This window comes from Stenotrophomonas sp. STEN225, assembly GCF_056756445.1.
This window is the reverse complement of the sequence record NZ_JBRRBV010000009.1, coordinates 1-55,016: the sequence shown is the minus strand read 5'-3', so window position 1 is coordinate 55,016 and position 55,016 is coordinate 1. Positions and strand designations below refer to the sequence as shown.

Below are 55,016 nucleotides of genomic sequence, written 5' to 3'. Positions count from 1 at the left end.
GGGACCACATCGGCGTGGGCGAGCCCGATGCCCGCGGCGACCGCATCTTCAACGGTGCGCTGGACAATGCCAGTGGCACCGCTTCGCTGATCGAACTGGCCCGTGGCTTCGCCAAGGGCAAGCAGCCGCAGCGCTCGCTGCTGTTCCTGGCGGTCACCGCCGAAGAAAAGGGCCTGCTGGGTTCGGAGTACTACGCGACCCATCCGTTGTATCCGCTGGAGAAGACCGTGGCGGTGATCAACATGGATGGCATGGCGCCGTTCGGCCCCTCGCGCGACTTCGGCATCTACGGTGCCGCGCGCTTCGAGCTGCTGGACCAGCTGAAAGAGGTGGCCAAGGGCTGGGACATCCGCTATACGCCCGATCCGAAGCCGGAAGCGGGCCTGTTCTTCCGCTCTGACCATTTCCCGTTCGCCAAGCGCGGCGTGCCGGCGCTGTCCTGGTCGGCCGGACAGGACTGGGTGGACGGGGGCGTGGCTGCTGGCAGGAAGGCCTCGGAGGACTACACCGCCAAGCGCTACCACCAGCAGGGCGACGAGTGGCAGCCGGACTGGGTGTTCGCCGGCGCCGCCCGCGACCTGGAGGTGCTTTACACCCTGGGCAACCAGCTGGCGAACTCGCGCAGCTGGCCGAACTGGAGCAAGGACGAGTCGTTCCGCGCCGTGCGTGACGAAAGCGCGGGGCAGCGGAAGTAAGGGAAGGCGGGGCGCTGCCCCGCCCCCCCCGGTAGCGCCGGGCCACGCCCGGCGTTTCCGTGAGGGGTTCCATCGCGGCTTTCCCGCACTTCGTCGCAGGCCGCTTGTCTGCCCGGCAGGCCGCCCTATGCTCGGCTTACCCCTTTCACCAAGGCGCCGCCGTGTTCGCCAGCCTCACTCTCATTTTCCGTCATCTGTTGGCCTGGGCCGCGGCGCTGGTCGTGGCCGGCATGGTCTGGAGCGGTATCTTCAGCGGCATGAACGATGGCCCGGGCTGGATCTTCGGCCTGCTGGCGATGTTCCTGATGATTACCGCGCTGGGCAGTGCGATCAGCCATGTGCGCCGGGTCTGGCTGGTGGCCGGGCGCCTGGACGCGAGCACGCTGTCCGGGCGCCAGCGTCGGCAGGTGGAACTGCCGATGGATGCCGGCCAGGCCTTTGCCGTGGTCGAGGCGGCCGTGGCCGAGCTGCCCCGGGTGGAGGACGTGGAAAGCGCGGCCGGCAGCCTGCAGGTGCGCGCCTACGTGCGCCGCGTCGACCCCTGGAACGGCCGCCAGCCCTCGCGCTGGAACCTGCCCGCGCGGCTGGCGATCAAGCGCAACGGCGTGCTGGCCACGGTCACGCCCGGGCAGGGCACCAGTACCGTCACCCTGCTGTTCGAGCCCGATGCGGGCTGGTGGGCCGATCTGCTGGCGCTGGACGAAGGCAGCAACTACGAGAATGCCGAAGCGGTCACCCGTGCGATCAGCCGTCGGGTGGCCGACCAGCGCCGCACCGAGCAGGCCGCCGCGGAGCAGACCCAGGTGGAAAAGGAGCTGTCGGTGGCGCGCCTGAACCTGCTGCACGCGCAGGTCGAGCCGCACTTCCTGTACAACACGCTGGCCAATGCCCAGGTGCTGACCCGTACCGATCCGGCGCGGGCCGAGCAGATGCTGGGACACCTGATCCAATACCTGCGCAGTTCGTTGCCACAGGTGGACGAATCGATGTCGACCCTCGGCGTGGAGCTGGAGCGTACCCGCGCGTACCTGGAGATCCTGCGGATCCGCATGGGCGCAAGGCTCGCGGTGGAGGTGCAGGTGCCGCCGGAACTGCATGCGGTGAAGCTGCCGGCGATGGCGCTGCAGACGCTGGTCGAGAACGCGATCAAGCACGGCCTGGAGCCCAAGCCCGGAGGTGGAACGATCTGGATCCTGGCGCGCGGCTTCGACGACCACGTGACGGTGACCGTGGCCGATGATGGGCTCGGCTTCAGCCAAGGCACCACCAGTGGCACCGGCATCGGCCTGAAGAACCTGCGCGAGCGGCTGCGCCTGACCTGCGGCGAGCAGTCCGGCGTAGCGATCGTCGCCAATTTCCCCAGCGGCGTTGCTGCGACCATGACATTGCCGCCATCCAGCAAGGAGCGCAGCCATGCCGCTTGAAGCCCTGATTGCCGAGGACGAGGAACTGCTGCGGCAGTCGCTGGTGGACCAGCTGCGCCGGCTGTGGCCGGAGCTGAAGCTGGTGGCCGAGTGCGAAGACGGCGCCAGTGCACTGGAGCAGCTGGCCGAGAAGCAGCCGGACATCGCTTTCCTCGACATCCGCATGCCGGGCATCACCGGCATCGAGGTCGCGCGTGCACTGTCCGAGCTCAGCCCGCGCACGCAGGTGGTGTTCGTCACTGCCTACGACCAGTACGCCATCGATGCCTTCGAACAGGGTGCGATGGATTACCTGCTCAAGCCGGTCAGCGATGAGCGCCTGCTGGCCACGCGCGAGCGCATCCTCGCGCGGTTGCCCTCCACGCGCCACGATGATGCGGTGCTGGAACGCCTGCTCCAGCGTCTGGGACCGGGACAGAACGGTGACCGCCCGCCGCTGGCGTGGATCACCGCCAGCAATGGCCGCGAGACCCAGCTGATCATGCTGGAGGACGTGGTCTACTTCCGCGCGGACAACAAGTACACCACCGTGATCACCGCCGCCGGCGAGAGCCTGCTGCGCACCCCGCTGCGCGAACTGCTGGAAGTGCTCGATCCGCAGCACTTCCGCCAGATCCACCGCTCGACCATCGTCAACATGAAATCGGTCGCTGCGGTCAGCCGCGACGATACCGGGCGCGGTGTGCTGCGCCTGCGCCAGCGGCCGGAAACGCTGGTGGTCAGCCAGCCCTTCATGAGCCTGTTCCGCGGCATGTAGCCGCGACGTTGCATCTGCCCCGAGGAATGACCATGCCCCGTCTGCTGCTTGTGTGTGCTGTGCTGCTGGCACTGGCCGGCTGCGAAAAATCCAGTAATTCCTCGATTACCCGCGCGCGCGCCAACGGCGTGGACACGCTGTACAGCAAGGGCACCGTCGTCGATGGTCAGGCGCGGTTCCAATGCATCGCCAGCAGCAGTGGCAGGTGCCACTATCTCGTGCTGGATCCGGCCTGCAGCACCGAGGCCACCTGCGCCACGCCGCCCCTGCGGCGTTTTTCGGTGGCCGTAGGCCAAACCGAAACCATGCGAGGCCTGCCCGAGGGCTTCCACCAATGCGTCAGCCAGGACCCGATAGAACAATGCCACCGTGAGTGATCACGGTGGCATTGTGGACCCCCCCGTTTTCCGCAAGGGTCAGTAGGCAGGCTGCAGCGTCAGTTCGTGATGGTGTTCGGTTTCGCCTACATGGTTCAGCCGCCCGACCAGTTCGGAGTGCTGCTTCATCCGTCCGATCTCGGTCATGATGCGGATGTCCTCATGGCGCAGCTCGCGCCTGGCGGTGACCGCCTGCTTGTAGTCCAGCACTTCCGGGTAGTGCTCGGCCAGGTCCAGCGCCTCGGCCACATGCTCGACGCTGTCGGCCTTGGAACTGATGCGGGCCCGGCTGTTGAAGGCTTTCATCCAGCGCTCGAAGCCGGCCTGCTGGTCGAACATGTTGGCCATGAACCAGATCACGAACAGGATCGAGACCCATGAGCCGAACACGATCACCACGCGGGTGAAGGTGATATGGAAGTCGTCACGCCACAGGTAGTTGGCGATCAGGCCCAGAATCACCAGCGACGCCGCCTGCCAGCCGATGATGGAGGCGATCAGCCACTGGCACTTGGCCTGGGCCAGCACCGCCACTTCATCGCGGATCTGCTGCTCGCTGAGATTGCGCCAGTGCGCGACCTGTTTGTCGAACGGGCTGCTGTAGAGCTCGTTGTCGCGAAGCAGAATTCCCAAACCCTTGAACAAAGCAATCATGGCTGGCTCCTTGTGGAACGTGCGTCGATCAGCGTTGGACGGTGTGGCGGGTTCAGTTCTAGCACTTCCAGCGAGCGGTGCAATGGGCGGAACGCCAAGCGGCGTAAGGGTCTTGTCCGGCCGGGTGAAGTTTTGTGCGATGCAGCACAGTGCCCGCACCCTGCGACAGGATGTCGCAGGGTGAAACGTGCTGCGGGCGCACATGAAACCGGGGATGAGCAGGGATCCCGGCAATCGGCCTCGTCTTCGGCCTGAATCGGCACCGACCGCGCAGCCTGCCAGGCCCGGTGCGGATGAAAACGGGCGCCTCGCGGCGCCCGTTTCCCTCATCTCACCAGACTTTGACCCGCTTGTCGGGGGCCAGGTACAGCTTCTGGCCCTCCTTCACCTCGAACGCCGGGTACCAGGCGTCGATGTTGCGCACGGTGAGCGCGCGGAACTGGCCCGGCGCGTGCACGTCGGTCAGCAGCGAATTGCGCAGCGCCTGCTCGCGGCTCTTGCTGCGCCATGCCTGGGCGAAGCCGAGGAAGAAGCGCTGGTCCGGGGTGAAGCCTTCCAGGGTCTGGCCCGGCTTGCCCTGCAGCGACAGCTGGTAGGCGTCGTACGCCGTTCCCAGACCGGCGACGTCGGCGATGTTCTCGCCCAGCGTCAGCTTGCCGTTGACGTGCACGCCGGGGAACGGCTCGTAACTGCTGAACTGGGCCGCGAGCGCGTCGCCGGCGGCGTTGAACTGCTTCAGGTCCTCGGCGGTCCACCAGTTGTGCAGCTTGCCGGTCTCGTCGAACAGCGCGCCGGCATTGTCGAACCCGTGGCTGATCTCATGGCCGATCACCGCACCGATCGCACCGTAGTTCACCGCATCATCGGCGGCTCCATCGAAGAACGGCGGCTGCAGGATCGCGGCCGGGAACACCAGGCGGTTCTCCAGCGGCACGTTCATCGCGTTGATGGTCTGCGGCAGCATCGCCCACTCACCGTGGTCGACCGGCTTGCCCAGCTTGGCGATGTTGCGCTGGTACTCGAACAGCTCGGCGCGCTGTGCATTGCCCAGCGGGTCGTCGCGGCGGATTTCCAGACCGCTGTAATCGCGCCATTTTTCCGGATACCCCATGCCCACGGTCAGGCCGGCCACCTTTGCCTTGGCGCTGGCCTTGGTCTGCGGCGACATCCACGACAGCGCGTCGATGCGCCTGGCGAACGCGGCGATGATGTTCTTCGCCATTTCGTCCGCGCGCTCCTTGGTCCTGGCGTCGAAGTGCTTCTCGACATAGCGCTTGCCGATGGCCTCACCGACGGCGTGGTTGGCATCATCCACCGCGCGCTTCCAGCGATCGCTCTGCTGCGGCGTGCCGCTCAGCGCGGTGCCGTGGAAGGCGAAGCGGGCATCGGCGAACTTCTTCGGCAGGTACGCCGCGGCGCGATCCAGCGCATGGAAGGCCAGGTAATCCTTCCAGACCTCCAGCGGCTCGGTGGCCACCAGCCTGGACAGGCCGGCCACCGCCCTGGGCTGCCAGACGATGAAGTCCTGCTGCTTGCCCAGTGCCGCGGCATCGAGGAAGGCGGTCCAGTCCATGCCCGGGGCCTTGGCGTTGAAGTCAGCCTGGGTCCAGGGGTTGGCACCCTTGGTCACGTCGTTGGTTTCTTCCTGGGTGGCGTGCGCCTGCGCGATCTTCGTTTCCAGCGCAACGATGCGCTGCGCCTTGCCGGCCGGGTCGGCGCTGCCGGCCAGCTGCAGGAGCTGCGCGATATAGGCCTGGTACTGCTTGCGCAGTTCGGCCATGCGGCCGTCGCCCAGATAGAAGTCGCGGTCGGGCATGCCAAGTCCGCCCTGCACCAGATACGGCGCGGTGCGGTCCGGCTGCAGCAGATCGACCGAGACCCACAGGCCGAACAGGCGGTCGGTGTAGAAGTTGGTGGCATTGAGCAGGTCGACATCGGCGCGCATGTCGCCGCCCAGCGCGCGGGCCAGGCCGGCCTTGTCAGTGATCGCATCGATCGCCTTCAGCTGCGGCTGCACCGGCGCGATACCGCGCTGCTCGATGCCGGCCTCATCCATGAAGGCGGCGTAGTAATCGCCGATCAGCTTGTCCTCGCCGCTGGCCTGGGCATTGCCGGCAGCGCCTTCGAGGATGGCGCGGGTGTCGGCCTGGGTCTTCTCCGCGATGACGTTGAAGCTGCCGAAGCGCGAGCGGTCGGCGGGGATCTGGGTGTTCTTCACCCAGGTGCCATTGGCGAAGCCGAAGAAATCGTCGCCGGCGGCGATGCTGCGATCCATGCCGCTGGCATCGAAGCCGAAGCTGCCCAGCATCGGCTTGGCGGCTGCGGGGGCGGATGCGGCCGGCGCGGCGGTACTGGCCGCCGGATCGGCGGCGCGGTCGCAGGCGGCCAGGGACAGGCTGGCAGCAATGGCCAGTGCCAGGGTGGGACGGCGCAGCTTGGACATGGACTTCTCTTGCGGCGGGAAAACGCCAAGTCTAATCCGCTCCGATGCGATGGGTCGCACCGTTGTGGCGCAAGGCTGTGCACGATCTGGCTGAACGCGGTGCGGCGATCTTCACGCCGTCACCGCCGTGGTGCATGCTGCATGCCGGACCCCTGCGCGGACGCAGGGCGGTGATCCGGCGTGGCGGGCCCGGCGGTCAAGAATGGCAGTCGCCGGCCGCTGAGGTCGGGGATGTGGAGGAATCGTTCGCGCATGAAGCCAGCCGACTGGACAGGGAACACCCACCGATGCCCGCGCTGAAACGCGCGTTGGCCCGGCCACTGCGCGCCATCACCTGGGGCGGGGTGGTGCTGGGCGTGCTGCTGGTGGCCGGTCTGGCGATGATGCTGGTCAATGACCACCATCGGCGGTTGGAAGCGGCGCAGCGGCAGAGCCGGGCACTGGCGGTCGGCAGCGAGCGCCTGCTGGCATTGCAGCTGCGCAATCTGGAGCGGGCGATGGGCGGCATTTCCGCCGACGCCGCCGAGCTGTTCCGGAGCGTGCCGGCACAGGCACCGCGGCTGCTCGATGCGGCCGTGGCCGGCGTGCTGCAACGGCACGCCGAGCTGCACAGCATCGTGGTGCTAGACAGCTACGGACGTGCGCTGACCGCGGGCCAGGGCGACCTGCAGCTGCCCCTGTGGACCGATCCGCAACGGCGCGGCCCTGGCAGTGCGCTGTACATCGGGCCGCCGCAGCGGGGCAGCGACGATGGCTGGGTGGTGCCGCTGGCGCTGCCGCTGGACGACGACCGCTGGCTGCTGGCGCGCCTGCGCTGCGGCGAACTGCAGCGCATCATCGGCGGGCTGGACGTGGGCCCGAACGGCCTGGTGTCGATCAGTGATGCCGAAGGCTACATGTTGGCGCGCGTGCCCGATCCGCATGGCACGGTCGGACACCGCTACGAGCTGCCCGGGCGCGATCTGCTCGGCAGGCAGGCGGTGATCGAACTGGGGAACGTGCCCGGCGTGGTTGACGGCGTGCCGCGCATCACCACCATCAGTACGCTGGAACGCAACCCGCTGGCGGTGCAGGTCGGCCTGGCCGAAAAGGACGTGCTGGCGCCGTGGTGGCCCTACCTGCAGGCATCGGTGGCCATCGTGCTGGTCTATGTGGCCGTGCTGCTGGTGCTGTTGTTCGCCGTCCGGCGAACGATCCGCCGGCAGCAATCGATGGCCGAGGAACTGCAGGCCGGCAATGCGGAACTGCGGCTGGCCCACCAGGTCGGGCGGGTCTGCACCTGGTATGTCGATGAGGACGCTGCACTGCTGCGCTGGTCACCGCTGGCACGCGAGATCTTCGGCGTACAGACCGACGCGCTGCCGGTGGCCGATTTCTTTGCCCGGGTGCACCGCGATGATGCCGCACGGCTGCAGAAGGCGTTTGACCAGGCATTTGCCGGCAACGCGGTGATGGATGAGGTATTCCGCCTGGTGCTGCCGGGGGGGGCGGTGCGCTGGGTCGGCGCGCGGGGCCAGCGCGTGCCGGTGGCCGATCGCCAGCGGCGCATGATCGGCGCGCTCACCGATCTCAGCGAGCGGTATCAGGCCCGTGAACAGATGAACCAGGTCGAACGGCGCTTCCGCCTGCTGTTCGACCGCAATCCTGCGCCGTTCTGGGTGTTCGATCCGGACACGCTGCGCTTCATCGAGGTCAACGATGCGGCCGTGCGGCAGTACGGCTACAGCCGTGAGGAATTCCTCACCATGAGCATCCTCGACATCCGGCCGCGGGAAGGGTGGGACGAGGTCAAGGGAGCCATCGCGCGGGCGCGCGTGGGCGACCTTCCCGATGCTGCCGTGCGCCTGCACCGGCGCAAGGATGGCAGTGTGTTCGAAGTGCGCGCGCATTTGTCCCGGCTGGATTTCGATGGCCAGCCGGCCTGCCTGGTACTGGCCGAGGATGTCAGCGAGCGGATGGCCTATGAGCGCGACCTGGCTTACCAGGCGCGGCACAACCCGGCGACCGGGCTGCTCAACGTGCGCGCGCTGACCGAGCAGCTGGATGCCCAGGCGGAGGGCTATACCATCGCCTTCGTGCAGCTGCGTGGCCTGCAGCTGGTGGCCGACACGCTGGGCCGGGAGATCGGCGATGCGGTGCTGCAGTCGATGGCCTCGCGCCTGGCTGTGCTGGCGGCACGTTACGGCGCGCTGGCCTTCCAGCCGGCGGAAGATTTCGTGTTCGCCATCGGCGCCGCGCATGACACCCGGCGCGTACTCGACGATCTGCTGCAGATCGTGTCGGCACCGATGCGTGGCAAGGATTCGCTGCACCAGTTCGAGCCGCGCATCGGCGTGGCGGTGCACACGGCAGATGATGGCCACAGCGCCGAGCAGGTGATCGGCATGGCGGCACAGGCGGCGCACGCCGCGCGCGCCGAAGGGGATGTGGTGGCCTGGTTCGACGCTGCGGTGACCACGCGCCTGGCTGATCGCCTGCGCCTGGCCGGGCGCATCCATGCGGCGATCGACAGCGAATTCCAGCTGTACTTCCAGCCGATCCGGCACGCCAGCGACGGCAGTCCGGCGGCACTGGAGGCATTGCTGCGCTGGCCGCAGGCCGATGGCAGCTTCATTCCTCCCAACGAGTTCATCCAGCTGTGCGAGGACACCGGCCTGATCCTGGCCCTGGGGCGCTGGGTGATCCGTGCGGCGGCCCAGGCGCAGCGGCGCCTGGTGGAGGCGGGTTGGGGCGATCTGCCGATCGCGGTGAACGTGTCGGCCGTGCAGTTCTTCAACAGCGACCTGGTGGCCGAGTTCACCCGTGCCCAGCAGGACTTCGGCCTGGCCCGCGGCGCGCTGCATGTGGAGCTGACCGAGAGCAGCCTGATGCGCAAGCCGGCGCAGGCGATGCAGACCATGCAGCGCCTGCACGAGCAGGGCATCTGCGTTTCGCTGGATGATTTCGGTACCGGCTACTCCAGCATGTCCTACCTGCAGCACCTGCCGCTGGACATCCTCAAGATCGACCGCAGCTTCGTCGCCGACGTGGAGACCAATCCGCGCAACGCATCGATCTGCAGGGCGCTGCTGTCGCTGGGCCACAGCATGGGCCTGACCATCATTGCCGAAGGCGTGGAAACGCCGGGGCAGCTCGACTGGCTGGCCGCGCACGGCTGCGACCAGGTGCAGGGCTACCTGCTGGGACGTCCGGCCCCTCTGGAGCGGATCATCGGCATGCTGGACGAGGTCGCTGTCTAGCCCATGTTGCGGCTCGCCGGGCACGGCCTTGCGCCCGCGTGTCACGGGTGTTGTCCGGTGGTGCGGTCAGACCCCGGCCTCCACCAGGTAATCGATGAAGCTGCGTACCTTCGGCGCGAGGTGGCTGCGACTGGTGTAGACGGCGAAGATGCCGATCGGCGCCGCTTCCCAGTCCGGCAGGATGCGCACCAGGCGGCCGTCGGCCAGCGCCTCCTGGAGCAGGAAATCCGGTTGCAGGATCACGCCCATGCCAGCAATGGCCGCCTCGCGCAGCACGTCGCCGTTGTTGGCGCGCAGCACGCTGTTCACCGTGACCTGGACGTCGCCTCCGGGGCCGTGCAGTGGCCACTGGTCGCCGCCGGCCCAGTAGCTGTAGCCCAGGCATGCGTGATCCTGCAGTGCCTGCGGCGTGGCCGGCGTGCCGTGCGCAGCCAGGTAGGAGGGCGCCGCGCACAGACTGATCCGCGATTCGCCCAGGCGACGCGCGATCAACGTGGGCCCGGGCTCGCGGGTGATGCGGATGGCCACGTCGTAGCCTTCTTCGACCATGTCCACCAGGCGGTCGGACAGGGCCAGGTCCAGTTCCACCTGCGGGAACCGCTCGCGGAAGCCGGCCAGCAGCGGGCCGAGACGGGCGATGCCCCAGCTGACCGGCGCATTGATGCGCAGCAGGCCGGACGGTTCCAGTGCCTGTGCGCCGATGCTGGCCTCCAGTGCGTCGAACTCCGCCAGCAGGCGCACGCACTGCGCGTAGTAGGCGGCGCCGGCACTGGTCGGGCTGACCCGGCGGGTGGTGCGGTGGAGCAGCCGCGTCGACAGGCGCTTCTCCAGCGCCGCAACCTGCCGGGTGACGCCGGCGGTGGACATATCCAGTGCCTGGGCGGCCGCACTGAAGCCATTGCGCTCGACCACGGCCACGAACACACGCATGGCGTCCAGAGTGTCCATTGTTGCGCCTTATGAAATAAATACGGTCGAATCATCGTATTTATCGGCATCGGTCGGCGCAATAAGCTGTGCTTCTTCCCTTTCGAGGCCCCGCCATGACGACCTCTGCTGCTTCCGCTCCCCCACTGGCGCCCTATGGCGCGACGCTGCTACGCCTGGCCCTCGGCGTCCTGTTCCTGATCCATGGGCTGACCAAGCTGCTGGTGTTCACCCCGGCCGGCACCGCGGCGTTCTTCGAGTCGCTCGGTTTGCCGGGTGTGCTGGGTTACCTCACCCTCGCGGCAGAACTGGTGATTTCCGCAGCCCTGCTGCTCGGAATCTACGCGCGCTGGGTCGGGCTGGCCGGTGTGCCCCTGTTGCTGGGCACCATCGTCACCGTGCACGGCGCGAACGGCTTCGGCTTTGCCAATGCCGGCGGTGGCTGGGAGTACCCGGCCTTCTGGGCGCTGGCGCTGGTGGTGCTGTTCCTGGTCGGTGACGGCCGCTGGACCCTGCGTTCGCGTTGAGCGCTGGCTGATACTGCAAACGGAGAATTCCATGTCCCGCCTGCCTTCGCTGTACATCTCGCACGGTTCCCCGATGACTGCGCTGCAGCCGGGCGAGGTGGGCGTGCGCCTGGCCGAACTGGCCCGCGACCTGCCCACGCCGCGCGCCATCGTCATCGCCTCGGCCCACTGGCTGGGGCGGCAGCCGTTGGTCGGCGCCCACCCGCAACCGCCGACCGTCCATGACTTCGGCGGCTTCCCGCGCGCGCTGTTTGAACTGCAGTACCCGGCACCGGGCGATCCGGCGCTGGCCGAAGACGTAGCCGGGCGCATCGCCGCGGCAGGCCTGCCGGTGGCCATCGATACCCAGCGTGGTCTCGACCACGGCGCCTGGGTGCCGCTGCGCCTGCTGCGTCCGCAGGCCGACATTCCCGTGGTGCCGGTATCGATCCAGCCGTTGCTGGGGCCTGCGCACCAGTTTGCGCTGGGCCGCGCGCTGGCACCTCTGCGCGAACAGGGTGTGCTGCTGGTCGGCTCGGGCAGCATCACCCACAACCTGCACGACTGGGGCGACTACCAGGACGGCAAGGAAGCGCCCTATGTGCGGCCGTTCATCGAGTGGGTAGAGCAGCGGCTGGCGGCCGATGATCGCCCGGCGCTGTTGGACTACCGCCGGCAGGCACCGTTCGCCGAACGCGCCCATCCCACCGATGAACACCTGTTGCCGCTGTTCTTTGCGATGGGTGCGGCCGGTGAAGACCGCTTCGGCGCACGTCGCATCGATGCGGGCGTCGATGGCGGCTTCCTGGCGATGGACATCTACCGCTTCGACGGGGCATGAGCCTGTGCTGACGCAGCATCGCTGCGGTTGTCGCAGCCGCGGTCGCCTGTGGTAGTTTTTTCCGGGTTTCCGGCGCTGGCTTCATGCCCCCCGCGCGCCGCTTCCTGGAAGAAGCATGCATACCATTGAAGTCGTGCTGGCGATGCTGGTGGCGGTCGTCGCCAGCGGATACCTCGTCCGCGTCCTGCCGTTCTCACTACCGCTGCCACTGGTGCAGATCGGTCTGGGCGCGGTCATTGCCGGCGTGTTCAACCGCGGCCATGCGCTGGAGCCGGAAGTGTTCTTCCTGCTGTTCCTGCCGCCCCTGCTGTTCCTTGACGGCTGGCGCATCCCCAAGCAGGGCCTGTTCCGCGACAAGGGCGCGATTCTCGAGCTGGCGTTCGGCCTGGTGGTGTTCACCGTCATCGGCGCCGGCCTGCTGATCCACTGGATGATCCCGGTGATGCCGCTGGCGGTGTGCTTCGCGCTGGCGGCGATTGTTTCGCCGACCGATCCGGTGGCCGTTGGAGCGATCGCCTCCAAGGCTCCCATTCCCAAGCGGCTGATGCACATCCTCGAGGGCGAATCACTGCTCAACGACGCCTCCGGTCTGGTCTGCTTCCGCTTCGCGGTGGCGGCGGTGATGACCGGTACCTTCTCGCTGGCCACCGCTTCGCTGACCTTCCTGTGGGTGGCGGTGGCGGGCCTGGCGGTGGGCGTGGCGGTGACGCTGGGCGTGTCGACCTTCCAGCGTTGGTTGTGGCGCCGTTTCGGTGAAGAGCCGGGTGCGGCGATGCTGGTCAACCTGCTGATCCCGTTCGCGGCCTACCTGCTGGCCGAAGAGATCAATGCCTCGGGCATCCTCGCGGCGGTCGCGGCCGGCATCTCGATGAGCTACGTGGAAATGACCGGCCGTGTTTCCGGCAGCATGCGCGTGCAGCGCGCGGGCGTGTGGAACATGCTGCAGTTCAGCTTCAACGGCATCATGTTCGTGCTGCTGGGCGAGCAGTTGCCGGGCATCGTCGAGCGTGCAACCACCACGATGAACGAGACCGGTCACCAGAGCGCGTGGTGGCTGCTGGTGTACGTGCTGGTGATCAATGCCAGCCTGATCGCCCTGCGCCTGCTGTGGGTGTGGCTGTCACTGCGCTGGAACCTGCTGCGTGCGCGTCGGCGTGGCCTGGAGCGGGGCGAGGCGCCGAACTGGCGCATCGTGGTGGCCACCTCGGTGGCGGGCGTGCGCGGTGCGATCACCCTGGCCGGCGTGCTGACGCTGCCACTGTTCCTGCCCGATGGCAGCCCGTTCCCCGCACGCGACCTGGTGATCTTCCTGGCTGCAGCGGTGATCCTGTTCTCGCTGGTCGGCGCCAGCGTGGCGCTGCCGCAGCTGCTGAAGGGCCTGCAGTTGCCGGCCGACTCCGGTGAGCGCAAGGAAGAGGATCTGGCCCGCCGGTTGTCTTCGAAGGCGGCGCTGGCCGGGGTGGAGCGCAAGCGGCAGCAGCTGGTGCTGAACCAGAACACCGAGAACGTGCAGTTGTACAACGACGCGGCCTCGCGGGTCAGCCTGCTGTACCAGCGGCACCTGGATCGCGAGAACCCGGACGTGGATCCGGAGAAGGTGAAGCGGATGGAGGAGGGCTATCGCCAGTTGCGCAGCGCCGGCCTCACTGCCGAGCGCGAGGAACTGTTCCGCCTCACCCGGCGCGGAGTGATCTCCGACGAGATCTCGAGGCGCTTGATCCGCAACCTGGATCTGCTGGAGTCGCGCAAGCGCGAGTGACCGGCCCTGTGCATCGGGGTCGGATCCCTTTCCCGCGGAAAGGGATCTGACCCCGGGCTCCGTCAGGCCGGCTTCTGGTCGAGGAAGTAGGCCTCGACCTTGCCTTTGACCTTGATCGTCATCGGGTTGCCGCGACGGTCACGGGCCTTGCCGGCCTGCACGCGGATCCAGCCTTCGCTGACCGAGTATTCCTCGACGTTGTCGCGCTCGACGTCGTTGAAGCGCACGCCGACGCCGCGCTCCAGCGCCTGCGCATCATGGAAGGGGCTGGCCGGATTGATCGCCAGGTGGTCGGGAGGGGTATCGCTCATCGCATCATTCACAGTGACGGCCACCAAGGCCGGCTTCAGCGATACAGGATAAACCGTAGAATGCCGGCCTGCCCCGAGGAGTTCCCGCCATGCCCGACAACAGCGACTACTTCGACTTCGAGGAGGACGTCCATGATTTCGATGAGGATGGCTTCGAAGCGCGGGTCTGGAACCTGCTGGTACTGATCAACCCGGGCGACGATGAGCTGGCGCTGCAGCAGTTCAACCGCTGGCGCGAGCTGCTGGCCGAAGCCGGCGAACCGCTGGAGGCAGACGCCGATTGGCTGCCGCCACTGCTGTCCGCGATCGGTTGGCAATCCGGCTTCGAGGTGGAGCGGGATGACCTGGAAACGCTGATATCGGCGGTGAACGAGCTGTCCGCGCGCTTCAACCTGCAGCTTGACTGGGGCGGCGACCTGGACGATGAGGATTTCACCGAAGACCTGGATGGCGTGCAGCTGATGTCCACCGCCTTCGACCGCCTGCGCGAGCACAACTACACGCTGTGGAGCGTGGATGCCGGCAGCGCGGGTTTCACCGGCTGGATGGCACTGACCCGTGACGATGACGCCATGCTGGCGCTGTGCTCGCTGCTGAACGTGGAAATCCGCCTGGGCAGCGACCCGTTCTGAGCGTCATCCCGGTTCGCCGGGCCATGCCAGGTGGGGGGCACTGCGGCCTACGGCCGGTACTGCGCCCGCGCGTTGGCGATCACCGCTTTCACCTGTGCGCGGTCGGTGTGCCGTGAAATCGCCACGGCACCCAGTGCGATCGCCTGTGCGCGCAGCTCGGTGGTGACGTCGTAGTGCGCGCCGCTGGCCTTGTTCTGGAAGGCCCGGCGGGGGATGCCGAGCTGCGCCGCCATGGCGTGCAGCTCGGCCAGGGTGTCGGCCATCAGATGCGCCCAGCGCTGGTCGCGCCAGGCATGCACTGCGTCATCAACGTAGACCGTCACCGCCGCGGCCGGATCAGGCCTGCGGCTTGCCGTCGGCGTCGGCGGCCGGAGCAGCCTCGGCGTCAGCGGTACCTTCGGCAGCGCTGGCTTCTTCGGCCACATCGCCTTCAGCGGTCTCGCCCTCAGCTTCCACGCCTTCGAACTCGGCGACCAGCGCGTCCAGGTACTCGTCGGCGGTCTGGCCCGCTTCGGCGGCCAGGGTATCCAGCAGCTTCTGCAGCAGTTCGGAATACTCCAGGCTGACCTTGCGGCCTTCCTTCTCCTGCACGTTGGCCAGGTGCTTGAGCATGGCCAGCATCGGCACCGGGTTCTCGGCATTGCCCATGGTCTGACCGCCGATGGCCAGCAGCCACTCGCGACCCTGCAGGCCGATGGCGGCGACCACCTGGCCGTCCTCGCTGGTCAGCACGGCGTGGTTCTGCACCTGCTGCTGGGCGTTCAGACGGAGGAACGGGCGCTTGGCCTGCTGCTTCTTGCGCTGGTCGCGCTTGGCCTTGGAAGACTTGGACATCGGGGGTGTCACCTGAAAACGGAAAGACCCCCATTGTACCGGGTGCGCCGGGCCATGCCCCTGGTGGGTGCGGACCTTGGTCCGCATGCTTTCCCGGATGTGCGGACCAAGGTCCGCACCCACCGTCTACTTTGCCTCACCCTGCGCCGCCTGTACGTCCGCGTCGATGACCGGCGCCGACAGACCCACCTGTGGACCGGCGCCGGCCAGCGCGGCCTGCTCGGCGGCGCGGGTCATCACCACGATGCTGATGCGGCGGTTGATCGGGTTCTGCGGGTCGGCCCGGTCGAACAGCACCGAGGAGGACAGGCCGACCACGCGGGTGATCTTGCTGTCCTCCAGTCCGCCATCGATCAGGGCGCGGCGGGCCGCATTGGCGCGGTCGGCGCTCAGTTCCCAGTTGCCGTAGCCGCGGGCGGCGGTGTAGGCGGTGATGTCGGTGTGGCCGGTCAGGCTGATCCGGTTCGGCACGTGGTTCAGGTACTCGGCCAGCTCATGCAGGATCTGCTGCGTGTACGGCTTGAGCGTGGCACTGCCGAGGTCGAACATGGGCCGGTTGTGCTTGTCCACGATCTGGATGCGCAGGCCTTCCGGGGTCAGGTCCAGCAGCAGCTGGTCCTTGAACGGCTCCAGCGCCTGGCTGCGGCTGATCGCTTCCTGCAGTTCCTTCATCAGCTGTTCCAGCTGCTGCTTGTCGCGCTGCTGCTGGTCCACCGGGTGCGGCACGGCTTCCTGCTGGTTCTGGAAGGGATCGTTGCTGCTGCCACGCGAGATGTCGGTGGCGCCGCCGAGCTTGATCATCGACGTGCTGGCACCGCCCGGCCCGGCCATGCCAGGGGCCGGCGTGGCGCTCTGGCCACTGAGCGGGCTGGGGTTGCGGAAATATTCGGAAATGGCCGCACGATCGTTCTTGCTGGTGGTGGCCATCAGCCACAGCACCAGGAAGAAGGCCATCATCGCGGTCACGAAGTCGGCATAGGCCACCTTCCACGAGCCGCCATGGTGGGCGGCATGGCCGGCCTTCCTGACCTTGCGGACGATGACGGTGGGTTTGCTCTCGGCCATGGTTTACTTGACCGTCTTCAGGTGCTGCTCGAAATCGGAGAAGGCCGGGCGCACGTTCGACGGCAACGTCTTGCGGGCGAATTCCAGCGCGATCTTCGGGTTGTAACCGCGCAGGCAGGCCAGCAGTGCGGTCTTCACCGATTCGTAGATGCGGCTGTCCTGCTCGGCACGTGCTTCCATCGCCGCTGCCATCGGGCCGACGAACCCGTAACCCAGCAGGATGCCCAGGAAGGTGCCGACCAGCGCACCGGCGACATGGCCGCCGACCTCGACGATGTCGCCGCCGATCGAGCCCATGGTGATGACGATGCCCAGCACCGCCGCGACGATGCCGAAACCGGGCAATCCGTCGGCCACCTTGGTCAGCACCTGCGACGGGGCCATCGCTTCGGCGTGGTGCTTTTCCAGCTCCAGTTCGAGCAGCGGCTCCAGTTCATGCGGCTCGATGTTGCTGCCGATCATCAGGCGCAGGCAGTCGGTGATGAAATCGATCAGGTGATGGTCGGCCTGCACCTTCGGATAGTTGCCGAACACGGCGCTCTCGGCCGGGCGTTCGACGTGGTCCTCCAGCGCCATGAAGCCTTCCCGGCGCGCCTTGTTGAGCAGTTCGTAGAGCAGGCTGAGGACGTCGATGTAGTCCTGCTGCTTGTAGCGCGGGCCCTTGAACACGCCGACGATGGCCTGCAGCGTCTGCTTGACCGTCTTGGCCGGGGTGCCGACCAGGAACGCACCCAGCGCGGCACCGCCGATGATGACCAGTTCGTAGGGCTGCCAGAGAGCCCCCAGGCGGCCGTGGGCACCGAGGTAGCCCCCGATCACGCTGATGATGACGACCAGGAATCCAACGATGATGAGCATGGGGCAACGCAGGGAGGGGGGATATCTCCTTGTCGGCTCACCCTGCGGATTTCTGAAGAGGGAATTCTGTGAAACCGGTCGGCGGGGTTGTCTCAGCCCGCCACGCCGCTTTCCGCACCGCCACGCTGCAACGGGTTGGGCCAGGCCTCGCCGTTGCCGGCAAACGAAAGTGAGACGGAGTTCAGGCAGTGGCGCTCATGGGTGGGCGGCGGCCCGTCCGGGAACACGTGGCCGAGGTGGCTGCCACAGCGGGCGCAGGTGATCTCGGTGCGGATCATGCCGTGGCTGGTATCGCGGATCTCACGCACGTGTGCCGCGTCGTAGGGGGCGAAGAAGCTCGGCCAACCGGTGCCGGAATCGAACTTGGTGCTGGAGCGGAACAGGGGCAGCCCACACAGCCGGCAGCAGTAGACACCCTCACGCTTGTTGTCCAGGAACACGCCACAGAACGGTGCTTCGGTGCCGTGCTGCAGCAGCACGCGGCGTTCTTCGCTGCTGAGGCCGGCGACCAGGGTGTCGGTCTGGGAGGCGGCAGGGGGCGTCAGGTCGAAGGCACTCATGCTGGCTCTCCGTGGGGTCGATGGCCTGGGGATGCCTGCAGACGTGGGGGTGTGACCGCCGTCTTGCAAGTGTGAGCTGCGTTCATGGGCGGCACACGGGCGCGGGCGCATGGTGGGGAGGATTCCTGCTGGAGCGTGCCATGAAGACCCTTTCCGTCTGGGTGCTGTCGGCTCTGCTGCCCCTGTCGGCACAGGCCCAGGTGCCCACCACATCGCCGACCACCACCCGCAGCACCACCACCGTGGCGCCAGCGCCGGTGACGCCGCCCCCACAGCCGGCAAGACCGCAGCCGCAGGTCCTGCCGTCACCGCAGCCGACGCAGCCGATCAAGTCCACCGGCCCGGCGCAGGTAGTGCCGACGCCGGCGCCGAAGCTGCCGGACAAGGTCTATGACCGCAACGGGCGCATCGTTCCCGGCGTAAAGCCGGTCGGCCCGAACCGTGTGTTCGACTCCCGTACCGGCCGCTACTACGACAGTGTGCCGGCCGGCAGTGGCCAGCAGGTCAAGCCATAGGGCAGCCTGCCACCGCCCGCGGCGGGCGGTGACCGCGCCGGCTGAACGCCTGAAAACACACTGCTGCCGCTCACGGCTTTTTCGCCTGTGATTAACCGCCGCAGGACCATCGTGGCCCTGCGCCGGCATCCCGCCGTCGCATGTCCTTCGTCCTTTGGATCGCGATCATGAAGAACCCGCAGAACCGTCATCCCGGCAAGGAAGCGCAGAGCCATAAGCCGCAACAGCAGCAACAGCAGCAGATGGACCCGCAGCGGCCGCAGAAGGGCGGCAAACAGCAGGAGACAGGTCAGCAGCAGGGCTCGATGAAGCACCCGCAGCAGCGCTGACGCCCCCTGGAACAGGGCCGGAACCCGCAGCGCGGGCTCTGGCCCTTCATTCGGGAATCGGCAGGCTGAGCGTCTCCTTCACCTCTTCCATGACGATGTAGCTCTTCGATTCGCGCACGTGCGGCAGGGTCAGCAGGGTGCTGCCCAGCAGTTTGCGGTAGGAGGCCATCTCGCTGATCCGCGCCTTCAGCAGGTAGTCGAAGTCGCCCGACACCAGATGGCACTCGAGCACGTTGGGCAGCTTCAGCGCCGCACGCCGGAACTCCTCGAAGATGTCGCCGGACTTGTAGGCCAGGCTGATCTCCACGAACACCAGCAGGCTGGCTTTCAGCGCCGTGGGATCCAGGTGAGCGTGATAGCCGGTGATCACGCCCTCGCGCTCCAGCCGGCGCACGCGCTCGGTGCACGGGGTGGTCGACAGGCCCACGCGCTCGCCCAGTTCGGTAAAGGAAATGCGGCCTTCGGCCTGGAGGATGCGCAGGATCCTGCGGTCGATCTTGTCCAGTTCACGGGGGCGGGCGGCCATGGGCGTCAACCTGGGGAAGTGAATCACGGGGAAACATCTTGCCCGCAGCGTGAAAAACAGGCAAATCGCCTATGAATGGAAGAATATACTTCCCCGATTATGGCCCTGACGTGCTCAAACGCAGGGAATGATCGGGTTGGAGAATTTCCATGCGAGTCCTAGTTCTCGGCAGCGGCGTGATCGGCACCACCAGTGCCTGGTACCTGCGACAGGCCGGGTTTGATGTCACGGTCGTCGACCGCCAGCCCGGCCCCGCGCTGGAGACCAGTTTCGCCAATGCCGGCCAGCTGTCATTCGGCTACACCTCGCCCTGGGCCGCGCCCGGCGTGCCGAAGAAGGCGATCGGCTGGCTGTTCGAGAAGCATGCGCCGCTGGCGATCCGTCCCGGCATGGATCTGGCCCAGTACCGCTGGCTGTGGCAGATGCTGCGCAACTGCACCCACGAGCGCTATGCGATCAACAAGGCGCGCATGGTGCGCATGTCCGAGTACAGCCGCGATTGCCTGAACGAGCTGCGCGCGCAGATCGGCATCGAGTTCGAGGGGCGCGACCTGGGTACCACCCAGCTGTTCCGCACCCAGCAGCAGCTGGATGCCTCGGCACAGGACATCGAGATCCTGGCCCGCTATGACGTGCCGTACGAAGTGCTGGATCGCGCCGGCATCATCGCCGCGGAACCGGCGCTGGCGCACGTTGATGGCCTGGTCGGTGCGCTGCGCCTGCCGCGCGACCAGACCGGCGACTGCCAGCTGTTCACCCGCCGCCTGGCGCAGATGTGCACCGACGCCGGTGTCGAGTTCCGATTCGACCAGGACATCAGCGCCATCGAGTCGGATGGAGAGCGCATCACCGGCGTGCGCATCGCCGGCAAGCTGGAGACTGCCGACCGCTATGTGGTCGCGCTGGGCAGTTACTCGCCGGCGCTGGTCGCGCCGCTGGGCATGCGTCTGCCGGTGTACCCGTTGAAGGGGTATTCGTTGACCCTGCCGATCACCGATCCGGCCATGGCTCCGACCTCGACCATCCTCGATGAGAGCTACAAGGTTGCTGTAACCCGCTTCGACAACCGCATCCGTGTCGGTGGCATGGCCGAAGTGGCCGGTTTCGACCTGTCGCTGTCACCGCGTCGCCGCGAGACCCTGGAGCTGGTGGTTCGTGACCTTTACCCGAAGGGCGGGGACCTGTCGCGCGCGCAGTTCTGGACCGGCCTGCGCCCGGCCACGCCGGATGGCACGCCGGTGATCGGCGCCACGCCCTTCCGCAACCTGTATCTCAACACCGGTCACGGCACCCTGGGCTGGACCATGGCGTGTGGTTCAGGTCGCTACCTGGCCGACCTGATGAGTGCACGCCAGCCACAGATCAGCACTGAAGGCCTGGACATCTTCCGCTACGGCCAGTTCGGCCATGCCCCGCAACACGAGAGCCGCACATGCGTCCTGCCCGCGCGCTGATCGATCTGCACGCGCTGCGCAGCAACTACCGGCTCGCCCGCGAGCTGGGGGGCGGCAAGGCGCTGGCGATCATCAAGGCCGATGCCTATGGCCATGGCGCCGTGCGCTGCGCGCAGGCCCTGGAAGACGAGGCCGACGGCTTCGGGGTGGCGACCATCGAAGAAGCGCTGGAGCTGCGCAAGGCCGGTATCCGCGCGCCCATCCTGCTGTTGGAAGGCATTTTCGAAGCCAGCGAGATGGCGCTGGTGGCCGAGCATTCGCTGTGGTTCTCGGTCGGCTCGCCGTGGCAGCTGGAGGCGCTGGCTGCCTTCGACAGCCCGCATCCGTTGACGGTCTGGCTGAAGCTGGACAGCGGCATGCATCGCCTGGGCATGGACGTGGAGACCTTCCGCGCCGCACACGCGCGCCTGCAGGCGATGCCGCAGGTGGAGCGGATCGTGCTGATGACCCATCTGGCGCGTGCCGATGAACTGGACAGCGAACGTACCCACGAACAGGCCGCCACCTTCGCACGTGCAATCGAGGGCCTGCAGGGTGAGACCAGTGTGTGCAATTCGCCGGCCCTGCTGGGGTGGCCCGACGTGCGCAGCGACTGGGTGCGCCCGGGGCTCATGCTGTACGGCGCCAACCCGCTGCCGGACGACACGGATCTGACCGCGCGGCTGCGCCCGGTGATGACCATGCAGTCCAAGGTGATTGCCGAGCGCTGGATCGAAGCCGGTGAGCCGGTGGGATATGGCGCGCGCTTCGTGGCCAAGGCGCGTACACGCGTGGGCGTGGTGGCCCTGGGCTATGCCGACGGCTATCCCCAGTTCGCGCCGAACGGCACCCCGGTACTGATCGACGGCCAGCCTGGCGTGCTGATCGGCCGGGTTTCGATGGACATGCTGACGGTGGACCTGACCGCACATGCACAGGCCGGCGTTGGCAGTGTGGTGGAACTGTGGGGGCAGGCCCCGACGCTTTCGGAACTGGCGCCACGTTGCGGGGTGAGCGCCTACCAGCTGCCCTGCGCGGTCAAGCGGGTCGCCCGCGTCTACCGCGATTGATGCGCCGCCGGGCTTGGCCCGGCGCTACCGGATGTCCAAAGCGCCATGCCCGGCGGGTGTCGGAAATGCACAGGTAGCGCCGGGCAATGCCCGGCGGTTGTCGGAATGCAGAGGTAGCGCCGGGCCATGCCCGGCGGATGTCGGATGTGCAGCGGTAGCGCCGGGCCATGCCCGACGGGTGCCGGTCAACGCGCGGCGGTGGCCTGGGCGGTCAACTGCCGCTTCACCCAGTCATCGATCAGCCGCTTCTCGTAGCGCAGCGGATCGCTGTCGCTGCGCAGGCCGAGAGTGTGCAGGTAGCCGGTATCGGTCAGCTTGGCCTCGCCCTCGTCGACGATGCGGCCGCTGGCGTCCTTCAGCGTGTACTGCAGTGTGATGCGCGGCGGATAGATGTCGCGCATCACGCGGATGTCATTGGCGCGCGGGCCATGCCACGGCTCGTAGTCGCCGGCGCGCTTGATGTCGACCAGGGTGATGTCCAGCGTCTGCCCGGCCTGCAGCGGCTTGGCGGCGCTGGTCTGCAGGTAGCGCGCCAGCTGCTGCACCCAGTCGCCGCGTTCGGCCTCGAAGCGGTTGTGGCTCTGGCGGATCTCGGTGAATGTCGCCGGATCGTTCCACTGCACGTTGACCGGGCCGTCGGCCTGCAGCGTGCGCGGCGCATCCGGGCTGGTGACGGTGCGCGGCGCGGCGTTCGCAGCACCCGCGGCAAGGGCCGCGGCCAGCAGCAGGGTGGCGGACAGAGAGCGGTTCATGGCGGTCTCCTGCGTCCCCGGAATGGGGGCGGATGTTGATCTCGCATCGAGTGTGATCCTGCCGGCGGGGCCCAGCAATGGCCGAATGCGTCAACAGCGTCGGCGGTTGTCGCCAATTCATGGTCGTCAACCATGACTGACGGCGCTTGACGCTGTGAATACGTCCTTTGGAAGATGCTGTGCCTCCATCCGGTACGCCCCAGACGCCCTTGTCCACACTGCCGCCCCTCGCGGAGCGCCCGCCCTTGATGGTTCCGGCGCCCGAACCCGACCTGCATCGCGGTGTGCTTGAACGCATCAACGCCGGCTTTTGTGTGATCCAGGTCATGTTCGACGCCGATCGCGCAGTGGATTACCGCTTCCTTGAGGTGAATGACGCTTTCGAGCGCCACACCGGTCTCAAGGACGCCCGCGGCAAGTGCATGAGCGCGCTGGAACCGAACCACGAGAGCGACTGGTACCGCATCTACGGCGAGGTCGCGCGCAGCGGACGGCCGGCGCAGTTCGAAATGGAAGCCCGGGCGCTGGGGCGCTCGTTCGCGGTGGACGCGGTCCGCGTGGGCCGCCCCGGCGAGGACAAGGTCGGCATCCTGTTCTTCGACATCACCGCACGCAAGCAGATGGAGCTGGAGCTGGGCGAGAGCGAGGCCCGGTTCAGCGCGTTGGCCGATGGCCTGCCGATGCCGGTCTGGGTGCTGGATGAGCGCGGACATGCGCGCTTCGTCAACAGCGCCTTCAGCGAGTTCTTTGGTGGCGACGAGACGCGTGTGCCGGAGGATGTCTGGCGCGGCCTGGTGCATCCGGATGATGCGTCGGTGTTCGAGTACGAACTGCAGGAAGCGTTGAAGGCGCAACGTTCCATGCATGCCCTCGTCCGCGCACGGCGTGCGGACGGACAGTGGCGATGGCTGGAAATGAACGCGCGTCCGCGGTTCTCGCGGATGGGTCGATTCATCGGCCTGGCCGGCAGCAGCCCGGACGTGACCGAGCGCCGCGAGATCGAACTGGCCCGTGAAGAGCTGCTGCAGTCCGAGCGCGCCGCACGCAGTGCCGCCGAGAACATGGCGCGCCTGAAAGATGAATTCCTGGCGACCCTGTCGCACGAACTGCGCACGCCGCTGACCACCATCCTTGGCTGGAGCGAGCTGTTGCTGCAGCGTGTCGACAACACCAGCCCGCTGTACAAGGGGCTGGGCGTGATCGCCAACAGCGCCGGTGCACAGAAGCGGCTGATCTCGGACATGCTCGACCTCAGCAGCATGTTGCTGGGCAAGGTGCAGCTGGAAGTGGAGGTACTGGACCTGCGCGAACTGCTGGGCGAGGCGATCGGCGCGCAGGAGCTGGTGGCCGAGGGCAAGGCACTGGACGTGCAGTTGCGGCTGCCTGAGCAGCCCAGCCTGGTGCTCGGGGATGCGACGCGGTTGCAGCAGGTGTTCTGGAACCTGTTGTCGAACGCCATCAAGTTCACGCCGGCCGAGGGCCGCATCGAGATGCAGCTGCGGGCCGACGGCAAGCACTGGGAGATCACCGTGCGCGATACCGGTGATGGTATTGCTCCGGAGTTCCTCAATCATCTGTTCAGCCGCTTCCGGCAGGCCGACGGCACCACCACCCGCCGCCATGGTGGACTCGGCCTGGGCCTGGCGATCGTGCAGCAGCTGGTCGAGCTTCACGGCGGCACGGTCACTGCGGCCAGCGAAGGCCATGGCCACGGTGCCACGTTCACCGTACGCCTGCCGCAGCATCTGCCCGATGCCGAGCGGCGGCCGCTGCGCGAGGTGATCAGCGGGCCGATTCTGGAGCCGGTGGTCGTCGAGCCCTATCCGCTGCGGGGCATGCACGTACTGGCCGTGGAAGACCAGCCGGAAGTGCTGGAGTACCTGCGGCGCATGCTGGAAGAGCAGGGCGCGACGGTGTCAGCTGCCAGTTCGGCCGGCGAAGCGTTGGCGCTGCTGGCCGATGCCGGCCACCTGCAGTACCACGTGATGCTGACCGACATCGGCATGCCGGGTATGGATGGTTATGGGTTGGTGCGCACCCTGCGCGAAGACATGGGCGTGGATGCGGCGACCCTGCCGGCGGTGGCCGTGACCGCGCTGGCGCGTGCGGATGACCGTCGGCGCGCGCTGGCCTCGGGCTTCCAGGAGCATGTGGCCAAGCCGTACTCGGTGGCCCAGCTGGTGGCTGCGGTGCGCAAGGTGCAGGTGCCGCGCGCCGACAGCGCGCTGCACTGAGCATTCACGGTGGATCGGCGACCCTGCACGCAGGAGGTTCTCCGATGTCCCGTATTGCTCCACGCATCCATACCGACCCGTCCCAGATCGCGCGCCTGGAGGCCATGCTGTCGCAGCTCGACGGCGAAACGCAGGTCGAACTGACCCTGCTTGATGGCCGCCGCCTGCTGGGCACGGTCGCCGTGCGCCCAACGGTGCAGCAGTACCGCAACGACGCCGGCGATGAAGGCAGCAACGGCCAGCTGCGCCTGGACGACTACGACACGCCGGTGCAGCAGCATCACGTCTGGCTCGACGAGATCGCCAGCATCCGCCAGCTGCCACCCAGAACGACGTGATCCGGCAGGGGGCCGGGCTCACGCCCGGCTGCGGTCCGCACGCCCGGGCCTGGGCTCGGGCGCGACAGGCACGTCAGTGCTCGAACACCGTCGGCGTTGCCTCGAACCGCCGGGCATAGGCGCGCTCCTCCGCCACCCGCGCCACCTCGTCGTCGGCCAGGTCCGGTGCGCCGTATACCGCGTATGCCACGCTGCCATCGGCGCCGTGGCCGACCTGGTGCAGCCGGTAGCGTGAATGTCCACCGCCGGTGTCCTCGGGGTAGTGCACGGGAGGATGGCTGCCTTCCAGGTCCATTTCGCTGTTGTCGACCACGCCACCGACGAACAAGGCACGCATGCGGATTCTCCTGCTGGAAGTCTCGGGGGACCTCTACCCTGAAGGGTCCGATGTTGCTGGGGCATCAATGCCCCGTTGAAGTTTCGCAAAGTGGCCTGCCGGGCCGGACCGCGCGAGCCGGTACAATGGACGGCCCTCACGCTTCAAGTAACCGCGCCGATGGCCGCCAGCGACGACGCCCCCCTGCAGACCCTGTTCCTGCCGTTCTCCCAGGGCGCGCTGCGCTGGCCGGACGGGCCGGTTGCGTTCCTGCGTGCCCGCGACGGCTGGCCACTGCGTGAGCAGGCCGGCGGGCGTGAGGTGCACTGCGAGCAGAGTTTTGCGCCGTTCGCGCAGCCCCTGCAGCAGGCCGCCGGCTGGACCGTCAGCGGCCAGCTTGACGATGTCGCGGGCCGGGGCCGCTACCCGCTGGTGCTGGTGCTGCCGCCGCGCCAGCGCGAGGAGGCCCGCGCGCTGTTCGCCCGTGCCCTGGCATTGGCCGCAGAAGGGGGCCGCATCGTCGCCTGCCAGTCCAACAACGAGGGCGCGCGCTCCGGCGAAGGTGACCTCAAGCAGCTGGCCGGCCTCGGCGGCAGCCTGACCAAGAACCATTGCCGGGTGTACTGGACCGCGCCACTGCAGGGCCAGCACGATGCTGACCTGGCCAAGCGCTGGAGCGCGCTGGATGCGGTGCGGCCGATCGTGGGTGGCCGCTTCCTCAGCCGCCCGGGCGTGTTCGCCTGGGACCGCATCGACCCGGCTTCGGCGCTGCTGGCCGAGCACCTGCCGGCCGATCTGGCCGGACGCGCGGCCGACCTCGGGGCCGGCTACGGCTACCTGTCGCGAGAGCTGCTGGAGCGTTGCCCGAAGATCACCGCGCTGGATCTGTACGAAGCCGAGCAGCGGGCCCTGGCACTGGCCGAGCTGAATCTTGCACCACCGCCGCGCCCGCTGCCGCTGCGCTTCCTGTGGCGGGACGTCACCGCTGGCATCGAGCCGGGGTACGACGTCATCATCAGCAATCCGCCGTTCCATACCCCGTCGCGCGCGGACCGGCCGGATATCGGCCAGCGCTTCATCGCCGTGGCGGCGCAGGCGCTGCGCCCGGGTGGTCGCCTGTATGTGGTGGCCAACCGCCACCTGCCGTACGAACACACGCTCAACGACAGCTTCGGCGCGGTGCGCGTGGTCGCCGAGCGTGACGGGTTCAAGCTGGTCGAAGCGGTAAAGGGGAAGGGCCGATGAAGCTGGTCAAGCACATCGCCAACCTGGGCTATGGCAGCCGCAAGCAGGTGCAGTGGATGTTCCGCGAAGGCCGTATCACCGACGCCGACGGCGAGGTGCTGTATGCCGACGACCAGGTGCCGCACGAGGCCGTGCGGGTCGACGGCGAGCCGCTGGATCCGCCGCCGGGGTTGTCGATCGCGCTGCACAAGCCGGCCGGCTACACCTGCTCGACCAAGGACATCGGCCGCCTGATCTACGATCTGCTGCCGCCGCGCTTCCGCGACCGCGACCCGGTGCTGTCCACGGTCGGCCGGCTGGACCGCGACACCAGCGGCCTGCTGCTGCTGACCGACGATGGCGGCCTGCTGCACCGGATCATCTCGCCGAAGTCGAAACTGCCCAAGGTCTACGAGGTGGAGCTGGCCCAAGACCTGCGCGGCGACGAAGTGGCTCTGTTCGCCAGCGGCACGCTGATGCTGGAGTCGGAGAAGACCGCCCTGCTGCCGGCTGAACTGGAGGTGCGGGGTCCACGCAAGGCGCGCCTGGTACTGCATGAAGGCCGCTACCATCAGGTGCGCCGCATGTTCGCCGCTACCGGCAACCATGTGCAGGCACTGCACCGCAGCCGCGTCGGTGGCCTGGACCTGGAGGGGCTGGCCGAGGGGCAATGGCGGCTGCTGACCTCCACCGACCTGGATACGCTGTTCGCTCCATGACTGTCATCGCTGCGCTGCCGTTTCTTCCCGACGCCGTCATCTTCGACATGGACGGCCTGATGATCGACAGCGAGCGGGTGTCCATCGCCTGCTGGAGTGAGGCTGCCGAAGCGTTCGGCCTGCCGCTGGATGCATCCTTCTTCGTGCGCATGGTCGGCCTTGGCGATCGCGACAGCCAATCGCTGCTGCGCCAGCAGGGCGTGGAGGACAGTGTGATCGAGGCGATGGCGCTGCGCTGCCATGATCTGTATGAGCAACGCACGCAGACCGGCCTGCCTCTGCGGCCGGGCATCCTGGAGCTGCTGGAACTGCTGAAGGCGCATGCGATTCCGCGTGCGGTGGCGACCACCACGCGTCAGCCGCGGGCCAACCGCAAGCTGGGCGCTGCCGGCCTGCTGCCGTACTTCGATGCAGTGATCACCAGTGGCGACGTGGCGCGGCCGAAGCCGGCGCCGGACATCTACCTGCTGGCCGCACAGCGGCTGGGGCAGGCGCCGGAGCGCTGCCTGGCGCTGGAGGACTCACCTGCGGGGACCCGTGCGGCGTTGGCCGCAGGCATGACCGTGATCCAGGTGCCGGACCTGGTGCATCCCGATGAGGAACTGCGCGCGCTCGGTCATCGCATCGTCGGCTCGCTGCGCGACGCGCACGCCCTGCTGCTGCCGCTGCTGCCGCGCCCGGCGTAGGCGCTACCAGAGGCGGTGCTGCCGACTACGCGGTAGCGCCGGGCCATGCCCGGCGACCGTGCAGGCCAATGGCGGGCGATCAGACCCGGCCGAACACCAGGGCCGCATTGGTGCCGCCGAAGCCGAAACTGTTGGACATCACCGTGTCCAGCACCTGTGCGCGGCTTTCGCGCAGGATCGGGAAGCCTTCCACCGCCGGGTCCAGCTCGCTGATGTTGGCCGAGCCGGCAACAAAGCCATCGCGCATCATCAGCAGGCAGTAGATGGCTTCGTGCACGCTGGCCGCGCCCAGCGAATGGCCGGACAGCGCCTTGGTCGAGGACAGCGGCGGCACGGCCTCGCCGAACACCTCGCGGATCGCGTTGAGTTCGGTGACATCGCCCAGCGGGGTCGAGGTACCGTGCGTGTTGAGGTAGTCCAGCGGGCGGTCCACGTTCTGCAGTGCCATCTTCATGCAGCGCACCGCGCCCTCGCCGGACGGTGCCACCATGTCCGCACCATCGGATGTCACGCCATAACCGATCAGCTCGGCATAAATGCGTGCGCCGCGCGCAACCGCATGATCGTAGTCTTCCAGCACCAGCATGCCGCCACCACCGGCGATGACGAAGCCGTCGCGGTCCTTGTCGTAGGGGCGCGACGCGCTGGCCGGGGTGTCGTTGAAACTGGTCGACAGCGCGCCCATCGCATCGAACATCACGCTCATCGACCAGTGCAGGTCTTCACCACCGCCGGCGAACATGATGTCCTGCGCGCCGTGCCGGATCATGTCCGCGGCGGCGCCGATGCAGTGCGCCGACGTCGCGCAGGCCGCCGACAGCGAGTAGCTCACGCCCTTGATCTGGAACGCGGTGGCCAGGCACGCCGACACGGTGGAGCACATCGTGCGCGGCACCATGTACGGGCCGACCTTGCGCACGCCACGTGCACGCAGCAGATCGACCGCGCCGATCTGCCACTCGCTGGAGCCGCCGCCGGAGCCGGCGATCAGGCCGGTGCGCAGGCCACTGACCTGCGCCTCGTCCAGCCCGGCATCCGCGATGGCATTGCGCATGGCGATGTAGGCGAACGCTGCTGCATCGCTCATGAAGCGCTTCTGCTTGCGGTCGATCAGGGCGTCCAGGTCGAGGTCGACACGACCGCCGATCTGGCTGCGCAGGCCCGCTTCGGCGTGGTCGGCCAATGCGGTGATGCCGGCACGCCCCTCGCGCAGTGCGGAAGAGACGGTATCCAGATCATTGCCGAGGCAGGACGTGATGCCCATGCCGGTGATGACGACACGACGCATCAGAAGCTCCCGGTTTCGGTGAACAGGCCCACGCGCAGGTCGCGAGCGTTGTAGATCTCGCGATCGTCCACATACATGCGGGCGTCGGACTGGGCCATCACCAGCTTGCGGTTGATGACGCGCGTGATGTCGATCTCGTAGCGCACGCGCTTGGCGTCCGGCAGTACCTGGCCGGTGAACTTGACCTCGCCGCAGCCCAGGGCGCGGCCCTTGCCGGGAGCACCCAGCCAGGTCAGGTAGAAGCCGGTCAGCTGCCACATCGCATCCAGGCCCAGGCAGCCGGGCATCACCGGGTCGCCGATGAAGTGGCAGCCGAAGAACCACAGGTCCGGGCGGATATCCAGTTCGGCGCGTACCATGCCCTTGCCATGCGGGCCGCCGTCCTCGCGGATGTCGGTGATGCGGTCGAACATCAGCATCGGGTCGTTGGGCAGACGGCCGGCGGCGGCGCCGAACAGTTCACCGCGTGCGCTGGCCAGCAGCTGGTCGCGGTTGAACGCGTGGAGACGAGTCATGAAACGCAATCCTGGAAGCGACGAACAGGGATACAAGCGCTCGAGAATGCCCTTGGAAGCGCTGCCGATCAAACATTTCAACCGTACGCAACCGTAGTGTTTTCAATGGAATACGCGCATCCTGTTGATGTGCAACGACCATACCTCGGCGTGTGGCCCACCCACGCCGAACCCGCCCCGTACACCTGACATGACCCGACTGCGCAAGATCATCCACGTCGACATGGACGCCTTCTACGCGTCGGTGGAGCAGCGCGACGATCCCTCACTGCGCGGCAGGCCGGTGGTGGTGGCGTGGCGCGGTGCGCGCTCGGTGGTATGCGCGGCGTCCTACGAAGCGCGCGTGTTCGGCGTGCGTTCGGCGATGCCGGCGATGCGTGCCGAGCGCCTGTGCCCGGACGCGATCTTCGTGCCGCCGGACTTCGCGCGTTACAAGGCCGTGTCGCGCCAGGTGCGCGAGATTTTCCTGCGCCATACCGACCTGGTCGAGCCGCTGTCGCTGGATGAGGCCTATCTGGACGTGACCGAGCCGAAAAGTGGCATCGAGCTGGCAACCGAGATCGCACGCACGATCCGCGCACAGATCCGCGACGAGACCCAGCTGACCGCTTCAGCGGGCATCGCGCCGAACAAGTTCCTGGCCAAGATCGCCTCGGACTGGCGCAAGCCCGACGGCCAGTTCGTTATTCCACCGCAACGGGTGGACGCATTCCTGGCGCCGCTGCCGGTCAACCGCGTGCCCGGCGTGGGCAAGGTGATGGAAGGCAAACTGACGGCGCGCGGCATCATCACCTGCGGTGACCTGCGGCAATGGGCGCTGGCGGATCTGGAGGACGCGTTCGGCAGCTTTGGCCGCAGCCTCTACAACCGTGCACGCGGCGTCGATGAACGGCCGGTGGAGCCGGACCAGCCGGTGCAGTCGATCTCTTCCGAGGACACCTTTGCCGAGGACCTGCTGCTTGAAGACCTGGGCGAGGCCATTGTGCAGCTGGCAGAGAAAACCTGGAACGCCACGCGCCGGACGGAACGCGTGGGCCACACCGTGGTGCTGAAGCTGAAGACGGCGCAGTTCCGCATCCTTACCCGCAGCTTCACCCCGGACCGCCCGCCGGAATCGATGGAGGAGCTGCGCGATGCCGCGCTGGCGCTGCGCGCGCGCGTGGACCTGCCGGCCGACACGCGCTATCGCCTGGTGGGCGTCGGCCTGGGCGGTTTCCGCGACAAGGAACCGGTGGTGCAGGGGGAGCTGTTCGAGCAGGCGTCGAACGATCCGCACCGGCCCTGACCGCGGTCCTGCCTCACGGCCACTGCATTTCGCCCTTGGCCACCTTCGCGCTCAGCTGCAGCGACTCCACGCCCTCCAGCCGCGGGTAACGCGCCTGCATCGCCTTCACCAGCGCCTGGCTGTCCTTCGCTTTGGCCGCTTCCGCATCGAACGCACGGATGTACCCGGCGGTGAAGCGCAGCGCACTGGCGTCCAGCGCCGCCCCTTGCGCGTAATGGCCCGGTACCACCACCTGCGGCTTCAGTGCCTGCAATCGCTGCAGGGTCTGCAGCCAGTCGGCATGCGACTTCGGGGTCTGCGTGTCGGCCATCCACACATGCTCGCCGGCGACCACGGGGATGCCACCGACGATCGCGCGCAGTGAAGGCACCCACAGCACGCTGCGGTCCGGCGTAGGGCCATCGAGTCCGATCAAGGGCAGGCGCTGCCCTTCCAGCAGCAGCGCGTCGCCCTCCAGCACCTGCGGCACAACGATGCGCGCCGGTGCGTCGGCCCCCATCTTCGGGCCCCAGTAGGCACGCTTGCCGGCGTGGGTCTGCTGGATGTGGGCCACGGTCTGCGCAGTGGCGACGATGCGTGCGTGCGGGAAGGCGTCCTGCAGCGTGGCCAGGCCGAAGTAGTAATCCGGATCGCCATGACTGATGTAGATCGTGGTCAGTTGCTTGCCGCTGGCACGGACCAGCTCGACCAGCCTGCGCGCGTCGCTGGCCGCGAACTGTGCGTCGATCAGGATCGCATCGTGGCGGCCTTCGATCAGCACCGATGACACGGAGAACATCGCCTGCGGGCCAGGATGGAAGTACTGCAGGTGCAGCTGTGATTTCGCCGCCGTGGCCGGCGCCGGGGCAGCCGGTGCGGCCAGCAGCGGGGCGCTGGCGAAGCTGGTGACCAGTGCAAGCGGAAGCAGCAGGGCAACGGAACGCATGCGGAACTCCTTGTGCAGCGCCGGGCCATGCCCGGCATGTAGGTCGATCAGTACGCCGCAGTGATGATCTGCTTCGGGTAGGCATGCGCCTCCAGCTCCGCCACGAAGGCAGCGCCATAGTCGGCGTAGCTGATGCGGCTGTGGCCGCTGGCGTCGGCGAGGAAGGCCTTGGCCTGCACGCGGTACTGGCCACGCTCTTCGCCCGGTCCGATTTCCGCGGCCGGCGAGAAGAACGTCCAGTCGAGGTCGTCTACCGCCTGCAGGCGCTTGAGTGCTTCGCGGTGGGCCAGGGCATAAGGCTTGTACGCCTCCGGGAAATCCGGCGTATCGACCAGCTGGACACCCGGTGCCACTTCCAGGCTGCCGGCACCGCCGACCACGACCAGGCGCGGCACCCCGGCCTTGCGTGCCGCGGCTGCCAGCTGTCCGGCCACTTCGCCGACGCGGCTGATGTCATCGCCCGGACGTGGCCCGTAGGCGCTGGCCAGCACGTCGTGGCCGGCGATGGCCGCGGCCAGCGCGTCGGGATCATCCAGCGCGGCGATCACCGGATGGGCACCGGCCAGCTCCGCCGGCAGGTCCTGCGTGCTGCGCACGATCAGGGTCAATTCGTGGCCGGCGGCCAGCGCGTGGCGCGCGATCTGGCGGCCGATGTTGCCGGTGGCACCGACGAGGGCGATTTTCATGGCGAACTCCGTAAGCAAGGGGAGGGGAAGACGACGGGGCCACTGTAGAACGCTGCAATTGTCCGAAAAACAGCGTATAACGTGCTTGTTTGTTGCATGAATCGAGCAGATGGATCGACTGACCGCCATGACCGTGTTCATCGAGGTGGCCGAGCGCGGCAGCCTCACGGCCGCCGCTGAGGTGCTGGACATGTCGCGGGCGATGGTCACCCGTTACCTCGCCGAGGTGGAGGCGTGGCTGGGGGCGCGCCTGCTGCACCGGACCACGCGCCGGGTCAGCCTGACCGGCCCGGGGGAGGCGGCGCTGGCGCGCTTCCGGCAGATGCTGGAGATCGGCGAGGCGCTGCAGGGCGAACTGGCCAGCGACGATCCCGAACCGCATGGCACGCTGCGGGTGACCGCCAGCGTCTCGTTCGGGCAGAGCCATCTGGCGCGCGCCGTGGCCGACTTCGTCAAGCGCCATCCGGCGGCGCGCATCGAACTGCTGCTGGTCGATCGCACGGTGAATCTGGTCGAGGAGCGGGTGGATCTGGCGGTACGCATCGCCCGGCAGATCGATCCCAGCCTGATCGCGCGACGGCTGGCCACGTGCCGCTCGGTGCTGTGCGCCACGCCCGGTTACCTGGAGGTGCGCGGCACGCCGACCGCCCCGGAACATCTGGCCGCACACAACTGCCTGACCCATCACTACGTGGGCAAGAGCCTGTGGCACCTGCACCGCGACGGACGTTCGCAGTCGGTGGCGGTGGGCGGCAACATCAGCGCCAACGAAGCGTCATTGCTGCTGGAAGCCGTTCGCGCCAGCGCGGGCATCGCGATGCTGCCCACCTACCAGGTGGCGCCGTTGCTGCGCAGTGGCGAGCTGGTGGAACTGCTGCCGGCGTATACCCTGGACGAGCTGGGCATTCATGCGGTGTACGCATCGCGTCGCCAGCAGTCGGCGATCATGCGGCGGTTCCTCGACTTCCTGGGCGAGTGCTTCGCCAGCCCGGCCTTCCAGGACCTGGACTGGCGACCGGCGCGTGTGGAACCTGCATGACATCCCGGTGCGATGCGCACACGGCATACAATGAGCAGCCCCACGTCGTACAGGTGCGTTGCGTGTCGTATCCCTATCCGCTGGTCGTGTTCGACCTCGATGGCACGCTGGTCGACAGCGCCGCCGATATCGCCGAAGCCCTGAACCGCACGCTGGAGGACATCGGCCTGGCCCGTGTGCCGGAAGCCACCGTGCTGGGCTGGATTGGCGACGGTGTCCGCCGGTTGGTCGAGCAGGCCGTGCACGCCGCAGGGCGGCAGGTCGATCTGGCCGAGGTCATGCCGGTGTTCATGGTGCATTACCGTGAGTGCCTGCTGCGCAGCCCACGCCTGTTCGACGGTGTGGCCGAAGCACTGGCGCAGCTGCGGGAACGCGCTGTGCCGCTGGCCATCTGCACCAACAAGCCTGCAGCGCTGGTGCCGCCGCTGCTGCAGCATCTGGGCATCGGCGATGCGTTCGCGCTGGTGCTGGGCGGCGATTCGCTGCCGCAGCGCAAGCCCAGCGGCGAACCACTGCGGCACATCGCGGCACACTTCGGCGTGCCGGTGGATGCATGCCTGATGGTGGGTGATTCGGTGACCGATTACCGCGCGGCGGAAGACGCGGGAATGCCGATCGTGCTGGTGCGCTACGGTTATCCGCGTGGCCTGGACCTGGCCACCGCAGCTGCGGTGGCGGTGATCGACGATCTGCGCGAACTGCCGGGCCTGGCCGCGCGCATCCCGGTATAGCGCCGGGCCTGCGCCCGGCGCGCCTGCTCATTTCGGCTGGTAGCGCACGCTCAGCTGATACTCGCGGCCCGGCTGGTTGAACCACGCCACGGTCTCGTACCTGCGGTCGAACACATTGGTTGCCCGGGCCAGCAGCGACCACGATGGCGTGAGCGCGTACTCGGCGCGCAGATCCAACGTGCCATAGCCGCCGACTTTCACCGTGTTGGCGGCATCGTCATAGCGCTTGCCCGCACCCTGTACGGTCAGGCCGGCACGGAATGCGCCGAAGCGGCGATCCACATCCAGCCGTGCCGTCTGCTGTGCACGGCGCGGCAGCCAGTTGTCGAACTGGCTGCTGCCGTTCGTGCGGTTGCGCGGGTCGGTGTAGCTCAGCTGTGCAGCGATGTCGAAGCCGGCCAGCACGACGCCGCCGGTCAGTTCGGCACCGCGGATGCGCGCCTTCTCCACCTGCTGCATCCTGAAGGTGGCTGCATCGTAGGTGATCAGGTCATCGATGCGGGTCTCGTACACATCCAGGCCCCAGCGCCAGCCCTGGCCCTGCTGCGAAATGCCCAGGTTGGCGCTCTTCGACTTCTCAGGATCCAGTGTCGGCACGCCGCTCCACGGGTCATACAGGTCGCTGAAGGTGGGTGCCTTGAAGGCCGTGCCGTAGCTGGCGTTGATGCGCAGGCCGTGATCCAGCTCCATCGCCCAGCCGATGCTGCCGGTGGCATGGTTGCCGAACTGCTGGTTGTCGTCGTTGCGCGCGCTGGCCTGCAACTGGTGCCGGCCGAAGCGCCCCTGGTACTGCACGAACACACCGGTGTTGCGACGGCTGTCGACACGATAGCCGGCACTGCTGCCGTCCAGGTTGTCCTCACTCCAGTCCACACCGGCACTCAGCAGCTGGCCTTCGGCCACGCCGAAGTCGCCCTGCAGCGACGCGCTGTCACGATGCGTCTGCGCGCTGCCATGCACGCCGTCCGCGCCGACGTTGTCCGATTCGTTGTCACTGCGACCGACGCTGGCGGTCAGCACCAACCGTTCGGCCGGCGTGTAGCGGACCTTGCCGGACAGTACCTGCTGGCGCGTCTCGGAGTAGTTGTAGTAGCCGTCGTAGTGGTTCTGGCCGTCGGCGCGCAGCGCGGTGCCCTCCACCGTCCACTGCTCGTTGAAGTTGTAGCCGCCGCGCAGGCTCTTGGAGAGGTTGCGGTAGCCGTCGCGGTCGGGTTCGTCGGCGAAGCAGCCGGTGAACAGCGTGGCCGAGCCCCGGCAGGCATCGATGCCATCGGAATGCTGGTAGGCGATGTCGGCGCCGAACCAGCCGCGTTCGCTGCTGCCACCGATGCCGCCGCTGGCCTCACGCAGGCCATTGCTGCCACCGCCCAGCTGCAGATGTGGCGCGAAGTCGCCCTGGTTGCGGCGGGTGAAGATCTGGATCACACCGCCGATGGCGTCGGCGCCATACAGGCTGGACTGCGGGCCGCGCACGATCTCCACGCGTTCGATCTGCGCCAGCGGCAGGTCCTGGATCATCGCCAGGCCGAGATCGGCGCTGTTGATGCGCACGCCGTCGACCAGCACCACCGTGTGGCCGGAGTTGGTGCCGCGCAGGAACAGCGAGCTCTGCTTGCCCAGGCCGCCGGCGTTGGTGAGGTTGATGCCGGCGCGGCCACGCAGCAGGTCCTGCAGCGAAGTGGCCTGGCTGGACTCGATCTGCGTCCGGTCGATCACCTGCGCAGGCGCGATGCTGTCCTGCAGGGCGATGGGGGTGCGGGTGGCCGTGACCAGGATGGGATCGAGCGCGCGGGCGCCATCATCGGCCTGGGCCAACGCGGGCAGGGCGGCCAACACGGCCAGGGAAAGCAATCGGGACTGCAGCTTCATCGGGGGACTCCAGGTGCCACGCACGCCCGCGTGGCGAAGGGGAGGAGCCGCGGAGGCAGGCAAGCGCCGATGCCGCAGGCAGTGCTGCGGACATCCAGCGCCATGCCCACCGCATCGCGACCTGAGGCTTCCGGGCCGGTCTCCGGGCTTGCCGCCAGGCGGCGCGAGGCCACCGTCCAGGCGCCTTCCCATGCTGTTGGCACAGTGGCGGTCTTGCCTGGAACTGACGTGCTTACCGTTGCGGGGGCAGCGCCGGCATGGCGTGGGTTCACGCGTCACCGGCTTCCCGTTTCAACCTGCCGGCCATGCCGCAGGTCACCTGGAAGTGCGCGCAGTCTACGGCATCGGCATGCCCGGTGCGGCGCATATGCGGCAATGTCTGTGGAGCTGATGATCCCCAGCCACTAGAATTGCTGCTTGATCCCGTGGTGCCGTTGCCGATGTCCGCCCGTTTTCCGCTGTCCCCGCGTTGCCTGCACAGGACGCATGCATGATCCTCGACCTGGTCCGCCACGCCGGCAACGGTCGCGACGAGTACCTCGATGGCCGCAGCGATCCACCGCAGCTGGCCCGCCTGCCACAGGAACTGGTGGAGGCCTACGCCACGCAGCCCTGGGAGCGGGTGATCAGCTCGCCCCGCCTGCGGTCACTGCACACAGCGATGGCGCTGGCCACCCCGCGCGGGCTGGACGTGGATGCAGACGAGGAGTGGGAAGAACTCGACTTCGGCGACTGGGACGGGCAGGCACTGTTCGACCTGCCGGAGCAGGCGCTGGCGGCATTCCATGCTGATCCGCATGCGTATCCGCCGCCCAACGGCGAAAGCTGGGGGCACTTCGAGCGGCGCATCGCGCGTGCGCTCGACCGCCTGCTCGACGATGACGACCCGCTGCCGACCGTCGTGGTCAGCCACGGTGGCCCGCTGCGCATGGTGCTGTCACAGGTCTGCGGCCTGCCGATGTCGCTGTGCTGGGCGCTGCGCATCGACCACGGTACGCGCCTGCGGGTCAGGCTGGAGCGTGGCGAGGCAGGCCTGGTGGGCGAGCTGCTGGAGTTGCAGCAGCCCTGATCCGGCCGGCGCCGATCAGTCCTCGTCGGCGCTTCCGGCCACGTTTTCTTCTGCGTCGTCGTCTGCGTCGAATCGCTGCTCGTGCACCGGCCCCGAGGCCGGGCCAGCCGCCTTCAGCGGGTGCGCGGCGATGCGCGCTTCGTAGTCCTGCACCAGCGCCTCGCGCTGCGGCTCGCTCAGTTCCTGCCAATGGCAGTCCAGCAGGGCGCCTTCCAGCGAGTAGAGCAGGTTCAGGCTGGGCTTGAAGCCGGCGCGCTTGACCTTGACGAAGGCACCCACCGCGCCGACGGCGGCCAGATCGTCACGGCTGCGCAGACCGACCTGGCGCAGCCACGCCGCACTTTTCGGACCGATGTTGCGCAGCTTCGGCGCACTCATCCCAACGCCTCGACGAAGACGCGCGCGATGGCTTCCAGTCCGGCCTGGTCATCTGCATCGAAGCGACCGGTCTTCGGGCTGTCGATGTCGAAGACTCCGATCAGTTCATCGCCGCGCAGCAGCGGAACGACCAGTTCCGAGCGGGAGGCCGAGTCGCAGGCGATGTGGCCCGGAAAGGCATCGACATCGTCGACGCGCTGGGTCACGCGCTGGCGGGCCGCGGCACCACACACGCCCTTGTCCAGCGGGATGCGCACGCAGGCCGGCAGCCCCTGGAACGGGCCGACCACCAGCTCCTGGCCATCGTAGAGATAGAAGCCCACCCAGTTCAGGTCGGGCAGGGCGTGGAAGACCAGCGCCGAGAGATTGGCCGCGTTGGCGATGCGGTCGGACTCTCCATGGACCAGGCCACGGGCCTGTTCAAGCAGCTGGGCGTATTGTTCCGGCTTGCTGCCGGTAAGCGAGGCATTGGCGAACATGACCGCAGTCTAGCAAGCGTGCCGGGCCAGCGATAATGCACGCTCTGTTGCCCCGCTGGAGCCTTTGATGCCGTTGCCCGCTGCCCTGCCATCCGCGCTGTTCGTCACCGGCACCGATACCGAGATCGGCAAGACGGCGGCCAGCACCGCGCTGCTGCACGCCCTGCGCCGGCGTGGCCTGCGAGCGGTCGGAATGAAGCCTGTGGCCAGTGGCAGCCAGGATCTGGGGCAGGGCCTGCGCAACGAGGATGCGCTGGCGCTGCAGGCGGCCAGTCGGCCGGTGCCGGACTACGTCGACGTGAATCCCTATGCCCTGCGGCAGCCGATCGCTCCCGAACTGGCGGCGGCCGAGGACGGGGTGGACATCGCCCTGGCACCGATCGTCGCCGCGCTCGAGCGCCTGCGTGCCACCGCCGACGTGGTGGTGGTGGAAGGCGTAGGGGGATGGCTGGCGCCGGTCTCCGTCCACCTGGATCAGCTCGACATCGTGCGGGCACTGCGTCTGCCGGTCGTGCTGGTGGTCGGCCTGCGGCTGGGCTGCGTCAATCACGCGAGGTTGACCGCGCACTCCTTGCAGGCCAGCGGCGTGGAGTGCCTGGGCTGGATCGGCAATCACATCGATCCGGCCATGCAGCGCCAGGACGAGAACGTGGCCACGCTGGTGCAGCGGTTGCCGATGCCATGCTGGGGACGGCTGCCGCACCTGCCGGGCGCCGATGCTCAGGCGCTGGCGATGCACCTGCATGAGGGCTGAGTTCCCGTAGAGCGGAGCCTGCGACCCGCTGCGATCAACCGGCCGCGAGCTCCCGCGCGAGGGCGCCCAGGCGCTCCACGGCAGCGATGAAACGTGCGTCGAAGGTCTGGCAGCACGACAGCCGCAGGCAGTGCCGGTAGCGCGGACCGCGCGAATACACCTGGCCGGGCATGAACACGATGCCCTCTTCCAGCGCCCGCTCGAACAGTGCGCGGGTGTCCACGCCCGGCAGTTCCAGCCACAGCAGGAAGCCACCCTGTGGTTCCGTGGCGCGTGTGCCAGGCGGGAAATGCTCGGCCACGAGCTGGCGCAGCCGTCCCACCTGCTCGCGATACAGGCGCCGCATGCGGTGCAGGTGATGTTCGTATCCGCTCCCTTCCAGGTACGCGGCCACGGCATCACCCAGCAGCTGCGGCTCGCCGCCCGTGGACTGGAACTTCAGCAGGGCGATACGTTCAGCGAAGCGCCCGCCGTCGAGCCAGCCGATGCGATAGTCCGGGGCCAGCGTCTTCGAGAAACCGCCGACCACCATCACCCAGCCGTCGCGGTCAAAGGCCTTCAGCAGCGGCGCAGGTGGCTCGCAGAACTGCAGTTCCGCGTACACGGCATCCTCGATCAGCGGCAGCTGCCGCGCGTTGACCAGCTCGGCAAGACGCTGCTTGGCCGCCACCGGCATGGTGCAGCCCAATGGATTGTGCACGGTCGGCATCAGCACCAGCGCGGCCAGCGGTGTGTGCTCCAGCATCGCCTCCAACGCATCGACGTCCAGGCCCTGTTGCGGATGCGTCGGCAGTTCGATGGCCTGCAGGCCCAGGTTGGCCAGCAGCGGATACAGGTTGAAGTACGACGGTGCTTCGATACCCACTGAATCGCCGGGCTGGGTCACCGCACGCAGTGCCAGCTGCAGCGCCTCCATCGCACCGTGGGTCAGCAGCAGGCGATCGCTGTGCGTGTGCAGGCCCATGCGCGGGCCGCGCCGCACGATCTGCGCCAGCAGCCGCGGCGAGCCATTGGGGCGTGCGTAGGTTTCGACCGTCTGCTGGCCGTGGCGCAATACCTGGGCGGTGTGCCGGGCCAGCTGGGCGCCAGGATAGAACTGGCGCCCGCGTGGCCCGGCGAAGGCGAGGTCGATCACCCCGGAACGGCGTTGCGCCTCCAGCACGCGTGCCATCAGCACCTGCTGCAACGGCGCGGTGGGGGCCGACGGCGCATCGCGCAGCGACCGTTGCGGCACTGACAGTCGCGGCGCCACTTCGAAACCTGCCTTTGGCCGCGGAACCACCAGGCCGGCGTCTTCCAGCTGGCGGTAGGCGGCGATCACCGTATTGAGGCTGAGCTGACGCTGTGCTGCCATCTGCCGCAGCGATGGCAGGCGGCTGCCGACCGGCAGGCGCCCTCCCTGGATGGCCTCGGCCAGCTCATCGGACAGCCGCTGGTAGCGAGGAGCGGACGCGCTGCTGCATTGATCTGTATCCATCGGTTCCGGTCGCATCTGGTGCTGTACCCATGAGGATTCCGAGCCTAGCATGTCCTCGTCGGCAGGGCCTGATCGGTGCCCGCCGATATTTCAAGGGCGCGCGGCTGGATGGCCGCGCGCCCCTTTTTTTGCATGGGCTGGCGCACCATGCAGTCAACGCATCGGCACCAGCACCGGATCCCGGCGATACAGGGCAGGGAATTGCCTGCCCAGTGCCGCCAGCTTCGGAGCATCGTAGTAGCGGATGTAGGCCGCCTGCGGATAGTTGCTCATGTAGTTCTGGTGGTAGCTCTCGGCCGGATAGAAGCGCTGGCCGCTCCCCACCTGGGTGACGATGGGCGCGCGATAGCTTCCGGCCTGGCCCAGCTGGGTGATGTAGGCACGGCTGGCCGCCTGCTGGCGCGGGTCATCGACGAAGATCGCCGAGCGGTACTGGCTGCCATGGTCCGGGCCTTGCCGGTCGAGCTGGGTCGGGTCATGCACCACCGAGAAGAACACCTGCATCAGCTGGCCGTAGCTCACCTGGCGCGGGTCGTAGTCGACCTTCACCGCCTCGGCGTGGCCGGTGCGTCCGCTGCTGACACGCTCATAGCGCGCATCCGCCGCGCTGCCGCCGACGTAGCCCGAGACTGCGTTGCTCACGCCCTTGACGTGCTGGAACACCCCCTGCACGCCCCAGAAGCAGCCGCCGGCAAACACTACGCTGGCGTGCGTGCCGTCATCGCGGAATGCGGCTTCACCGGTGGGCGCAGGCAACACCTGCACCTGTGCGCTGCGCTCGAGCGGCGCGGCGATGGCACCGTGATCAACCAGCAGTACCCCGGCAATCAGTGCGGTAGCGACCAGCCCGGCAATGCCGGCGGCGATCCCCTGTTCGAACGAAATCTTCATCGTGTCCTCCCGGATCAACCGAAGGTGAAGGCGTAGGCCTGGGCGCCGGCATCGAGGAATTCGATCTCGAAGCGGTGTGGCGCGACGGCGCCGCGCTGGCGCACCAGCTGGTACAGACGGTGTTCGTCGATCACGCCGCTGCCATCGCTGCCAACGTCGCTGCCGGCGTCGGCCGCGGGCAACGGCCGACCATCCAGCCAGACGCGGAAGCGCACCGGCGTGCCGTCCTGGCGTGGCGCGAGCACCAGATGCAGATCGCGGGCATGGAACTGGAAGGCGATGCGTCCTCCAGGCTGCTGCAGCCGTGCCGCCTCGTCGTCGATGATCCAGCGGCCGGACAGGCCCCACTGGTTCAGCGCCAGCGCGGGTGGCAGCGCGTAGTCGAATGCCGTGTCCGCACGTTGCCCGCCTGGCGAGGCGAACTGCTCGGCGCGCGCATGCCCCAGGTAGGTCTCCGGCGAGCGCAGGTTGCCCATGTCCGCCTGCGCGGCCACGCCCTTCAGGTCCGCTGCGGCCGGATCGGCCGGCGGTGGCAGCCGGGTCTGGCCGGCTTCGGCCAGCAGGCGGCGGATCACCTGCTCCGAACGCGCATAGTTGCCCTCGCCGAACTGATGGCCGCGGATGTTGCCCTGCGCATCGACGAAGTAGTGGGCGGGCCAGTAGCGGTTGTTGAACGCACGCCAGATCGCGTACTGGTTGTCCAGCGCGACGGGATAGTCGACCTTCAACTGCTGCACGGCCTTCATGACGTTGCGCGGGTCGCGTTCGAAGGCGAACTCGGGGGTGTGCACACCGATCACCACCAGGCCGTGATCGCGGTAGCGCCGCTGCCACTCGTGCACGAACGGCATCGCACGCAGGCAGTTGATGCAGGAATAGGTCCAGAAGTCGATCAGAACCACCTTGCCGCGCAGCTGGGCGGCGTCCAGCGGTGGGCTGTTGAGCCAGCCGGTGGCGCCGTCCAGGGCGGGCAGTGTGCCTTCCACCGGCAGCGGTGCCTCGCTGCCTGCAGTGGCCGGGCCCATCATCATCGGTGGAGCGGAAGGCTGCGCGCCGGGTACCGCATCGAGCAGGCCCTGCTCGATACGCGCGGTGCTGACGGTGGACAGCCGGGTCAGCAGGCCGGTGTCCCAGCCCAGGGCAATGGCCACGACCGCCAGCAGCGCAGCGACGCCGAGCACGCGGCGGAGCAGATTGCCCAGCCCCAGCCGTGCCTGCAGGGCGCGGAACACCCGGCCGCCGATCCAGACCGCCAATGCCAGCGCGGTGATCGCTCCCAGCGCGTAGGCAAGCAGCAGCGTACTGGTGCTGGCGCTGGCGCCATGCAGCGCAGCCCCGGTCAGTACCAGGCCAAGGATCGGGCCCGCGCACGGGGCCCACAGCAGGCCGGTGGCGATGCCGATCAGCAGCGATGTCCAGGCACCGCCGCGCCCGGCGGCATCGGCAGCGTCCGCGCGTGCGCTCAACCGCGCGCCGACACGCTGCAACGGCGCCAGCAGATGGTCTGCCAGTGCGGGCCACAGCAACGCCACCGCGAACAGCGCCATCAGCAGCAGGGCGATCCAGCGACCGATCTGGTTGGCCTGCGCCACCCACTGGCTGCCGACCGCCGCCAGGCTGGCGACGAGGGTGAAGGTCAGCGCCATGCCCAGCAGCAGCGGCAGGGTGCTGCGCAGGAACGGGCGGTCAGCACGCGCGAATACGAACGGCAGCACCGGCAGGATGCAGGGGCTGAGCAGGGTCAGCACACCGCCAAGATAGGCAAGCAGCAACAGCAGCATCATCGGGCTCCAGAAGCAGGGGACGATCCCACCGGCACGCGCCAGCCCGCATCGCTGTCATGCGCGGCAGGTCCGGGCTGGAAGGCCAGCGCCGCGCCGTTCATGCAGTAGCGCAGGCCGGTAGGGCGTGGGCCGTCGTTGAAGACATGGCCCAGATGGCCGCCGCAGCGGCGGCAATGCACTTCCACCCGCAGCATGCCAAAGGTGACGTCGCGGTCCTCACCGATAGCGTTGTGCAACGGTGCCCAGAAGCTGGGCCAGCCAGTACCGCTCTCGAACTTGGTGGACGAAGAGAACAGCGGCAGCGCACAGCCGGCACAGGTGAACGTGCCTTGCCGATGTTCCTTGTTGAGCGGGCTGCTCCAAGGGCGTTCGGTCGCCTGCTGGCGCAGCACTGCGTACTGGGCCGGGGTCAGCCGCTGGCGCCAGTCAGCATCACTGCGCATGATCTCGAACTGTCGCGCAGGGCGCGTTTCTGCTGCCGCTGGCGCGGCGCGGCTGCAGGCCCCGAGACCGAGCAGGCCGGCGGTGGTGGCGATACCGCCCAGACCCAGCAGATGGCGGCGGGTGAGGGGCATGGCGGACTCCGGGAAGGGGCGACGGGGCCATGCTGCGCCTGCTCCGGTCAACGAATCCTCACGCAGGATTCAATTTTTCGTGAGGTATCGGCGGCGATCCCGCGCCACAATGCGCTCAGCCTCCCCCCTGGCCCGAGCTGCCGATGTCCCCGAAACGTGTCCTGATCGTTGAAGACGATGCCCACATCGCCGACCTGCTGCGCATGCACCTGGGCGATGAGGGGTATGAGGTCGCCCACGCCGACAGCGGTGATGGCGGGCTGCGCCTGCTCGAACAGGAAGGCCCGTGGGACGCGCTGGTGCTGGACGTGATGCTGCCCGGTGTCGATGGCCTGCAGGTCTGCCAGCGCGCACGGGCGATGGCGCGCTATGTCCCGATCATCATCATCAGTGCACGCGGCAGCGAAACCCAGCGCATCGTCGGCCTGGAACTCGGCGCCGACGATTATCTGGCCAAGCCATTCTCCATGCCGGAGCTGGTGGCGCGCGTGCGTGCCCTGCTGCGTCGCGCCGAGGCCATGGCGCAGAACGCCCGCATCGATGCCGGTGCCATCGAGCTGGGAGGACTGCAGCTGGATCCGGTCGCGCGTACTGCCGACGTGGATGGCAGGCCGCTGGAACTGACGCCGCGCGAGTTCGACCTGCTGCTGTTCTTCGCACGCCATCCCGGCCAGGTGTTCGCGCGGATGGAACTGCTCAACCAGGTCTGGGGCTACCAGCACGATGGCTATGAGCATACGGTCAATACCCACATCAACCGCCTGCGCAGCAAGATCGAAACCGATCCGGCCAACCCGCGGCGGCTGCTGACGGTCTGGGGCCGGGGCTACAAGCTGGTGGACCCGGCCGGGGCGGCGGCATGATCCGGCCGAACCTGTGGCAGAAGCTGGCCGCGGTGATCGCGGCGCTGATGCTGATGTGCTGCATGGCCCTGCTGGCGCTGCAGATGCGCTCGAACACACGGCACGAGCAGGAAGTCGTGCAGCGGCTGTCGCTGGGGCTGGCCGAGCACATCGCGCAGCGCAGTGAGCTGATGGATACCAGCGGCATGCGCGATGCGGCGGTGCGTGCGCTGTTCGGGCAACTGATGGCGGTCAATCCCAGCGTCGAGGTGTACCTGCTGGACGACCAGGGCCGCATTCTCGGCCACGACGCACCCAGCGGGCACCTGATGCGCAACCGCGTGGACGTGGCACCGCTGCGCCGGCTGCTGGCGGGCGCGCCGCTGCCGATCCTGGGCGACGATCCGCGCAGTAGGGAGGGTCGCAAGGTGTTCAGCGTGGCGCCGCTGGTGGTGCAGGGGCGGCAGGCCGGCTACGTCTACGTGGTGCTGGTGGGCGAGCACCGGCAGATGCTCGCCGACGACCTCGCCGCCAGCAACCAGTGGAACACGACCTTGTGGTCGGTGATGCTGGTGGGCAGCCTGGGCCTGCTGGCCGGGCTGGTGGCGTTCTACTGGGTGACCCGGCCGCTGCGCCGCCTGACACGTCGCATCCAGGCATTCGACATCGATGCGCCGACGCCGCTGCCGCCGCCCGGCCCGCTGCGGCCGGGTGAGCGCGATGAACTGGTCATCCTCGAACATGCACATGCGCAGATGGCGCAGCGGTTGGGGGAGCAGTGGCAGCAGCTGCGCCAGCAGGACCTGCAGCGGCGCGAGCTGGTGGCCAACATTTCGCATGATCTGCGCACGCCGTTGTCTTCACTGCATGGCTACCTTGAGACGATGGCGTTGAAGGACGCGACGCTGTCGCCGGAGGAGCGCCGGCGCTATCTCGGCATTGCCCTGGCGCAGAGTGCGAAGGTCGGGCGATTGGCGCGCGCGCTGTTCGAGCTGGCACGCCTGGAACACGGCGAGGTGCGGCTGGAGTGGGAGGTGTTCGCGCTGCCCGAGCTGCTGCAGGACGTGCTGCAGAAGTTCGAGCTGGCGGCGCAGGCGCGCGGCCAGCAGTTGCACGCGGATTTCCCGCAGGGGTTGCCGCTGGTACGTGCGGACCTGGGTCTGGTGGAGCGGGTGCTGACCAACCTGCTCGACAACGCCCTGCGCCATGCGCCGGAGGGAGGGCGGATCGAGGTGCGGCTGCGCGCGGTGGCTGACAGCGTGGAGGTGATCGTCTCTGATGACGGTCCCGGCGTTGCTGCTGCGGTGCGTGCGCAGCTGTTCCAGGCGCCTGCTGCGTTGGGGGCGCGACGGGGCGAGAACGGTGGCCTGGGGCTGCTGATCGTGCAGCGTATCGTGCAGCTGCATGGCCGCAGCATCGCGCTGCGCGACAGTGAGGCAGGGGCGACGTTCGTGTTCGAGCTGCCGCGGGCGGAGTCGGCGGCGGTGGCCTAGGCGCAGCTGGTTTCCGGGTGGCGGTGTTTGCCCCTTCGCGCAGGTATGTGCGTTTTTCCGTGTGGTGCCGGGTGGATGCCCTTGCGTGCGAATGTCCCCCGGCGCCGGCCGGTGGCCGTCACCTCCTCCTTTACTTCGCACGCAAGGGCATCCACCCGGCGTGCAGGGGTTATCGGTGCGCAGAGGTGCGAAAATGCGCCGGGGACATTTGCCCACACGTTGCGGGCCGGCGCGAGGCCTTTGCGCTCGCGATCTGCTCGGGCGAAGACGCGCATCTGCACGCAGGCGAGGAATAAAAAAAGACCCGGCAGAGGGAGGGATCTGCCGGGTCCGGATTGCATGGGGGGAGGGACCCATGCAATGAGCGAAAGCGTCGCGTCAGGGCGTGTGGCCGGTCGCGTCCGCTGTTGATTCGTTGTAGCCCTGCACCAGCTCGGACCAGGAGCGTCCAGCCTGCAGGCCAAGACCGACCACGTCCTGCTGGGCCTGCCCAAACCGCTGCAGGTTGTCCTGCCAAAGCTGAGCGCCCTGCGACAGCAATCCGGCCGGATCTTCGCTTCGTGCCAGCTCGCCGAGCCAGCCACCGGTCGCGGTCAGGTTGCGTTCCAGTGCCTTCAGCTGCACGCCGAACATGCTTTCAGCGTTCTCCAGCGCCAACCGGTTCGCGCGCGTTGCGGCGGCGGCCAGCTGGCGGGTGGCATCACTGAAGCGATCGCTGAAGGCGGCGGTCATGGGCGTCAGGAAAGGACTTGATGCATTGCAGCATACGCCGATGATGCCGCATTGCAACAAAAATCATAAAGGCGCCCAAGGCGCCTTTAGAAATCTTTGGATATCAATGAGTTGTTCAGGTGCTGGGGCCCCGGTACCGGCAGCCGGAGGTGCAGGTCTCGTGGACCGTGATCTCGCTCAGCGCCGGCAGCGCGGGCTTGAGTTCGTTCCAGATCCACACCGCCAGGTTCTCGCTGGTCGGGTTTTCCAGGCCGGGGATGTCATTCAGGTAGTGGTGGTCCAGGCGTTCGTAGATCGGCTGGAAGGCCGCCTTCACGTCCCCGAAATCCATGATCCAGCCGGTCTGCGCGCCGGGTTCGCCCTCGACCTTCAGTTCCACCCGGAAGGAGTGGCCATGCAGGCGCGCGCACTTGTGCCCGGGCGGTACGTTCGGGAGGCGGTGGGCCGCCTCAAGCATGAAGACTTTGAAGATTTCCATGAGCGGATTGTACGCCGCTGCTGTCGCATCCGACCGGGATCGCGTCGGCCTCGAAGTGGGGTGACTATTTCCATCCGGATGAAGAGATGTTAGCTTCTCTTATATCCGTATGAAGAGATGTTATTGGTCGGGCCCCGGCCAGTCATGGATTACTGCGGAACTTCGTCGCCCTACCACCACCCCACACATCGTCATGCCCCAGCACACCCTGCTCGTGGCGGCCCTGGCCGCCGCTCTGGCCGCGCCATTGTCCGCCGCCGCCGAAACCACCGCTGCCGCCAGTGGCGAAGCCAGTACCCTGGCCGCCGTCCGCGTCACCGGTTCCAACATCAAGCGCGCCGATACCGAGGCGTCCAACCCGGTGCAGGTGATCGGCCGCCAGCAGCTGGAACAGACCGGCAAGGCCACCGTCGCCGATGTGCTGCGCTCGATCTCCGCCAACACCGGCAATGCCAACAACGAGACCACCAACAACGGCTGGGCCTCCGGCTCGGCCAGCATCGGCCTGCGCGGCCTGTCTCCGAAGAACACACTGGTGCTGCTCAACGGCCGTCGCGTGGCGAACTACGGCTTCCCGGCCGGTGGCCTGTCCGATACCTTCGTCGACCTCAATACCCTGCCGCTGGTCGCGGTCGAGCGCATCGAAGTGCTCAAGGATGGTGCTTCGGCGGTGTACGGCTCCGATGCCGTGGCCGGCGTGGTCAACATCATCACCCGCCAGAACTTCGAAGGTGCCGAGATCGGTGGCAGCTTCGGAGGCGCCGACCAAGGGGGCCTGCGCGAGCAGAACCTGAAGTTCGTCGGTGGCCTCGGTGATCTGGACAGCGATGGCTACAACATCCTGTTCAGTCTGCAGGGCTACAACCGCGATCGCCTGGACCAGGACGAGCGCGATCTGACCAAGAGCGGCATCTACACCGACCTGCCGGGCGGGCGCTGGAACGGCTGGTCAGCCAAGGGGGCGCGCTATCTGATCAATGGCGTGTCCGTGCCGATGCTCGACGCCAATGGCAACTGCCCCACCGGGACCACGCGCGTTGCGAGCGCTCCGATCGACGGCCTGGCTGGCGACACCTGCGGCTTCAACCAGGCGCCGTACACCACGCTGATTCCATCCACGAAGCGCTACCAGGCCTATGCCAACGGCACCTTCCGCCTGGGCGACAACGTCGAAGCGTTCGGTGAAGTGCTGTACAGCCAGATCAAGAGCGCGGCCTGGTTCGGCAGCAGCCCGTTCTTCACCCTGGAAAGCGGCCGCTTCGCCCTGAATGCCGAGACCGGCCTGGCCGAGCCGGTGTCGTCGCAGCTGCCGGCGGGCAATCCGTACAATCCGTACGGGCGTGCCGTGCCGATCGAGTACACGTTCTTCGATCTCGGCGGCACCATCAAGACCAACCGCTCCACCGCCTATCGCGGCGTGTTCGGCCTGCGCGGCACCACCGCCAACTGGGACTGGGAAGTGGCGGCGTTCGGTGCGCGCAGCAGCGAGCGTGAGACCGTCTCGGGCGGCTTCGCCAACCGCTGGGCGCTGGCCGATGCGCTGGCCAGCGGCAGCTACAATCTGCTCGACCCAGCGGCCACCCCGCAGTCGGTGCGTGATGCGATCAACATCGCTACGCTGCGTCCGGCCGAATCGAAGCTGCAGGGTGTCGATGCGAAGATCTCGGGCAGCCTGGGCCGCACCTGGGCCGGTGACATCGGCTTTGCCGCCGGCGCCGAGTGGCGCCGCGAGAAGCTCGATTCGAACAACCCCTGGCAGATCGATGCCGGCCTGCAGGTGCGTCCGGCCATCGCCGAGGTGCACGGCGAGCGCCAGGTCAGCGCTGCGTACGCGGAAGTGAACGTGCCGCTGGCCTCGACCCTGGAACTGTCCGCCGCTGCGCGCGCCGATCACTACGATGACTTCGGCGATGCGTTCTCGCCGAAGCTCGGACTGCGCTGGCAACCGCTGGACTTCCTGCTGGTGCGCGCGTCGGCCTCGAAGGGCTTCCGTGCGCCCTCGCTGTCGGAGAACTCCAACAGCACCAGCATCTCCTACGGCAGCGTGGTCGATCCGCGTGACCCGGATGTGCCGGGCTCGCGGCAGAGCCCGACGTTCTTCACCGTGGGCAACAGTGACCTGAAGCCGGAGCGCACCCGGAGCGTGAACTTCGGCGTGGTGCTGTCACCGTGGGCGAACACCAATCTGAGTGTCGATTACTACCGTATCCAGCTCGACAACCTGGTCGGCACCAACAACACCCAGACGCTGATCAACGACAACGTTGCCGGTGCCGTGCAGCGCGATGAGCGCGGCAAGCTGCAGGCCGTCTACAACCGCTACCAGAACCTGAGCGAGCTGAAGACATCGGGCATCGACGTGGAACTGCGCCAGCGCATCCCGACGGCGCGCCTCGGAGATTTCACCCTGTCTTCGGCCTACACCCACGTCCGTGACTACCGCCGTCCGACCGTGGTCGGTGGGCCCCTGGTCGACTACGCCGGCAGCAACCTCGGCGCCACCCTGCCCAAGGACAAGGCCACCACCACGCTGGACTGGAAGTACGGCGACTTCAACGCGGCGGTGACCTGGTACTACACCAGCAGCTATCGGCAGGAAGCCAGTACCGCCGCCAAGGCCGTGCAGCAGCGTGTCGGCAGCTACAGCCAGTACGACCTGTACCTGGGGTACACCGGCATCGACAGCCTGACCCTGTACGCCAAGGTGCAGAACCTGGGTGACAAGACGCCGCCCTACGATGCGTCGTTCCCGGGCATCCGTGCGCCGTATGACTTCACCCAGTATGACCTGCGGGGTCGCTACTTCACGCTGGGCTTCGACTACCGCTTCTGATCCAACGCCGTGGCCGGTCACCTGCCGTGACCGGCCACGTTGCCCTCTGCCGTCCTGTTTCCGGGGAGTCACCGTGTCCTTCCACCGCCGTGCCGTTCTTCCGTTGCTGATCGCCGCTGCCAGCGCAGTGTTCCCCGCGTTGTCCGCGCAGGCGCAGAGCGCCTATTTCTTCCCGCAGGCCAGCAAGGCCGGCGCGTTCGACAGCGCCATTCCCACGCCGGAGCAGTTCCTCGGCTATCCGATCGGCAGCCGCTACACCCGCCACGACCAGTTGGTCGCCTATTTCGAGGAACTGGCCAGGCATTCGGACAGGATCCGCGTCCAGCACATTGGACGCAGCTATGAAGGCCGCCCCCTGCTGATTGCCACCATCACCGCGGCCAGCAACCAGGCGCGGTTGGAACAGATCCGCCAGCAGCACGCGACCCTGGTCGATCCGGCACAACCGCGCAGCGCAGCCGGTGACAGCCCGGTGGTGGTCTGGCTGGGCTACAGTGTGCACGGCAATGAAACCTCCAGCGGCGAAGCGGCGATGCTCACCGCGTATTACCTGGTGGCCAATCGCAGCAGTGAAACCCAGCAATGGCTGCAGCAGGCGGTGGTGCTGTTCGACCCGGCGCAGAATCCGGACGGACGCGACCGTGCCGCCAACTGGCACAACGCCTGGGCATCGGACCCGGCCTCGGCCGATCCGGCTGACAAGGAGCATGTCGAGCCGTTCCCGCAGGGCCGCACCAACCATTACTTCACCGATCTCAACCGCGACTGGCTGGCGCTGACCCAGCAGGATTCGCGGCCGAAGGTGGCCGCCTTCCACCAGTGGTACCCGAACGTGCAGATCGACTTCCACGAGATGGGCAAGGACAGCACGTACTACTTCGAGCCTTCGCCGAAGAGCATGCACAGCCCGTTGATCCCGGCTGCCTCCTACGAGTTCAACAGGACGCTGGCCACGTACCACGCACAGGCGCTGGACGCACTGGGGTCGCTGTACTACACGGGGGAGAACTTCGACAACTTCTCGCCGGTGTATGGCTCGACCTATCCGGACTTCCATGGCGCGGTCGGTGTCACCGTCGAGCAGGCCAGTTCGCGGGGACGGGTGCAGGAGTCGGTGAACGGGCTGCTGACCTTCCCGTTCACCATCCGCAACCAGGTCGCCACCGGCCTGGGCACGGTGCGCGGTGCGGTGGCCGAGCGCAGTGGCCTGTTCGATCTGCAGAAGACCTTCTTCCAGAGCGCATTGAAGCAGGCCGCGCAGCAGCCGCAGAAGACCTTCGTGTTCGGCGACGCGCATGATCCGGCGTTGACCCGGCGCCTGCTTGAACTGCTGCTCCTGCACCGGATCGAGGTACGCGCGCTGGATCGCGATGTCACCGTCGAGGGGAAGCGCTTCCAGGCAGGCAGTGCCTATGTCGTGCCCGTGCAGCAGGCGCAGTTCCGCCTGGTGCACTCGATCTTCGCCGAGACGCCGCCGATCAAGGGCGACGTGTTCTATGGCAGCACCAGCTACGCCATTGCGCCAGCCTACGGCGTGGCCTTCGCCGGCAGCCGCAGCCGCATCGACGGCGGTGCACAGGTGAGCGAGCTGCCACCACTGCAGGGCGCGGTCGTCGGCGGCCAGGCGGGGTTCGCCTATGCCATCGACTGGCGTGACTACAACGCCAGCCGTGCGTTGGCCGAGCTGCAGGGCAGGGGATTGGCCGCGCGCGCTGCATTCCAGCCGTTCACCGCCGGAACCGCACAGGGCGACGTGGATTTCGCGGCCGGCAGCATCGTCATTCCCGTTGCCGGCCAGCCACTGCAGGGAGCGGCCCTGCTCGACGCGGTGGCCGCGGCGGCACGTGCTTCGGGCGTACAGGTGCATGCGTTGTCGAGTGGCCGCAGCCGCGAGGGCATCGATCTCGGCAGCGATGGCGTGAAGGCACTGCGCAAGCCGGCCGTGGCACTGGTGATGGGCGAAGGCGTGGCGGCCACCGAGATCGGATCGGCCTGGTTCCTGCTGGACCAGCACCTGCACCTGCCGGCCAGCAAGCTGGATCCGCAGCAGCTGGGCAAGGTTCCGCTGGATCGCTACACCACCCTCGTGTTGTCCGGTGGCACCTACAACAGTGTCGATGCGACTGCCGTGGCCGCACTGAAGCGCTGGGTGCAGGCCGGCGGCTCGCTGGTGACCTATGGCAGCGCGTCGAAGTGGGCGATCGAACAGAAGCTCGCCGATGGCGAGAAGACCGGCAAGGACGAAGAGGCCGGCGACGAAAACCGTCGCGCCTTCGGTGACCAGCGCGATATCGCCGCGATCGAGCGGGTGAGCGGCAACATCCTCAGCGCCGATGTCGATACCAGCCATCCCCTGGCGTTCGGCGTGCCGGGCCGGCAGCTGGCGGTGAACAAGGAAAACAGCGTGACGCTGCAGCCGAGTGCGAATCCGTTCTCGACGGTGGTGCGCATCGACGCGTCACCACGGGTCAACGGTTACCTGTCCGAGCGCAATCGTGCGCGGGTGGCAGGCAGTGCGTGGCTGCTGGTGTCGGCCCAGGGAAAGGGCAACGTGGTGCTGTTCGCCGATGATCCGGCACACCGCAAGTACTGGCATGGCACGGATCGACTGCTGATCAATGCGATCTTCTTCGGGAATCTGGCGAATCCGGCGAAAGCACGCGGATGAGGCGTCTGGCGCCTTGATTGATGCGCGGGCAACAAAAAGGGACGGCGCGCGAGCGCCGTCCCCGATGTAAGGCCTCCCGCGCAGCGGGACGCCCTCATTCCTGTCAGTCAGGATCAGCCGGCGCGACCGCCGCCGCCCTGGCCGCGGCCACGACCACCGCCGTTGCCGCCTCCGCCACGACGCTGGCCCTGACCAGCGCCGGCACGCTGCTGGCCGTTGCTACCGCCCTCACGACGGCCACCACCGGCCTTCTTCGGGCCGGCGTGGGCATGGCGCGGCGCATCGCCGTGCGGACGTCGCGCGTGGCTCTTGCGCGGGGCGCGCTCGCCGGTGTCGTGCTCGGCCTTGCCCGGTGCACTGTTGCCCCAGCGGATCGGCACCTGCAGCTCGAAGCCCGGCACATCGCGGATGTCCATGTCGCGTCCGAGCAGGCGCACGATTGCGCGCAGCAGCTTGACCTCGTCCTGCGCCACCAGCGAGATCGCCTGGCCGGTGGAGCCGTTGCGGCCGGTGCGGCCGATGCGGTGCACGTAATCCTCGGCGACCATCGGCAGGTCGAAGTTGATCACCTTCGGCAGCTCGTTGATGTCGATGCCTCGCGCCGCGATGTCGGTGGCCACCAGCACGGTCACGCGACCGGCCTTGAAGTCACCCAGCGCACGCAGGCGCTGGCCCTGGCTCTTGTTGCCATGGATCGCCGCGGTCTTGATGCCCGACTTCTCCAGGAACGCGGCCAGCTTGTCGCTGCCGTGCTTGGTCCGGGCGAACACCAGGGTCTGCTCACGGCTGTCCTGTGCCAGCAGGTGCAGCAGCAGGTCGCGCTTGCGGCCGGCGTCGACCGGATGCACGCGATGGGTGATGGTCTCGGCCACGGTGTTCTTCGGCGTCACCTGGATCTGTTCCGGGTTGCGCATGAACTCCAGCGCCAGCTGGCGGATGTTGTCCTCGAACGTGGCCGAGAACAGCAGGGTCTGACGGTTCTGCTTGGGCAGCTTGGCCAGGATGCGCTTGATCGACGGCAGGAAGCCCATGTCCAGCATGCGATCCGCTTCGTCCAGCACCAGCAGTTCGATGCCGGACAGGTCGATGCTGCGACGCTCCAGGTGATCGATCAGGCGGCCCGGGCAGGCCACCAGCAGGTCCACGCCACGGCGCAGGATGTCCAGCTGGTTGCCCATGCCGACGCCGCCGTAGATGCAGGCGCTGGGGATGCGCAGATACTTGCTGTAGCCGCGCAGGCTGTCATGCACCTGGGTGGCCAGCTCGCGGGTCGGGGCCAGGATCAGTGCGCGCGGCTTGCGCGGGCCACCGCCACGCACTTCCTGCGGCGCGGTGCCCAGATGCTGCAGCAGCGGCAGGCCGAAGGCTGCGGTCTTGCCGGTACCGGTCTGTGCGCCGGCCAGCAGGTCGCGACCGGCCAGCGCCAGCGGGATCGCCTGCTGCTGGATCGGGGTCGGGTTTTCGTAGCCCTGCTCGGCCAGCGCACGCAGCAGGAAGGGCGCCAGGCCCAGCGATTCAAAAGACATCGAGTGTGCTCCAAGTACAAGAAACGCCTGTCCGAATGGACAGACGGGGGCAGATCAAACTGATCGGCTGACTCGGAGCGTTCCCGTGAACCGCGCTGCGAGAATTGGGTGCAGCCGGCACGAAGCGCAGGCTGGAATGCGTGACGAACGGCGTCGGAGTGGGGGCGGGCGAAGAGGGCGGACCCTGGTCGCCGGCGATCCCGGAGGGAAACGGACGGCCGCTGCAGACTCCGCAAGTCTAAACGATGTTTGAGACTTCACGCAAAAAGGCCTGTTCAGGTAAGGGTTCTCTCTGCAGGGCTGCGCCCTGCACCCGCAGAGGCCGAAGCCACGTCAACGTCAACGTCAAAAGCGGGCTTCCTGAAGGTAGGCGGGGTGGGTCCGGTTGCGGGAGACGCCGTAAACCCGTCCCTTGGGGCTTGGCCGCGGCATCCATGCCGCGGACACTCCCGCAACCGGACCCACCCCGCCTTCGACAGTTTCCTGCGAACTGGCGGAACGGATCTGACCCCCGTTTGGATTTCGATATCCGGAAGATTTCATCCACGCGTGGGGTGGAACTACTTCCCTTCCCGGGTAAATGTTCATTGGTGGGGGGGTTTGGGGTGGCAGGACCGTTGGCGCCATGGATGGCGCCATCGAGCCCCCATGGATGGGTTTACGGCGTGTCCTGCA

53 protein-coding genes and 1 riboswitch (1 of these 54 running past the window's edge) are annotated in these 55,016 nt (G+C 67.7%); of the genes, 27 read left to right on the top strand and 26 right to left on the bottom strand.

Annotated features, from left to right (window positions below; all coding sequences use genetic code 11):
* The 4 genes from ACVOJ1_RS10905 to ACVOJ1_RS10890 form a co-directional block, all read left to right on the top strand.
* On the top strand, positions 1–695 hold the final stretch of the coding sequence (locus ACVOJ1_RS10905; RefSeq protein WP_053518851.1) for a M28 family metallopeptidase. The gene continues 955 nt to the left of window position 1, outside the view; 695 of the gene's 1,650 nt are visible here — the last part of the coding sequence; its start codon lies beyond the left edge, outside the window; the stop codon is at positions 693–695.
* 161 nt (positions 696–856) lie between these two features.
* Positions 857–2,119 (top strand): sensor histidine kinase, encoded by a 1,263-nt coding sequence (locus tag ACVOJ1_RS10900; protein WP_053518853.1) that lies wholly within the window; start codon positions 857–859, stop codon positions 2,117–2,119.
* The gene (locus ACVOJ1_RS10895) at positions 2,109–2,876 is read left to right on the top strand and encodes a LytR/AlgR family response regulator transcription factor (protein ID WP_053518856.1); all 768 of its coding nucleotides are present in this window, start codon (positions 2,109–2,111) and stop codon (positions 2,874–2,876) included. Before ACVOJ1_RS10900 ends, ACVOJ1_RS10895 begins: the two co-directional genes overlap by 11 nt.
* 32 nt (positions 2,877–2,908) lie before the next feature.
* The gene (locus ACVOJ1_RS10890) at positions 2,909–3,253 is read left to right on the top strand and encodes a hypothetical protein (protein WP_053518860.1); all 345 of its coding nucleotides are present in this window, start codon (positions 2,909–2,911) and stop codon (positions 3,251–3,253) included.
* Between the two features lie 39 nt (positions 3,254–3,292).
* Here ACVOJ1_RS10890 and ACVOJ1_RS10885 read toward each other — a convergent pair whose 3' ends face one another.
* Complete coding sequence (locus ACVOJ1_RS10885; protein WP_053518857.1) at positions 3,293–3,907, bottom strand: hypothetical protein; 615 nt, start codon at positions 3,905–3,907, stop codon at positions 3,293–3,295.
* 331 nt (positions 3,908–4,238) lie between these two features.
* Positions 4,239–6,350, bottom strand: a complete 2,112-nt coding sequence (locus ACVOJ1_RS10880; protein ID WP_065175391.1) for a M13 family metallopeptidase — start codon at positions 6,348–6,350, stop codon at positions 4,239–4,241.
* Between the two features lie 287 nt (positions 6,351–6,637).
* Between ACVOJ1_RS10880 and ACVOJ1_RS10875 the strand changes: the two genes are divergently transcribed.
* Positions 6,638–9,589 carry a bifunctional diguanylate cyclase/phosphodiesterase gene (locus tag ACVOJ1_RS10875; protein WP_346480408.1) on the top strand — a complete coding sequence of 984 codons (2,952 nt, stop codon included), beginning with the start codon at positions 6,638–6,640 and terminating at the stop codon, positions 9,587–9,589.
* Between the two features lie 66 nt (positions 9,590–9,655).
* Here the strand turns inward: ACVOJ1_RS10875 and ACVOJ1_RS10870 are convergent, their stop codons facing one another.
* Positions 9,656–10,537, bottom strand: a complete 882-nt coding sequence (locus ACVOJ1_RS10870) for a LysR family transcriptional regulator (RefSeq protein ID WP_111186597.1) — start codon at positions 10,535–10,537, stop codon at positions 9,656–9,658.
* Between the two features lie 95 nt (positions 10,538–10,632).
* Between ACVOJ1_RS10870 and ACVOJ1_RS10865 the strand changes: the two genes are divergently transcribed.
* The 3 genes from ACVOJ1_RS10865 (at position 10,633) to ACVOJ1_RS10855 (ending at position 13,622) form a co-directional block, all read left to right on the top strand.
* Complete coding sequence (locus ACVOJ1_RS10865) at positions 10,633–11,043, top strand: DoxX family protein (protein ID WP_053520277.1); 411 nt, start codon at positions 10,633–10,635, stop codon at positions 11,041–11,043.
* Positions 11,044–11,074: 31 nt separating this feature from the next.
* Entirely contained in the window at positions 11,075–11,863 is a 789-nt protein-coding gene (locus ACVOJ1_RS10860) for a dioxygenase family protein (protein ID WP_111186595.1), read from the top strand.
* A 115-nt stretch (positions 11,864–11,978) separates the two neighbouring features.
* On the top strand, positions 11,979–13,622 hold the full coding sequence (locus ACVOJ1_RS10855; protein ID WP_053520275.1) for a Na+/H+ antiporter: 1,644 nt from the start codon (positions 11,979–11,981) through the stop codon (positions 13,620–13,622).
* Positions 13,623–13,684: 62 nt separating this feature from the next.
* On the opposite strand, the gene ACVOJ1_RS10850 is transcribed toward ACVOJ1_RS10855, so the two are convergent.
* Complete coding sequence (locus tag ACVOJ1_RS10850) at positions 13,685–13,933, bottom strand: DUF3297 family protein (protein ID WP_053520274.1); 249 nt, start codon at positions 13,931–13,933, stop codon at positions 13,685–13,687.
* An 89-nt stretch (positions 13,934–14,022) separates the two neighbouring features.
* On the opposite strand from ACVOJ1_RS10850, the gene ACVOJ1_RS10845 reads away from it, so the two are divergent.
* Positions 14,023–14,565 (top strand): DUF6630 family protein, encoded by a 543-nt coding sequence (locus tag ACVOJ1_RS10845; protein ID WP_065175387.1) that lies wholly within the window; start codon positions 14,023–14,025, stop codon positions 14,563–14,565.
* A gap of 47 nt (positions 14,566–14,612) precedes the next feature.
* Here ACVOJ1_RS10845 and ACVOJ1_RS10840 read toward each other — a convergent pair whose 3' ends face one another.
* The 5 genes from ACVOJ1_RS10840 to msrB (ACVOJ1_RS10820) all read right to left on the bottom strand — a co-directional run bounded on the left by ACVOJ1_RS10840 (position 14,613) and on the right by msrB (ACVOJ1_RS10820) (position 17,882).
* Positions 14,613–14,888 carry a DUF4031 domain-containing protein gene (locus tag ACVOJ1_RS10840; protein WP_111186594.1) on the bottom strand — a complete coding sequence of 92 codons (276 nt, stop codon included), beginning with the start codon at positions 14,886–14,888 and terminating at the stop codon, positions 14,613–14,615.
* Between the two features lie 13 nt (positions 14,889–14,901).
* On the bottom strand, positions 14,902–15,399 hold the full coding sequence (locus ACVOJ1_RS10835) for a hypothetical protein (protein ID WP_053518232.1): 498 nt from the start codon (positions 15,397–15,399) through the stop codon (positions 14,902–14,904).
* A 126-nt stretch (positions 15,400–15,525) separates the two neighbouring features.
* Positions 15,526–16,464, bottom strand: coding sequence for a flagellar motor protein MotB (motB, locus tag ACVOJ1_RS10830; protein ID WP_346480407.1), 939 nt, complete (start codon positions 16,462–16,464; stop codon positions 15,526–15,528).
* 3 nt (positions 16,465–16,467) lie between these two features.
* Entirely contained in the window at positions 16,468–17,322 is an 855-nt protein-coding gene (gene motA, locus ACVOJ1_RS10825) for a flagellar motor stator protein MotA (protein ID WP_053518236.1), read from the bottom strand.
* A gap of 92 nt (positions 17,323–17,414) precedes the next feature.
* Positions 17,415–17,882 carry a peptide-methionine (R)-S-oxide reductase MsrB gene (msrB, locus tag ACVOJ1_RS10820; RefSeq protein WP_197600638.1) on the bottom strand — a complete coding sequence of 156 codons (468 nt, stop codon included), beginning with the start codon at positions 17,880–17,882 and terminating at the stop codon, positions 17,415–17,417.
* A 140-nt stretch (positions 17,883–18,022) separates the two neighbouring features.
* Here msrB (ACVOJ1_RS10820) and ACVOJ1_RS10815 point away from each other — a divergent pair, with 140 nt between their 5' ends.
* Positions 18,023–18,397 carry a hypothetical protein gene (locus ACVOJ1_RS10815; RefSeq protein ID WP_053518240.1) on the top strand — a complete coding sequence of 125 codons (375 nt, stop codon included), beginning with the start codon at positions 18,023–18,025 and terminating at the stop codon, positions 18,395–18,397.
* Between the two features lie 167 nt (positions 18,398–18,564).
* Positions 18,565–18,726 carry a lana protein gene (locus tag ACVOJ1_RS10810; RefSeq protein ID WP_277381362.1) on the top strand — a complete coding sequence of 54 codons (162 nt, stop codon included), beginning with the start codon at positions 18,565–18,567 and terminating at the stop codon, positions 18,724–18,726.
* 46 nt (positions 18,727–18,772) lie between these two features.
* Here the strand turns inward: ACVOJ1_RS10810 and ACVOJ1_RS10805 are convergent, their stop codons facing one another.
* Positions 18,773–19,252 (bottom strand): winged helix-turn-helix transcriptional regulator, encoded by a 480-nt coding sequence (locus ACVOJ1_RS10805; protein ID WP_053518243.1) that lies wholly within the window; start codon positions 19,250–19,252, stop codon positions 18,773–18,775.
* Between the two features lie 149 nt (positions 19,253–19,401).
* On the opposite strand from ACVOJ1_RS10805, the gene ACVOJ1_RS10800 reads away from it, so the two are divergent.
* Both ACVOJ1_RS10800 and alr read left to right on the top strand, forming a co-directional pair.
* A complete protein-coding gene (locus ACVOJ1_RS10800; protein WP_346480405.1) occupies positions 19,402–20,706 on the top strand; it encodes a D-amino acid dehydrogenase in 1,305 nt (434 codons plus the stop codon).
* Complete coding sequence (gene alr, locus ACVOJ1_RS10795; RefSeq protein ID WP_346480404.1) at positions 20,685–21,755, top strand: alanine racemase; 1,071 nt, start codon at positions 20,685–20,687, stop codon at positions 21,753–21,755. The genes ACVOJ1_RS10800 and alr overlap by 22 nt, the downstream gene beginning before the upstream one ends.
* Positions 21,756–21,940: 185 nt before the next feature.
* On the opposite strand, the gene ACVOJ1_RS10790 is transcribed toward alr, so the two are convergent.
* Positions 21,941–22,507 carry a DUF3016 domain-containing protein gene (locus ACVOJ1_RS10790; protein ID WP_053518248.1) on the bottom strand — a complete coding sequence of 189 codons (567 nt, stop codon included), beginning with the start codon at positions 22,505–22,507 and terminating at the stop codon, positions 21,941–21,943.
* A gap of 248 nt (positions 22,508–22,755) precedes the next feature.
* On the opposite strand from ACVOJ1_RS10790, the gene ACVOJ1_RS10785 reads away from it, so the two are divergent.
* Together ACVOJ1_RS10785 and ACVOJ1_RS10780 are read left to right on the top strand one after the other, a co-directional pair.
* On the top strand, positions 22,756–24,741 hold the full coding sequence (locus tag ACVOJ1_RS10785) for a hybrid sensor histidine kinase/response regulator (protein WP_065175384.1): 1,986 nt from the start codon (positions 22,756–22,758) through the stop codon (positions 24,739–24,741).
* A 44-nt stretch (positions 24,742–24,785) separates the two neighbouring features.
* Positions 24,786–25,079: a DUF3247 family protein gene (locus tag ACVOJ1_RS10780; RefSeq protein ID WP_346480403.1), complete on the top strand. Its 294-nt coding sequence runs from the start codon at positions 24,786–24,788 to the stop codon at positions 25,077–25,079.
* Between the two features lie 73 nt (positions 25,080–25,152).
* Here the strand turns inward: ACVOJ1_RS10780 and ACVOJ1_RS10775 are convergent, their stop codons facing one another.
* A complete protein-coding gene (locus tag ACVOJ1_RS10775) occupies positions 25,153–25,416 on the bottom strand; it encodes a hypothetical protein (protein WP_053518254.1) in 264 nt (87 codons plus the stop codon).
* Between the two features lie 159 nt (positions 25,417–25,575).
* On the opposite strand from ACVOJ1_RS10775, the gene ACVOJ1_RS10770 reads away from it, so the two are divergent.
* From ACVOJ1_RS10770 to ACVOJ1_RS10760, 3 genes are read left to right on the top strand one after another with little or no spacing between them, the layout of a single operon-like run.
* Positions 25,576–26,640, top strand: a complete 1,065-nt coding sequence (locus ACVOJ1_RS10770; RefSeq protein ID WP_346480402.1) for a class I SAM-dependent methyltransferase — start codon at positions 25,576–25,578, stop codon at positions 26,638–26,640.
* Positions 26,637–27,338: a pseudouridine synthase gene (locus tag ACVOJ1_RS10765; protein ID WP_346480401.1), complete on the top strand. Its 702-nt coding sequence runs from the start codon at positions 26,637–26,639 to the stop codon at positions 27,336–27,338. The genes ACVOJ1_RS10770 and ACVOJ1_RS10765 overlap by 4 nt, the downstream gene beginning before the upstream one ends.
* Positions 27,335–28,024 (top strand): HAD family hydrolase, encoded by a 690-nt coding sequence (locus tag ACVOJ1_RS10760; RefSeq protein ID WP_346480400.1) that lies wholly within the window; start codon positions 27,335–27,337, stop codon positions 28,022–28,024. Before ACVOJ1_RS10765 ends, ACVOJ1_RS10760 begins: the two co-directional genes overlap by 4 nt.
* A gap of 79 nt (positions 28,025–28,103) precedes the next feature.
* Here the strand turns inward: ACVOJ1_RS10760 and fabB are convergent, their stop codons facing one another.
* The gene (gene fabB / locus ACVOJ1_RS10755) at positions 28,104–29,312 is read right to left on the bottom strand and encodes a beta-ketoacyl-ACP synthase I (protein ID WP_197572433.1); all 1,209 of its coding nucleotides are present in this window, start codon (positions 29,310–29,312) and stop codon (positions 28,104–28,106) included.
* Positions 29,312–29,827, bottom strand: coding sequence for a 3-hydroxyacyl-[acyl-carrier-protein] dehydratase FabA (gene fabA / locus ACVOJ1_RS10750; protein ID WP_053518264.1), 516 nt, complete (start codon positions 29,825–29,827; stop codon positions 29,312–29,314). The genes fabB and fabA overlap by 1 nt, the downstream gene beginning before the upstream one ends.
* A 190-nt stretch (positions 29,828–30,017) precedes the next feature.
* Here fabA and dinB point away from each other — a divergent pair, with 190 nt between their 5' ends.
* Positions 30,018–31,112: a DNA polymerase IV gene (gene dinB, locus ACVOJ1_RS10745; protein WP_346480399.1), complete on the top strand. Its 1,095-nt coding sequence runs from the start codon at positions 30,018–30,020 to the stop codon at positions 31,110–31,112.
* Positions 31,113–31,125: 13 nt separating this feature from the next.
* Here the strand turns inward: dinB and ACVOJ1_RS10740 are convergent, their stop codons facing one another.
* Positions 31,126–32,037 (bottom strand): MBL fold metallo-hydrolase, encoded by a 912-nt coding sequence (locus ACVOJ1_RS10740; RefSeq protein WP_340044696.1) that lies wholly within the window; start codon positions 32,035–32,037, stop codon positions 31,126–31,128.
* A 47-nt stretch (positions 32,038–32,084) separates the two neighbouring features.
* Positions 32,085–32,723: an NAD(P)-dependent oxidoreductase gene (locus ACVOJ1_RS10735; protein WP_065175377.1), complete on the bottom strand. Its 639-nt coding sequence runs from the start codon at positions 32,721–32,723 to the stop codon at positions 32,085–32,087.
* Between the two features lie 109 nt (positions 32,724–32,832).
* Between ACVOJ1_RS10735 and ACVOJ1_RS10730 the strand changes: the two genes are divergently transcribed.
* Together ACVOJ1_RS10730 and gph are read left to right on the top strand one after the other, a co-directional pair.
* Positions 32,833–33,762 (top strand): LysR family transcriptional regulator, encoded by a 930-nt coding sequence (locus tag ACVOJ1_RS10730; RefSeq protein ID WP_065175376.1) that lies wholly within the window; start codon positions 32,833–32,835, stop codon positions 33,760–33,762.
* A gap of 62 nt (positions 33,763–33,824) precedes the next feature.
* Positions 33,825–34,493, top strand: a complete 669-nt coding sequence (gph, locus tag ACVOJ1_RS10725) for a phosphoglycolate phosphatase (RefSeq protein WP_346480398.1) — start codon at positions 33,825–33,827, stop codon at positions 34,491–34,493.
* 27 nt (positions 34,494–34,520) lie between these two features.
* Here gph and btuB read toward each other — a convergent pair whose 3' ends face one another.
* Positions 34,521–36,362: a TonB-dependent vitamin B12 receptor gene (gene btuB / locus ACVOJ1_RS10720; protein WP_346480397.1), complete on the bottom strand. Its 1,842-nt coding sequence runs from the start codon at positions 36,360–36,362 to the stop codon at positions 34,521–34,523.
* Between the two features lie 116 nt (positions 36,363–36,478).
* A riboswitch (cobalamin riboswitch) is annotated at positions 36,479–36,700 on the bottom strand.
* Positions 36,701–36,852: 152 nt separating this feature from the next.
* On the opposite strand from btuB, the gene ACVOJ1_RS10715 reads away from it, so the two are divergent.
* Positions 36,853–37,431, top strand: a complete 579-nt coding sequence (locus ACVOJ1_RS10715; protein WP_065175373.1) for a histidine phosphatase family protein — start codon at positions 36,853–36,855, stop codon at positions 37,429–37,431.
* Positions 37,432–37,446: 15 nt separating this feature from the next.
* On the opposite strand, the gene ACVOJ1_RS10710 is transcribed toward ACVOJ1_RS10715, so the two are convergent.
* Complete coding sequence (locus ACVOJ1_RS10710) at positions 37,447–37,809, bottom strand: TfoX/Sxy family protein (protein ID WP_180875786.1); 363 nt, start codon at positions 37,807–37,809, stop codon at positions 37,447–37,449.
* The gene (locus ACVOJ1_RS10705; protein WP_053518280.1) at positions 37,806–38,288 is read right to left on the bottom strand and encodes a GAF domain-containing protein; all 483 of its coding nucleotides are present in this window, start codon (positions 38,286–38,288) and stop codon (positions 37,806–37,808) included. Before ACVOJ1_RS10705 ends, ACVOJ1_RS10710 begins: the two co-directional genes overlap by 4 nt.
* Positions 38,289–38,355: 67 nt before the next feature.
* Here ACVOJ1_RS10705 and bioD point away from each other — a divergent pair, with 67 nt between their 5' ends.
* Entirely contained in the window at positions 38,356–39,042 is a 687-nt protein-coding gene (gene bioD / locus ACVOJ1_RS10700; RefSeq protein ID WP_346480396.1) for a dethiobiotin synthase, read from the top strand.
* Positions 39,043–39,076: 34 nt separating this feature from the next.
* Here bioD and ACVOJ1_RS10695 read toward each other — a convergent pair whose 3' ends face one another.
* From ACVOJ1_RS10695 to msrB (ACVOJ1_RS10680), 4 genes are all read right to left on the bottom strand, one after another.
* A complete protein-coding gene (locus ACVOJ1_RS10695) occupies positions 39,077–40,519 on the bottom strand; it encodes an aminotransferase-like domain-containing protein (protein WP_322523364.1) in 1,443 nt (480 codons plus the stop codon).
* Between the two features lie 153 nt (positions 40,520–40,672).
* Entirely contained in the window at positions 40,673–41,410 is a 738-nt protein-coding gene (gene msrA, locus ACVOJ1_RS10690; RefSeq protein WP_053518286.1) for a peptide-methionine (S)-S-oxide reductase MsrA, read from the bottom strand.
* Between the two features lie 14 nt (positions 41,411–41,424).
* Positions 41,425–43,191, bottom strand: a complete 1,767-nt coding sequence (locus tag ACVOJ1_RS10685; RefSeq protein WP_346480395.1) for a cytochrome c biogenesis protein DipZ — start codon at positions 43,189–43,191, stop codon at positions 41,425–41,427.
* Complete coding sequence (gene msrB / locus ACVOJ1_RS10680) at positions 43,191–43,769, bottom strand: peptide-methionine (R)-S-oxide reductase MsrB (protein ID WP_053518289.1); 579 nt, start codon at positions 43,767–43,769, stop codon at positions 43,191–43,193. The genes ACVOJ1_RS10685 and msrB (ACVOJ1_RS10680) overlap by 1 nt, the downstream gene beginning before the upstream one ends.
* Before the next feature lie 143 nt (positions 43,770–43,912).
* Between msrB (ACVOJ1_RS10680) and ACVOJ1_RS10675 the strand changes: the two genes are divergently transcribed.
* Positions 43,913–44,632 carry a response regulator transcription factor gene (locus ACVOJ1_RS10675; protein WP_065182516.1) on the top strand — a complete coding sequence of 240 codons (720 nt, stop codon included), beginning with the start codon at positions 43,913–43,915 and terminating at the stop codon, positions 44,630–44,632.
* Positions 44,629–46,104 carry a sensor histidine kinase gene (locus ACVOJ1_RS10670; protein WP_346480394.1) on the top strand — a complete coding sequence of 492 codons (1,476 nt, stop codon included), beginning with the start codon at positions 44,629–44,631 and terminating at the stop codon, positions 46,102–46,104. The genes ACVOJ1_RS10675 and ACVOJ1_RS10670 overlap by 4 nt, the downstream gene beginning before the upstream one ends.
* A gap of 378 nt (positions 46,105–46,482) precedes the next feature.
* On the opposite strand, the gene ACVOJ1_RS10665 is transcribed toward ACVOJ1_RS10670, so the two are convergent.
* The gene (locus tag ACVOJ1_RS10665; protein WP_262101484.1) at positions 46,483–46,836 is read right to left on the bottom strand and encodes a phasin family protein; all 354 of its coding nucleotides are present in this window, start codon (positions 46,834–46,836) and stop codon (positions 46,483–46,485) included.
* A 115-nt stretch (positions 46,837–46,951) separates the two neighbouring features.
* Positions 46,952–47,314: a 6-carboxytetrahydropterin synthase QueD gene (gene queD, locus ACVOJ1_RS10660; RefSeq protein ID WP_065175366.1), complete on the bottom strand. Its 363-nt coding sequence runs from the start codon at positions 47,312–47,314 to the stop codon at positions 46,952–46,954.
* A gap of 193 nt (positions 47,315–47,507) precedes the next feature.
* Here queD and ACVOJ1_RS10655 point away from each other — a divergent pair, with 193 nt between their 5' ends.
* A complete protein-coding gene (locus ACVOJ1_RS10655) occupies positions 47,508–50,147 on the top strand; it encodes a TonB-dependent receptor plug domain-containing protein (RefSeq protein ID WP_197600654.1) in 2,640 nt (879 codons plus the stop codon).
* A gap of 73 nt (positions 50,148–50,220) precedes the next feature.
* A complete protein-coding gene (locus ACVOJ1_RS10650; protein WP_346480393.1) occupies positions 50,221–52,815 on the top strand; it encodes a M14 family zinc carboxypeptidase in 2,595 nt (864 codons plus the stop codon).
* Positions 52,816–52,928: 113 nt separating this feature from the next.
* On the opposite strand, the gene ACVOJ1_RS10645 is transcribed toward ACVOJ1_RS10650, so the two are convergent.
* A complete protein-coding gene (locus tag ACVOJ1_RS10645; protein ID WP_193396952.1) occupies positions 52,929–54,341 on the bottom strand; it encodes a DEAD/DEAH box helicase in 1,413 nt (470 codons plus the stop codon).
* Between the last annotated feature and the right edge of the window lie 675 nt (positions 54,342–55,016).

Bases quoted from the DNA above. Each gene is read 5' to 3' on its own strand.
- motB (WP_346480407.1), bottom strand. From the start codon at position 16,464: ATGGCCGAGAGCAAACCCACCGTCATCGTCCGCAAGGTCAGGAAGGCC.
- bioD (WP_346480396.1), top strand. From the start codon at position 38,356: ATGCCGTTGCCCGCTGCCCTGCCATCCGCGCTGTTCGTCACCGGCACC.
- fabB (WP_197572433.1), bottom strand. From the start codon at position 29,312: ATGCGTCGTGTCGTCATCACCGGCATGGGCATCACGTCCTGCCTCGGC.
- ACVOJ1_RS10655 (WP_197600654.1), top strand. From the start codon at position 47,508: ATGCCCCAGCACACCCTGCTCGTGGCGGCCCTGGCCGCCGCTCTGGCC.
- ACVOJ1_RS10870 (WP_111186597.1), bottom strand. From the start codon at position 10,537: ATGGACACTCTGGACGCCATGCGTGTGTTCGTGGCCGTGGTCGAGCGC.
- ACVOJ1_RS10785 (WP_065175384.1), top strand. From the start codon at position 22,756: ATGGTTCCGGCGCCCGAACCCGACCTGCATCGCGGTGTGCTTGAACGC.
- ACVOJ1_RS10810 (WP_277381362.1), top strand. From the start codon at position 18,565: ATGAAGAACCCGCAGAACCGTCATCCCGGCAAGGAAGCGCAGAGCCAT.
- ACVOJ1_RS10675 (WP_065182516.1), top strand. From the start codon at position 43,913: ATGTCCCCGAAACGTGTCCTGATCGTTGAAGACGATGCCCACATCGCC.
- queD (WP_065175366.1), bottom strand. From the start codon at position 47,314: ATGGAAATCTTCAAAGTCTTCATGCTTGAGGCGGCCCACCGCCTCCCG.
- ACVOJ1_RS10895 (WP_053518856.1), top strand. From the start codon at position 2,109: ATGCCGCTTGAAGCCCTGATTGCCGAGGACGAGGAACTGCTGCGGCAG.
- msrB (WP_197600638.1), bottom strand. From the start codon at position 17,882: ATGAGTGCCTTCGACCTGACGCCCCCTGCCGCCTCCCAGACCGACACC.
- msrB (WP_053518289.1), bottom strand. From the start codon at position 43,769: ATGCCCCTCACCCGCCGCCATCTGCTGGGTCTGGGCGGTATCGCCACC.
- ACVOJ1_RS10780 (WP_346480403.1), top strand. From the start codon at position 24,786: ATGTCCCGTATTGCTCCACGCATCCATACCGACCCGTCCCAGATCGCG.
- ACVOJ1_RS10890 (WP_053518860.1), top strand. From the start codon at position 2,909: ATGCCCCGTCTGCTGCTTGTGTGTGCTGTGCTGCTGGCACTGGCCGGC.
- dinB (WP_346480399.1), top strand. From the start codon at position 30,018: ATGACCCGACTGCGCAAGATCATCCACGTCGACATGGACGCCTTCTAC.
- ACVOJ1_RS10670 (WP_346480394.1), top strand. From the start codon at position 44,629: ATGATCCGGCCGAACCTGTGGCAGAAGCTGGCCGCGGTGATCGCGGCG.
- ACVOJ1_RS10730 (WP_065175376.1), top strand. From the start codon at position 32,833: ATGGATCGACTGACCGCCATGACCGTGTTCATCGAGGTGGCCGAGCGC.
- ACVOJ1_RS10770 (WP_346480402.1), top strand. From the start codon at position 25,576: ATGGCCGCCAGCGACGACGCCCCCCTGCAGACCCTGTTCCTGCCGTTC.
- ACVOJ1_RS10740 (WP_340044696.1), bottom strand. From the start codon at position 32,037: ATGCGTTCCGTTGCCCTGCTGCTTCCGCTTGCACTGGTCACCAGCTTC.
- ACVOJ1_RS10805 (WP_053518243.1), bottom strand. From the start codon at position 19,252: ATGGCCGCCCGCCCCCGTGAACTGGACAAGATCGACCGCAGGATCCTG.
- alr (WP_346480404.1), top strand. From the start codon at position 20,685: ATGCGTCCTGCCCGCGCGCTGATCGATCTGCACGCGCTGCGCAGCAAC.
- msrA (WP_053518286.1), bottom strand. From the start codon at position 41,410: ATGAAGATTTCGTTCGAACAGGGGATCGCCGCCGGCATTGCCGGGCTG.
- ACVOJ1_RS10735 (WP_065175377.1), bottom strand. From the start codon at position 32,723: ATGAAAATCGCCCTCGTCGGTGCCACCGGCAACATCGGCCGCCAGATC.
- ACVOJ1_RS10850 (WP_053520274.1), bottom strand. From the start codon at position 13,933: ATGAGCGATACCCCTCCCGACCACCTGGCGATCAATCCGGCCAGCCCC.
- ACVOJ1_RS10715 (WP_065175373.1), top strand. From the start codon at position 36,853: ATGATCCTCGACCTGGTCCGCCACGCCGGCAACGGTCGCGACGAGTAC.
- btuB (WP_346480397.1), bottom strand. From the start codon at position 36,362: ATGAAGCTGCAGTCCCGATTGCTTTCCCTGGCCGTGTTGGCCGCCCTG.
- ACVOJ1_RS10845 (WP_065175387.1), top strand. From the start codon at position 14,023: ATGCCCGACAACAGCGACTACTTCGACTTCGAGGAGGACGTCCATGAT.
- ACVOJ1_RS10800 (WP_346480405.1), top strand. From the start codon at position 19,402: ATGCGAGTCCTAGTTCTCGGCAGCGGCGTGATCGGCACCACCAGTGCC.
- ACVOJ1_RS10705 (WP_053518280.1), bottom strand. From the start codon at position 38,288: ATGTTCGCCAATGCCTCGCTTACCGGCAGCAAGCCGGAACAATACGCC.
- ACVOJ1_RS10665 (WP_262101484.1), bottom strand. From the start codon at position 46,836: ATGACCGCCGCCTTCAGCGATCGCTTCAGTGATGCCACCCGCCAGCTG.
- ACVOJ1_RS10865 (WP_053520277.1), top strand. From the start codon at position 10,633: ATGACGACCTCTGCTGCTTCCGCTCCCCCACTGGCGCCCTATGGCGCG.
- ACVOJ1_RS10710 (WP_180875786.1), bottom strand. From the start codon at position 37,809: ATGAGTGCGCCGAAGCTGCGCAACATCGGTCCGAAAAGTGCGGCGTGG.
- ACVOJ1_RS10685 (WP_346480395.1), bottom strand. From the start codon at position 43,191: ATGCTGCTGTTGCTGCTTGCCTATCTTGGCGGTGTGCTGACCCTGCTC.
- ACVOJ1_RS10695 (WP_322523364.1), bottom strand. From the start codon at position 40,519: ATGGATACAGATCAATGCAGCAGCGCGTCCGCTCCTCGCTACCAGCGG.
- ACVOJ1_RS10790 (WP_053518248.1), bottom strand. From the start codon at position 22,507: ATGAACCGCTCTCTGTCCGCCACCCTGCTGCTGGCCGCGGCCCTTGCC.
- ACVOJ1_RS10815 (WP_053518240.1), top strand. From the start codon at position 18,023: ATGAAGACCCTTTCCGTCTGGGTGCTGTCGGCTCTGCTGCCCCTGTCG.
- fabA (WP_053518264.1), bottom strand. From the start codon at position 29,827: ATGACTCGTCTCCACGCGTTCAACCGCGACCAGCTGCTGGCCAGCGCA.
- ACVOJ1_RS10765 (WP_346480401.1), top strand. From the start codon at position 26,637: ATGAAGCTGGTCAAGCACATCGCCAACCTGGGCTATGGCAGCCGCAAG.
- ACVOJ1_RS10760 (WP_346480400.1), top strand. From the start codon at position 27,335: ATGACTGTCATCGCTGCGCTGCCGTTTCTTCCCGACGCCGTCATCTTC.
- ACVOJ1_RS10880 (WP_065175391.1), bottom strand. From the start codon at position 6,350: ATGTCCAAGCTGCGCCGTCCCACCCTGGCACTGGCCATTGCTGCCAGC.
- ACVOJ1_RS10860 (WP_111186595.1), top strand. From the start codon at position 11,075: ATGTCCCGCCTGCCTTCGCTGTACATCTCGCACGGTTCCCCGATGACT.
- ACVOJ1_RS10835 (WP_053518232.1), bottom strand. From the start codon at position 15,399: ATGTCCAAGTCTTCCAAGGCCAAGCGCGACCAGCGCAAGAAGCAGCAG.
- ACVOJ1_RS10775 (WP_053518254.1), bottom strand. From the start codon at position 25,416: ATGCGTGCCTTGTTCGTCGGTGGCGTGGTCGACAACAGCGAAATGGAC.
- ACVOJ1_RS10885 (WP_053518857.1), bottom strand. From the start codon at position 3,907: ATGATTGCTTTGTTCAAGGGTTTGGGAATTCTGCTTCGCGACAACGAG.
- ACVOJ1_RS10645 (WP_193396952.1), bottom strand. From the start codon at position 54,341: ATGTCTTTTGAATCGCTGGGCCTGGCGCCCTTCCTGCTGCGTGCGCTG.
- motA (WP_053518236.1), bottom strand. From the start codon at position 17,322: ATGCTCATCATCGTTGGATTCCTGGTCGTCATCATCAGCGTGATCGGG.
- ACVOJ1_RS10855 (WP_053520275.1), top strand. From the start codon at position 11,979: ATGCATACCATTGAAGTCGTGCTGGCGATGCTGGTGGCGGTCGTCGCC.
- ACVOJ1_RS10875 (WP_346480408.1), top strand. From the start codon at position 6,638: ATGCCCGCGCTGAAACGCGCGTTGGCCCGGCCACTGCGCGCCATCACC.